A 57,671-nucleotide genomic window follows, 5' to 3' on the forward strand; every position below is an offset into this window, starting at 1 on the left:
TCCAGTTTGGGGAAGGTTCTTAAATGCGGATGAGCTTGGAGGAAAGACTGGTGAGTTAATATCACATAATTTATTTGCATATTGTATGAATAATCCTGTAAATCTAGATGATCCAAGTGGCTTTTGGCCTTATTGGAGAAAAGTATATGAAAAAGCAACAAATGTAGTAAATAAAGCGTTAGGAGTAGTCTCCCAAGCAATTAAATCTTTTAATAAAATATTGACGCCTCCTAATAATGCAACAAAACTAGTACTAATAGCAGGAATGGTTAAGGTTGCTGAAGCTAATCATACTGTTTATACTTTAAGAGATCCTATAACGTTTGATGTTAAATATGTTGGTAGGACTAAGAATCCTAAGGTAAGAAAGTTAAATCATAGGTTAACTCCTGGAAAAGAAAATCTTGTATTTACTCCAGAAAAATCAAAGTTAAACTATCCACAAGCTAGAGGATTAGAACAAATACTATTTAATAAGTATGGTGGGATTGATAAGCTTTTAAACAAGATAAGACCTATTAAGTTAAAAAACCCAAATTACTCACAATATATCAAAGAGGCTATAAAAATATTTAAACAAGGAGAGAATTAAATTTATGAAGAAAAAAGGAAAATACTCAGTTGGAGATATTTTTCAGTTAAGAGTAGATGAAAAAGGAAACAAAGGATATGGCAGAATATTAAAAATAGATAGACCATCTATTTTTATAGAACTATATAAGTTAGTGCCAACGATGAAAGAAGTAGCTCTTGAAGAAATAAGGCAATTAGAACCCATTTTAATGATTTGGAGTACTGATACAGGTATTAAGAAGGGAGAGTGGAATATTATTGGAAATATTCCTGTCTTAGAAGAAGTTAAAATGCCTGACTTCTGGAAGTTTGATTTATTTGATGCTGAAAAAGTAATTATTATAAGAAACAATGAAGAGTTTATAGTTAAGAAAGATCAGATAGGAGAAGCCCAGCCATTTGGAATATTTGGATATGAAGCTGTTTCAATAAGATATTTACACGAATTAAGAATAAGAGAACTAACTTAATTTATAGTTGCTGGATATTAATTGTTAAATATATTTCATAAGAAATTTATAAGAGCTATCAATGTGTTATGTTATACATATTGATAGCTCTACTTATATAAGGTATTTAACTAATAGGAAGAATATCTATGATAGTACATTTTAATTAATATCGGTAAACTGCATTTCTTTTATTGTAGAAAGCTAATTCATTAATAAATTATATTATAAAGGAAAAATAACATATAATAATTACAGTTATACCTTGGAAGAGGGCAAAAGATTAAAATTGATAATAGTTAATGGATATAATATCAGTTTTAGATATAACGATTCAGGAATCAGAACGCAGAAAAATGCAAATGGAGTTACTAAAAAATATTATTTAAGAGGAGATAAAGTAACATTTGGAGGTGCGACATGTTGCAAGTGGAAATTACTTGATATGACAGGAGGTGAGTTTATAGAAAGTAAAATAACTGAGAGATTGATAAGAAACAGTTTATCAAGCACAGGAATAGATATATTAAGAATTACAGATGTTGGTAAGAATGCGAGTAGTTTGGGGTGATTGGAGTGAATACTATAAGAAAAGTATACATTATTAAAGAACTGGCTCAGGAATTTATAAATCCACCTATCTTTGAAAAGGAGGGAGAAGATACAGTTCTCAAATTTGATTATGAAAGTGATAATGGAAAATATGAAGTAACTGGAATTGTTTTTAATAATTGTATTAATTATAGGTATGGTAAAGAAGAGAATCTTACTAAAGAAGATGTTTTTGCTTATAATGCTATAGTAACTGTAGAAAATTCAGAATGGATAAAAGATGTCGTTGAGAATAAAATAAAAAACAAATACAATCATTATAAAATCTACTTTGATGGGTTTGGAGTATATGAGTTTATTTCACAAGGCTATTCTAAGTTAAAATAATCTATTCTTAAATAAGTATAAAGGAGACTAAACTTTGAACTATTTAGAACTAAGCAAAGAAGTTTCATATATTCTTAGGCATGAACCATGGAAGTATAAATTAGAACTAAATGCTGATGGATGGGTAAGCACATTAAAGCTAATAAATGCTTTAAAAGAAAATGATAAATGGTATAATATAACGGAAAGTGACTTGTATAAAATGATAGATTTATCAGATAAAAAGCGACATGAAATTGTTGATGGAAAAATTAGGGCACTGTATGGGCATTCAACACCAAATAAAGTTGAAAAAGTTCCTGTAGAACCGCCGGATATATTATATCATGGTACAGCACAAAGATTTATGTTATCAATAAAAAGATATGGTTTATTACCACAAGCTAGGCAGTATGTTCATTTGTCTACAAATAGAGATATTGCAATGCAGGTTGGTAGAAGGTATGATAATAATCCAGTGCTGCTACTCATTAATTCTAGAAAAGCATGGAAGAATGGGACTTCATTTTACTATGGAAGCGATACAATTTGGTTAGCTGATTCGATTCCTGATAAGTATATTATTGAAATATAGATATTAAAAACATTGTTACAACCTAGCATTATCACCTATTGGTGATAGCTGGGTTCTTTTTAAAGAAAGTAGTTTTTGATTAGTTTTTAGAAAGCAGAAAACTGTTTCCTGTTTTTTATCATTGAGTCTGACCTTATAGCCATCAACCTAGCAACAGCAAGGGTTGGTGTTTTTTTAAATTCCCAGTGTTGATATTTCCTAATAAATGTGTGAGATATAATTTATGTACCTAGTATTTAAAAATATATAGCTAATCCTATCTTTATATGGTATAATGTTTCGGTGTTTCGACATTGAAAATTAAGATTTTTACGATTATTACACAGTAAGCAAAAGAATATTTTAATATACTTTGTTTATCAGTGAAAAATATATAGATAACAATGGAGGATTTGTAAAATATGATAAGTACTAGTAATATAAGTTTAAGATACGGTGGACGTAAGTTATTTGAAGATGTTAACATAAAATTTACGCCAGGCAACTGCTATGGAGTAATAGGTGCTAATGGAGCAGGGAAGTCTACTTTTTTAAAAATACTTTCAGGAGAAGTAGAAGCTAACACTGGAGAGGTTATAATTACACCAGGTGAAAGATTAACGGTTTTAAAGCAAAACCACTTTGAATTTGATGAATATCCAGTACTAGAGACAGTAATAATGGGACATGAAAGACTATATTCCATTATGAAAGAAAAAGATGCATTATATGCTAAGCCAGACTTTACAGATGAGGATGGAATAAAGGCATCAGAGTTAGAAGGAGAATTTGCAGAGCTTAACGGTTGGGAAGCAGAGTCAGAAGCTGCTGCACTTTTAATGGGACTAGGAATATCTGTAGATCTTCATGATAAACTAATGAAGGATTTAGATGGAGCAGATAAGGTAAGAGTACTTCTTGCTCAAGCACTATTTGGAAAACCAGATATACTATTACTAGACGAGCCTACCAACCACTTAGATGTTAAATCTATTAATTGGCTTGAAAACTTCCTAATGGATTTTGAAAATACAGTAATAGTAGTATCTCACGACAGACACTTTTTAAATAAGATCTGTACTCATATGGTAGACGTTGACTTCGGTAAAGTACAGCTTTATGTAGGTAACTATGACTTCTGGTATGAATCAAGTCAATTAGCATTACAAATGGCTAAAGATCAAAATAAGAAGAAGGAAGAGAAGATAAAGGAATTAGAAGCCTTTGTTGCTAGATTTAGTGCTAACGCTTCTAAGTCAAAGCAGGCTACTTCCCGTAAAAAGCAGTTAGATAAGATAACCCTAGATGATATAAAACCATCTTCTCGTAAATATCCTTTCGTTGGATTTAGCCCAGAAAGAGAAGCTGGAAACGACTTACTTACAGTTGACGGCTTAACTAAGACTATTGATGGTGTAAAAGTTTTAGATAACGTAAGCTTTATAGTAAATAAAGGTGATAAAATTGCTTTTGCAGGGGCAAATGAATTAGCCAAAACTACTCTATTCCAAATACTTATGGGAGAATTAGAACCAGATAGTGGAAGCTATAAATGGGGAGTAACTACATCACAGGCATATTTCCCTAAGGATAACTCAGAGTTCTTCGAAGGCGTTGATTTAAGTTTAGTAGACTGGCTTCGTCAGTTCTCCGATGAAAAATCTGAAAGCTTTATAAGAGGCTTCCTTGGAAGAATGCTTTTCTCAGGAGAAGAAGCTCTTAAGAATGCTAATGTACTTTCAGGAGGAGAAAAGGTTCGTTGTATGCTTTCAAGAATGATGCTAAGCGGTGCCAATGTCTTAATATTTGATGAACCAACTAACCACCTTGACCTTGAATCAATAACATCAGTAAATAACGGATTAATTAATTTTAGTGGAACAATATTATTTACATCCCATGACCATCAGTTCGTGCAAACTGTTGCAAACAGAATAATAGAGATTACTCCAGGTGGTGTAATGGATAGACAGATGAGTTACGATGAATATCTTGAAAATGGAGAAATTCAAAAGAAGCTTGAAGAGATGTATAAATAGAACAAGCAGAGAAATGTAGTAACATGTATATTTCATTAATATAAAGAAATTTGGAAGAGTGCAAAAATGTATTGATTTTTGCACTCTTTTAAATTTCTCTCTTAAATATAATAGTATATAATTTAAGCATAGCTAGTTTATTAACTGTGAGATGATTATGATCAATACCTAGATTTAAGGAGAGTGAATTTATGAAATCATCGGTATTTACCCTAGAGTCTTTTGATGGGTATCCATTAACCATTAAGTTAAGCACTCCAAATAAAAGTCAAGTGGGAAAACTTATTATTTTTGTACAGGGTACTGGACCCAACACCTATGATAATCATAGAAAAATAGAGGAAGTAGAATTTAACTATTTTGATTTATTTGCAAAAGAATTTTGTAAAAGGGATATTGCTTTTTGTCGTTGGAGCACAAGAGGATGTTCTATATCGGAAAATAGTCCTATGTATGTTAATATTGACGATGAAAAATATAAGAGTTATCTTCCTTCTACATCTGTTAGTGATATTGAATTTGTTGTAAATTATTTAAAAAATCAAGAACAGTTTAAAAATACAAAAATAATTTTATTTGGATTTAGTGAAGGCTCGCAGATTGCACCATTGGTAGCGTTAAATGGTAAAGCAAATATTCATGCTTTGTTACTAGCAGGATATGCAAATGAAAATTTAAGGACAACTCTAGAATGGCAGTTATCAGGTGGAAGCTCAATGGTAAATATGTGTAAATGGTTTGACTATGAAAATAAGGGATATATAACAAAAGCTAATTTTGAAGAAGATAGATATCAGCTTCGTCAAACATACTTAGAAGATATCACTTTTGAAGATTATGATTTAGACTATAATGGAATTATAGAACAAAAAGATTTTGAAATTATGCTAAGAGAATATAAAAATCAGGTCTTTAATGCAATAAATTCTGATGATGACGAATGGTTAAAAAATAACTATGAAGTTAGAATTACTTCTGCGTGGTGCAAAGAGCATTTTAAATTACCACCAGCAAAAGAGATTTTGGTAAAACTAAATATCCCTATTCATATTTTTCACGGAAAAGATGATGCAAGTATACCGGTGCAGGATGTTCTAGACATTGATAAAACATTTAAAAAGCTAAAAAAGAATAATTTACATGTCAATATTTTTGAAAACCATGACCATGATTTAAATTACTTATTATATCCAATGAAGGCTATTATTTCAGAAGGTTTGCAATCTATATTCCAAACTGCTGCTATTATTTGATTAATATATAAGTACTTCTAAATTAACGCATTATAGTCTTTTAATTAATAAAGTTTTTAATCTATAAAGTAATACTAATGAAGTTAAGACTTGAACCAGGTGGGGGTTCAACCCCATCTGATTCTTAGTCGTACGAATCCAGGGACATAGCCGCTCGCAACGTACTCTTGGAGAAAAGCAGCGAACCAAAATCTTTGATTTTGTGTAAGTCACTTTCACACCCTGCGAGGGAGTATTAGAGCGGGTAGTCATCGGATAAAGAAAAATAGCATATCATAGTAGTGAAATAAATTATGGAGGTATGCTATGATTGCTGTAGCTCAAATTCGTGGAGGTAGCTTAGCACCAAGTCTTGTTGGAGTGGTGTGTTTTAGAGATGTACCTGGTGGAGTAGATGTTTCTGTAGAAGTTAGGGGACTGCCTAAATACAAGCCTGCATCTGAAGGTAAGCCGCCTATTGGCCCTCATGGTTTTCATATACACGAGTCCGGTAACTGTACTATGGGAGAATCAAAAAATCCATTTGCTGCTGCAGGAGGACATTGGAATCCAACTAATCAGCCTCATGGAAATCATGCTGGGGACTTTCCAGTGCTTTTTTCAAACAATGGTTACGCTAGGATGGTGTTTTTCACCAATAAGTTTAAAGTTTCAGATGTGATAGGTAAGACAGTAATAATTCATGAAAGTCCAGATGATTATCGTTCACAGCCTGCAGGAGATTCCGGTAAGAGACTAGGCTGTGGGGTAATAAAAGCATATAACGCTTGTCCAGATCCGATGCCTAGAATGTATTGTTATTAGAAAATGGTTATGAAAGCCCTATTATCGTTAAATAGTTAAATGCATTATAATAAATTAAGCTAGAGTTTAGTTAATAAATGCTAAAACTCTAGCTTAATTTATTTATTCCTTTACACTGGAAGAATGTAGTTTCTTAGAAACATGTTTAAGGTTAAAAAACTTATTCTTGGTTTTTGAAATAATTACCGCAGTAAAAATTAATACACAGCCTAGAATCATCCTTAAGGTAACAAGCTCCTTCATTAGAATTACAGATAACAAGAAGCCAAACACAGATTCTAAAGATATTATTATTGAAGCATGGGTGTCAGAGGTATATTTTTGTGCTATGTTTTGTACTAAAAAAGCTATAGTTGTATTAAATATAACAAGATAACCTATAGATAGTACAGCATCAGTGGTAACAGATTTAATACTAGGTTCAAAGATTAATGCACTAATTAATGTAAGCGTACCGGCAATTAATAATTGAACCGTTGTTAGATGTATTGGATTAATATTTTTAACATAAATACCTATCAAAACGATTTGAAAGGCAAAAACAACAGCGAACATTAATGACAAGCTGTCGCCATAGCTGATAGACAAACCGCCTTGTAAGCTTAATAAGCCAATACCGATTAGAGTTAACAATCCAGCGAAAAAGGAATAAATATCAGGTTTCTTTTTAACTATAATCCAGGAGATAAAGGGAACAATTATTGTATAGGAAGCTAATAAAAATGCCTGTTTTCCGGCGGTAGTATATTTAAGTCCTATAGTTTGTAAAGTTTGTCCAATATACAAAGATAATCCCAAAATAATTCCAGATATAACACTTTTTCTATCTATTGTTTTCATCTTCTTAAAAAATATTATTCCTAAAAGTAATCCAGAGCATAAAAATCTAAAAGATAATAAGTAAAAGGGAGTCATTGTAAATAAGGCTATTTTACCAGCTATAAAGCCACCGCCCCAAATGATAGCAACTATTAAAAGGGCAATGTCTGCCATTAAAGCCTTATCCTTAGTTAAAGCTTGCATAATTATAAAGCCACCTTTCTTGTATAATATGTTGAATTAAATTCATTATAATAAACAACCTTGAACCTATTATAGCAATTTTCAAAATGATGTTCAATATAAAATACAAAAATCACTATAATAAACAAATTGATATGATATAATAAATGATAAGTTAAAGATTATATCATTAGGAGATATTGTATGGGAAAAATAAGTATTGGTAGAAAAATTATAGAATATAGAAGAAGCAAAGGATTAACTATAAGAGATTTCTCTGAGTTAACTGGATTAAGTGCTTCTCTTTTAAGTCAGTTAGAAAGAGATATGGCAAACCCTACCTTAAGTGTACTCCAGTCTATAGCTGATACACTTCAAATTCCTTTGTCTTCATTGTTTATGGAGGAAATTGACAACAAGTCCTTGATATTGAAAAAGGAAGATAGAAAACAAATATTTAATCCAGATGAAAAGCATGTTTTATACGATATTTTAACTCCTAGCCCATTAAAATCTAATGTAGAGTTATTGCTTATGAATTTAAAGGCTAATAGTGAAACCTATGGAGGATTTTCAGAACATGAAGGAGAGGAAATAGCCTTTGTTTTAGAAGGAGAAACCTATATAGTATTTGAAAACGAAGAATTTCTTCTATACGAAGGAGATACAGCAAGAATACTTCCAAATAGAAAGCATAAGTTTAAGAACTCTACAGATAAGGATGTAAAGGTATTGTTTATAAAGAGTAAGCCTATCTACTAGTTAACTGCAAATTTTAATAATAGCCGCTGTGAAACAGCTTTTACCGGATATTTCAAAAGCCAATACTTAACATACTAAGCATTGGCTTTAAAATGTAAAAAAACAATCTATATTAAACTGACTTTTGTGCCTCTATCTTTTCTGATAGTTCATTTAAATACTCCCATCTCTCATATAAGTTTTCTAACTTACTAGACAGCTCCTCTTTTTCAGCTAGGAGTTTTTGAAGCAGTTCAAAATCACTGCCTGCTGAGTTTATCTTATCATCTAACTTAGAAATTGAATCCTCTGTTTCGCTGATAACATTGTCAATTTCATCAAATTCTTTTTGCTCCTTATAGGAAAATTTTAAAGGCTTATCTTTCTTTTTTTCTTCCTTAGGAATAACTTTTTCCTTATTCTTTTTTTCTTCATCCTGTTGCTTTTTAACTACAGCTCCATACTTTTCGATATACTCAGAATAATTTCCTGTATGGTAAGTTATTTCACCGGAACCGTCTAACACAAGAAGTTTTTCTACAACTTTATCTAGGAAATACCTGTCATGGGATACGGTTAATACTGTCCCTTCAAAGCTTTCTAAATAGTCTTCTAATATAGTTAAGGTTTGAATATCTAAATCGTTAGTTGGCTCGTCAAGTATTAGCACATTTGGAGCTTCCATAAGTACTCTAAGAAGGTATAGCCTTCTCTTTTCTCCGCCGGAAAGTTTGGATATAGGTGTCCACTGCATTTCTGGAGAAAATAAAAATCTCTCCAGCATTTTAGCTGCGCTTATAACTTCACCATCGGAGGCTTTTAAGAATTCTCCCGCTTCTTTTATATATTGAATAACTCTAAGGCTTTCATCCATCTCCTTATTTTCCTGAGAAAAATATCCTATTTTAACTGTTTCCCCGATATCTACAGTTCCCTCATTAGGCTGAATTCTTCCTGTACATATATTAAGAAGAGTGGACTTTCCTACACCGTTAGGGCCTATTATTCCAACCCTATCATTTTTAGAAAATATATAGCTGAAATGATTAACTATCTTTTTATCAGGATAGCTCATGGTTACGTCCATTAGCTCTATTACTTTTTTTCCTAGTCTGGTACTGGCGGAGGACATCTGTACCTTATCTTCAACTACCTCTAGTTTGCTATTTGCAATTTCTTCGAATCTATCAATTCTTGCCTTTTGTTTAGTAGTTCTAGCCTTTGCACCTCTTTTAATCCATGCCAATTCTCTTCGATAAAGATTTTCACGTTTGCTTTCCATTGCTCTTTCTAATTCTTCACGCTCTGATTTCTTCTCTAAAAATACACTGTAATTTCCACTATAGCTGTAGAGGTTTCCGTTATGAAGCTCTATTATTCTATTTGTTACTCTATCTAAGAAGTACCTATCGTGGGTAATCATAAGTAGAGCACCTTTTCTGCTGTTTAAATATTGCTCAAGCCACAGCACTGTGTCGTTATCAATATGGTTAGTTGGCTCATCTAATATAAGCAAATTTGCAGGAGTTATTAAGGCCTGAGCTAGGGCTATTCTCTTTTTTTGACCACCAGAAAGAGTTCCTACTTTAGCTTCAAAGTCAAAAATGTTCAATTTGGTAAGGATAGTCTTAGCATCACTTTCAATTTGCCACCCATTTAAACCGTCCATCTTAGGCGTTAAATCTAGGAGCATCTTCTGCAGCCTAGAATCTTCTGGACTTCTTTCTAAGGCTTTTGTTATAGTTTCGTATTCTCTTAAAAGCTTCATTACCGGTGAGTCTCCCTTAAAAACCTGTTCCAGTACTGTAGCATCTTCATCAAAGACTGTTGATTGGGATAAAAAGTTTACCGTTAACTTATTGGCAGTAATTATATTGCCGTTGTCATAAGTTTCTACTCCTGCGATGATTTTAAGCAGTGTAGATTTACCGGTACCATTGATACCTATGACACCTATCTTATCTCCTTCACTTATGGAAAGTGAAATATTATCAAGGAGTATTTTTTCTCCATAACTTTTGCTTATATTTTCTAAAGATATTAAATTCATATAGTTCACTAATCCTTTCTTGTTTCTCCCTTTATAAATAATAAAACATATTATTAAGTATATTGGTTAATAGTTAAATTTTCAACTATTTAAGAATCCAATGCAATAAAGTAAAAATGGCAATCTTTTAATTTTAGATTTAGTAGGTAAGTAACATATAAAGAAGTTAAAAATTATAACCACAACTTAGCAATTTCGGTTATAATATAATAATAACAATGTTTATTCCGCTTTGGAGGTGAAGAATTATGAAGTTAGATACAGCACAAAAAAGGATAATTAGAAGTAAGGTTCTAGGCTATAATCTAGTAAGAGGGACAGCAGGTTCAGGGAAGACTACAGTTGCAGTAAATAGAAGTATTTTTTTAAAGGACAACTACTGTTTGTATGAAACAGATAAAATCTTAATGGTAGCGCAAAATGATAGTCATCTTCAGCAGATTAAAGAAACTCTCCATAAGACGGAAGAAAGTCAAACAGAGTTTATAACCTTATTTTCGAATCAGGTGGACAAGGTACATCTTGAAACAATAGATAATATTGTGTATAGTTATTTCTTGGAACATAGAAGGAAAAATAAATACAACTGTAAACTTATTATTAAGGAAGAACAGTATGAAATTACTAAACAATGCCTAAATGAAATTAAAAATTCATATAAGGGACTTAAAGTATTAAATGAAAGATACATAGAATTTATTATAGATGAAATAAATTGGATTAAAGATTGTAACTATATAAAGCTTGAAGAGTATCAAAAGGCAGATAGAGTAGGAAGAAAAGTGACAAAAGAACAAGGTCCCAAGAGACTTTTAAAGAACTCCAAGGCAAGAGAAGCTATCTTTAATATGATGCAACTATATAATAATCTATTGAAAGAAAAGAATTTAGTGGATCAGAGAGACATTACCCTGTTAGCTACTAAATATGCCGAAGATAGCAAGAAAAAGTATAGTCATATAATAGCAGATGATTCACAAGACCTAACAAAAATTCAATTAGAATTTTTAGATCTTTTATGCAGCAAAAAGGCATATTCTAATATAATGTTAATTGTAAACAGAGAAAAGCATTTAAATCAAAACGGTTGGATAACAAAAGGCCGGAAATTTGCAAGTTTAAACTTAGATGAAAATATAAAAAAATATTCTCTAAACAAGAAATATGGACCTAGTGGCCAATTAGAGAATGATTTTAAGTCCATAGAAACTTCACAAGAACAATTGGATATACTAAATAGTTGTGGTGATAGTAAAAATAATATTAATAATCCGGCAAAGCTTAATGAAAAATACGGAGAAAAAGGAATAATAGAAATGAGTAATAATACCTCACCTTTTATAGAAAAATTTCAATATTGCGATCTAAGACACAGTAGAAAATATAGTTTTACAAGGGATTTAAATAATATTTCAGAGCTTTTAGTTAAAAGTGGGGATAGTGAAGACGTATATAGCATTGAGGAATTAAAGCAATTAGCTGTATACAGTGATATAGCAGCAGGGGAGCCAATATTAATGAATTCAGACATAGAAGGTGATTTCTATATACCACAGCATTGGTTAAAGGGCGTTAAAGATTGCTTCTTACTAAAGGTTAAAGGGGATAGTATGATAGGGGCTGACATAGATGATGGTGATTATGTGGTAATCAGAAAACAATATGCAGCACAAAATAATGATATAGTGGCGGTAGATTTAGATGGAAATGCTACGCTAAAAAGGTTACAAATAGGTAAAGGAAGAATAGTTCTTATGCCTGAAAATGAGAAATATTATCCTATAGAAATTACTGACAATGAAATAAATGTTATTGGAGTGGCTGTAGGAGTTGTAAAACAGAAGATTTAATTTTTATGCTATGGAGTTGTTAAACATGTCTCAAAAAACTATTTTAAAAGAAAGTACAGATACTAAGGCAAAAAAACCTAAAATGTTTAAGGTGCTTATTCATAATGATGATTATACAACTATGGATTTTGTAGTTGAAGTATTGGTAAAGGTATTTAAAAAGGCTGTAGTTGATGCTACAAAAATAATGTATGATGTGCATAAAAAAGGAATAGGAGTAGCAGGGATATACTCCTATGATATAGCTGCTACAAAAATGATACAGGCATCTGCTATGGCGGAAAGCAGCGGGTTCCCACTAAAATTTAGCATGGAAGAGGAATAGATATGAGATTAGATAGGATAGTAAATGAGGTCATTACCGCAGCTTATAATGAAGCAAAGTATTCAAAACATGAATATTTTACTCCAGAACACATATTGTATGCTTCCTTATTTTTTAGTGAGGGAAGAGATATTATAGAAAATTGTGGTGGTGACATAGAGGAAATAAAAAAAGATTTAACAAGATATTTTCATGAAAATATAAATCTAATATCAGAAGGGGAGCCTTTAGAGACTATAGGCATACAGAATATTATAACCACTGCAGGCTCTCATGTGCTGGCAGCAGAAAAAAATATAATAAAGCTTGGAGACATCTTTATATCTATTTATGATGAAGAAGAAAGCTTTGCCAGCTATTTCTTAAAAAAACAGGGAATAAAAAGAATAGATATTCTTAACTATATTACCCATGGACTTTCAGAAATTAATTCAATATATTCTGAGGATGAACAGGAATTAGAAGATGATTATATGGATGAAGTTGAAAGTGAAAAGAAGGGTGAGTTACTACTAAAGGATTTTACCGTGGAGCTTACGGAAAAAGCTGAAAATGATGAAATTGACCCACTGATTGGAAGAGAAGATATAATAAATAGAACCATACAGGTGTTATCTAGAAGGTTAAAAAATAATCCAATACATGTTGGTGAACCAGGGGTAGGTAAGACTGCCATTACAGAAGGTTTAGCAACACTAATTGTACAAAACAAGGTGCCTAAATCTCTTCAAAAAAGTAAGATTTATTCACTAGATATGGGTTCACTGCTTGCAGGAACCAAATATAGAGGAGATTTTGAGGAGAGAATTAAGAAGGTATTAAAGAAAATTGAAAAAGAAGATAAAGCCATTGTTTATATAGATGAAATCCATACTATAATCGGAGCAGGTTCTGTATCTGGTGGTGCAATGGATGCCTCTAATATACTTAAGCCTTTTTTAACAAAGGGAAAAATTAGGTTTATTGGTTCAACAACCTATGATGAGTACAAAAAAATATTTGAAAAGGATAAAGCTTTATCTAGAAGATTTCAAAAAATTGAGGTTACAGAGCCAAACAATGAAGAGGCATACAACATTCTAATGGGCCTAAAGGAAAACTATGAAAAGTTTCATAAAGTAAGCTATACAGAGGAAGCTTTAAAGGCTGCAGTGGAGCTTTCAGCAAAGTATATAAATGATAGATACCTGCCAGATAAGGCCATAGACGTAATAGATGAAGCGGGGGCTAATGCTAGAATAAATGGAAAAGATGATGAGGTTATAGTTATTAGAAGCGGTGATATAGAAAAGGTAGTATCTTCTATGGCAAGAATACCAGAGCAGAGCGTATCTGTAAATGAGATAGAGATACTAAGAAGCTTAGAAAAGAACCTAAAGGAAAAAATATTCGGTCAAGATGAGGCCATAGATACATTAGTTAGAGCTATAAAAAAATCTAGGGCAGGTTTTAATGATGAGAACAAAACTGTAGCTAATCTTCTATTTGTAGGACCTACAGGAGTGGGAAAAACAGAGATATGTAAGCAGCTTGCAAATGCTCTTAATATTCCATTGATTAGATTCGATATGAGTGAATATCAGGAAAAACACAGTGTGGCAAGACTTATTGGAGCTCCCCCAGGATATGTAGGCTATGAAGAAGGCGGTCTTTTAACGGACAATGTTAGAAAAAACCCTTACTGCGTCTTATTGCTTGATGAAATTGAGAAGGTTCATCCAGATGTTTTAAACATACTACTACAGCTAATGGATTATGCCACTCTTACTGATAGTACAGGAAAGAAAACGGATTTTAGAAATGTAATACTGATAATGACTTCCAATGCAGGAGCAAGGTCTCTGGGAAAAACCTTAATGGGTTTTGGAGAGAGAATAACTAAAGAAGAATCTATAACTAAGGAAATAGAAAGAGTTTTTTCTCCTGAGTTTAGAAATAGACTGGATGATACTGTTATATTTAATAGAATGAATGAAGAAATGGCCCTTCTTGTAGCTAAGAAGGCTATATCAGAATTTGAAGAAAAACTATTATCTAAGGGCATAAAGGCAACAGTTACAGAGAGATGCTATAAGTGGCTATCTACGAAGGGAACGTCATTAGAATATGGTGCAAGAGAAATAATAAGAATAGTTCAGCACCAAATTAAACCTTATTTTGTTGATCAAATTCTATTTGGAGAGGAAAGGGGCACTAATTCCTACGTAATAGATGTAGAGGACAATAAGGTTATAATAAGGGCAGAATAATAAAGCTAACAATTTTTAGGGGCTTTAAAGGGGTTGAAGTAATGAATAAAGTCACTATAGAAGATTTAAATCAAATAGAAATTTTTAAAGATATAGATACTTCAACTTTGGAAATGATGGTATCTAAGGCTATAAAGCTAAAGATTAATAAGGGAGAAATGTTATTTTACGAAAGACAAGAGGTTGAGAATATATATCTAATTTTAAAGGGAAAAATGACTATGTTTAGAAGCTCAGAAGAAGGTCAAAAAAGAGTTATTTATATTTTAAGTGATGGGCAGTTTATCAATGAAGTTATCTTTGACGAACTGCCTGCCTCTATAAATTGTGAGGCCTTTGAAGAAACTTTTGTTTTAAGCTTTTTCAGAAAAGATTTGCTGGAGATAATGTCTAAGGACTTTAAGCTTACTAGGGTTATAATAAATTCTATGGCAAAAAAAATTAGAAGGCTTTACAGACAGCTTAAAAATAGTGTGCCAATAAAAATAGATAAAAAACTTGCAGCTAAGCTGTGGAAGCTCTCTAAGGATTATGGAATAGATACTGAAAATGGTGTATTAATCAATTTAAATATTAGTATTACCTACCTGGCGGATATGCTGGGGAGTACAAGAGAAACTATTTCAAGATGTATCCGTACCTTGGAAAAGAGTGGGATGATTAAAATGGAAGGTAAAAAAATACTAGTAAAAAATCCTGATGAGTTATCCATTTACTTTAGAGGAAGATAGTAATGTAAGAGTGCATTCACATATTTTTTATACTTTAATATAATGGAGTATAATGTGAATATTGAGGAGGAATTATACTATCATGAATCCTATAGTAAATTTTTATTTAATTTCTGAAGATGAGGAAGACTCCTTCGAGGAGCTAGCTGTAGGAATAAAGTCAGATAACTCTATGTATTTTACACTGCAAGTACAAGATACAGTTATACCTCCTAATGATGAAAGCACTCAGTATACTGTAGCTAAGATTGTTAAAAACTTTTACAGTGGTGAAATGGATGTATACCTTTCCAAAACTAAAAATCCAGATGAGTTACTTGAAGAAATAGGAAGCTTTGCCAATGAAACTCTAAAAACAATGTTTGGTTCTTTAAATATTAATATCCAAGATTTAGGAATTGGTGAAGAACCGAGGAACTCTCATAATAAAGATGACAAGTACGTAAAAGAGGCAATATACGAGGAGATACCTAGTGATAAGTTAAATTAATAATAAGAACTGCTGCGATAAAAAGTGGCAGTTTTTATTATTTTTCAAAAAAGTTTTTTAACCGTGATAAATATCACATTATTTTTTCTGGGAATATGTTATGTTAAATATGTAACAAAGATGATTTTGAAAGGGTGATCTATTTGTATAGTGAAGAGATTGGCAAGCTGAGTGGAGCTGCAGTAAACAAGGCAGCTTTACTTAAAAGAAGCAAAGGAAAGTACCTAGTGGCCTCAGCACTAGCAGGAATGTTCGTTGGTTTTGGTATTATACTTATATTTACTATTGGAGGGCTTCTAGGAGCTGTTAACTCACCGGCTACAAAAATTGTAATGGGACTTTCCTTTGGAGTTGCCCTAAGTTTAGTTTTGGCTGCAGGTTCAGAGTTATTTACAGGAAATAACATGATCATGATTGTAGGAGTTTTAGAAAAAAAGGTTAAGAGCAGTGATCTTTGGAATATATGGATTTTTAGTTGGATTGGAAATTTAGTAGGTTCTATAGTATTAGCAGCAATGTTTGTGGCATCGGGGCTTTCGCAAGGTACTACAGCAGAATTTATTCTTAAAACTTCTGCTGCAAAAATGGGAGCACCTTTCATGCAATTATTCTTTAGAGGTATCCTATGTAATATACTAGTTTGCCTAGCAGTGTGGTGCTTTTTTAAACTGAAGGACGAAGCAGCAAAGCTTATAATGGTTTTCTGGTGTTTATTCGCCTTTATAACTTCAGGCTTTGAACACAGTATAGCTAATATGACACTACTTTCTATAGCTTTAATGATTCCACATAAAGCAGTGGTATCATTAGGAGGATTTGCTCATAATATTATAGCAGTAACTCTTGGAAATATTATTGGTGGAATGTTATTTGTAGGAATTGCTTATTGGTATGTTTCTAAGAAAGAAACAGAAGAAATAAATAATAAGATTGCATAGGGAGGTTTAAAATGGGATTTGTAATGAAAAATGAAAAGTTCAATAGTTTTTTAAACTCAATAGCACAAGAGTATAAGATATATGCTCCTGTACTTTTAAAGGGAAAGGGTGTTTTCTCAGATACAGATTCAGTTAGATATGGTCAAATAAAGACTGTAGAAGAAATAGTTTTTGATAAAAAGTCAAATTTTTCCCCTAAGGAAGTTATACTTCCAATAACTCAGACGTTATTTTATTTTACTGAAGACAGCGTAGCAGAACCTAAAGTAGATGATAAAAAAATTCTAATATTTTTAAGAAGCTGTGATATTCATGCAGTTAAAAGATTAGATCAAATATATTTAAAGAATGGTTTTGAAGACCCTTATTACAAGAAATTAAGAGAAAAAGTTAAATTCGTTCTTATGGAATGTGAAAATAGCTTTGAAAATTGTTTCTGTGTAAGTATGGGAAGTAACAAGACAGAGGAATATGATTTGTTTGTAAGAGTAAAAGATGGACAGGTTTCTGTAGAATGTAAAAATGATGAATTTAAAGCATACTTTGAAGCAGAAGAAACAGCTGAAGTAATTCCAAGTTTTGTAGAAGAAAATGAAGTAGAAGTGAATATACCAGAAGGTTTAGATGGAAAGATATTTAAATGGGAAGGTTGGAGGGAATACTCAGAAAGATGTATCGCCTGTGGAAGATGTAATACTGTCTGTGGAACCTGCAGCTGCTTTACAATGCAGGATATTTTCTACAAAGATAACGGCAAAGTAGGTGAAAGAAGAAGAGTTTGGGCTTCTTGTCAAGTAGATGGCTATACAGATATGGCTGGTGGTCACAGCTTTAGAAAAGAAAAAGGCGATAGAATGAGATTTAAGGTTATGCACAAGGTTTATGATTTTAATAAAAGATTTGGTTATCATATGTGTGTAGGCTGCGGAAGATGTGATGATGCATGTCCTCAATATATATCATTCTCAAATTGTGTGAATAAATTAAATCAAGCAGTGAAAGAGGTGGAGTAAATGGAAAACATATATTTACCATTCCCAAGCAAAATACTTAGCATAACGACCCATACAGATACAGAGTACACTTTTAAAATGGAGTTTAAGGGTGATGTGAAACCGGGGCAGTTCTTTGAGGTTTCAGTACCAAAGTACGGAGAAGCTCCAATTTCTGTTAGTGGTATAGGAGAAGGTTGGGTAGATTTAACTATTAGAAGAGTTGGTGTGGTTACTGATGTAATTCATACTTTCTTTCCAGGAGATACACTTTTCATGAGAGGACCTTATGGAAACGGTTTTGATATAGATATATATAGAGGAAAGGAAATTATAGTAGCTGCCGGTGGAACAGGACTTTCACCAGTAAAGGGTATAGTAGATTACTTTGCAGCTCATAGAGATCAATGTAAAAACTTTAATGTTTTAATGGGATTTAAATCTCCAAATGATATCTTATTTAAAGAAGATATCAAAAAATGGGGTGAGACTATTAATGTAACTTTAACTGTAGATAAGGCAGAAGAAGGATACGCAGGAAATACTGGATTGATTACTAATTATGTTAAAGAATTAAATATTGAAGATGTCCAAAATGCACAGGTTGTGGTAGTTGGGCCACCAATAATGATGAAGTTTACTGTAGCTGAGTTTATAAATAAAGGAATAAAAGAAGAAAATATCTGGGTTTCTTATGAAAGAAAGATGTGCTGTGGTGTTGGTAAATGTGGACACTGTAAGATGGATGACACTTATATATGTCTAGAAGGACCAGTATTTAATTATACTAAAGCTAAGAATTTAGTAGATTAAAAAGGGGGATTGGATTATGACTATGGATATAAATACAAAAAAACTTAAAAAGAATGCCTTCAGGGTAACAAAGGAAAGAGGAAAAACTGCCATAAGAGTAAGAGTTCCTGGTGGGCACATGGAAGCTAAGCACTTTGCTCTTCTGCAAAAAGTTGCAGAAGAGTATGGCAACGGAACAGTGCATATAACTATAAGACAGGGTTTTGAAATACCTGGAATAGATATGAATGATATGCAGGCGGTAAATGAAATGATTCAGCCTGTAATAGAAGGTTTGGAAATAAATCAAGTAGATCCAAATAAAGGATATGCTGCAGCAGGTACAAGAAACGTATCAGCATGTATTGGAAACAGAGTATGTCCTTTTGCAAACTATGATACTTCTGCTTTTGCAATGAAAATAGAAAAGGCTATATTTCCACATGACCGCCACGTTAAAATAGCCTTAACTGGATGTCCTAACGACTGTATTAAAGCGAGGATGCAGGACTTTGGAATACTTGGAATGACTGAACCTCAATACGATAAGGATAGATGTATAAGCTGTCAAGCCTGTGTTAAGAACTGTAAGAAAAGATCAACAGGTGCTTTAAGCTTTGAAAACTTTAAAGTAGTGAGAGATCATGAGAAATGCATAGGCTGTGGAGAGTGCGTTAACAAATGTCCTACTGGTGCATGGACAAGAAGCACTGAAAAGTATTATAAGTTAGTTATAATGGGCAGAACAGGAAAGAAAAATCCTAGACTTGCTCAAGACTTTATTAAATGGGTAGATGAAGAAAGTATTATTAAAATCATCTTAAATACTTATGATTATATAGAAGCATATATTGATAAGGAAGCTCCTGAAGGAAAAGAGCATATAGGATATATGGTAGATAGAAGTGGATACCAGGAGTTCAAAAAGTGGGCATTAAAAGATGTTAACTTAGGGCCTATGGCTGAAGTTAAGGAAACAATTAATTGGTAATTTATATAAAATGAAGCCGTAATAGCTTAATCATTTATTTTAAAAATCATAGTGTTATAAAGAAATAGTATATGAAATAAAAACGGGCATAGATATAGCCCGTTTTTATTTGTGTTAAATATTTGTTAACAAATTGATTGAATATTCAAAAGCATGGTTAATTTGAGTTATAATAGAAATATAAGAATTAATAATTCATAAATTAAATAAAAAAAATCATTTTTTATAAAAAAATGAAATTACCTATAAATTTTTAGAAAGTTTAGACGATAAATAACTAGAAATGCTTTCAAATTACGATAGTTTGCTTTCTATAAATCAACATGGGATAGTAATAGCTTGTAGTATCAGCTAACATAAACATAAGATATGTCCTAATCCCTGGCAATTTCGATTTATAATAAATGAATTTTTATAGTAATAAGATTATGCAGTTTATTTTGATTTAATATTTGGTGATGGAGGTAGTAGAAAAAATGAAAAACATGAGTATTTGTAGACTAGCAGAGGACCCAAGATTCAAGATTAAGGTAAGTATTGATAAAGAGATAAGTAAATTAAGCTACTTAAATGTGTTAACTGGAACAGAGTGTGAAAATCCAGATTCGGTAATACAAAGTACCCTTAAGAATAAAGAAATAAACGATAAATGGAGTTGTTTAATTGAATCAGTAAAGCAAGATAAAAGGTTATATTATAAAGTATTAGAAGGAATGCAAGTAATTGAATATTAAAATAAACTTCAGAGAAAGGCACTTTAGATAAAAATCTAAGGTGTTTTTTTATATGTGTGTTAATATTTATTCCAGAAAATTCATAAGTATTCTCATTATAAAGAATTGTTATTGAAGCTAGAAACAAAAATATATTGTAATAAATTCCCTGATAAATAAGGTACAAGGTCATAAATGACTATTGAAATATATACCAATAATATGCAGTTTATGGTATTATCAATATTAATGGAAAAAATGATTGGGGGAAATGCTATGAGTATAACTAATGATAATGTCAGCGAAGCAAACCTAATAAAAAATCTTTTACTAAAGGCACTGATGTTAATGATTTTCGCCTTTGTAATAGCTTTTTTAATACACAACACATGGGTAAAGTATTTAAGTATATATCATACAGTTCTAGAATTGACCTGTGTATTTATTGCTTTATCAATATTCTTTTCAATATGGTATAACTTTCAGCGAAATAAGTTAAGTGATTGCATAATAGGCTTTGGATTCTTAGTGGTTGCAGTTTTTGATGGATTTCATACCTTTTATCATTTTAAATTGAACCTTCTGAGTGATGGTTACTATGATTTATCAACTATACACTGGATACTAGGAAGGTTTACGGAGGCGTCCGTAATTTTTTTATCAGCTAAAAATTTTAAAAACAAACTAAGTAAGTGGATATATCTGTCTATTTCAATGGTAATAGCTTTTGGAACATCATATTTTATTGTAGAGTATCATGAGTATCTTCCTATATTATTAACAGAAAGTGGAGTAACAAAAACTAAAGTGTTTTTAGAGTATATAATAATTTGTCTCTATTCTTTTGGAATCTACAGATTTAAGGACAAGATAAAAAGTAACGGTAGGTTAACCTATAGTTATGTTCTAATAGCTCTTTTTATGATGATATCTTCAGAAATATGTTTTACCCTATATAGCAGTATAACATCATTTATATGGACTGCAGGACATCTTTTAAAAATAATTTCTTACTATTGTTTATTTAAGGGGATATTTGTCAGTACAGTTGTTTATCCCTATGAAAGACTGGAAGTAAAGCATAAGGAGTTAGAGAAAGCATATTACCAGTTAGAAGAAGCAAATAAAGAAATAAATGGTATTAGAGACACTTTAAGTGACATACTAGATTCTTTACCAGAAGGGGTTTTTCTATATGATAGTAACAGAAAAATAAAGTATTTAAATAGAAAATTTGAAGAACTCTTTCATTGTGATAGAAGTACTCTAAATAAGTTAACAACAGAAGAAGTTTCGAAACTCTTTCCAGGATTAGAACAGAATAAAAAACTTTTACCTGACAATGTATGTCTAGATTGTGGAAAAACTTTACATATAATTAGAACTTTTAAAGTTGGAAATGGTCAATATAAAAAACTTTCTATACATAGTAATAAGATTAGAGGTGGAGTATTAGGTTTAGTAAGAGATGCTAAGGAAGAACAGGAACTTAAAAATCTTCATTTGCAAACGGAAACTATATTAAATGCAGTGAATAATGGAGTATTAATGATTGATACCAATAAAAAAATTATTCTTACCAATAAAGCTATAGAAGATATTTTGGAAATGGATAAAGAAGACATTATTGGAATGGACATTAATGAATTAAACGAACTTGTACAATTTGATGCAAAGCAGCGTTCCGGTTTGTCTTTAGAGGATAGCTATTTCAAGGAAGTCTACGAAACATGTATAGTAACTAAAAATGGAAATAAAAAAGAATTAGAAATCCAAGTATCCTCTATTAGAAATGTTGAAGGAGAAATAATTGGAGGGATCAGTGTCTGCAAAGATATTACAAGCATAAAGAAAGAACAATTAAAAATACAGCAGCAGGAAAAGCTTGCACTGCTGGGACAGTTAGGTGCAGGGATAGTTCACGAAACTAGAAATTATCTTACAACAATTAAAGGCAGATGTCAGCTCATAGAGCTAGTTGCAAAGGAAAAAGAAATTAAAGACTACGCAAAGAAAATTGACATTGATGTAAGTGAAGTTAACAGAATAATAAGTGAATTCTTGTTTTTATCTAAGCCAAGAGAAACAGAATTACAAGAAGTTTCTATGTATGATATATTTCAGTCTATTAAAAATATTGTACAGAGTTCCTCTCTGGTAAAAGGTGTAGATGTGCAAATGAATTTATCTAAAGAGGAAAGGTATTTGCTATGTGATGAAGTGCAGGTAAAACAAGTTATACTAAATATTTGTAAGAATGCAGTAGATGCAATGGGAGATAAACTGAATCCCCAGCTGATTATAGAAACAGGGTACGATGAATTAAATAATGAAATGTTTATTAAGATAACAGATAATGGGAAAGGTATATCAGAAGAAGACTTAAGTAAGATTGGTACATTATTCTTTACAACAAAGAAGACTGGCACAGGTTTAGGTCTCAATGTATGCTTCCAGATTATTAACCAGCATAAAGGTAGGATAGAGGTGGAAAGTAAGCTAGGTGAAGGTACCTCCTTTACAATAATTTTACCATGTATAGATGATGACGAAATAGAGGAACAGTGTATTGTATAAGTTTTTTCATATTATAAGCGCTAAAAAAAATAGAAAATATTTTAAAAAATAGTAGACTTTTATAGGAAAAAGTGATATACTAAATTTTGTTAAGAAATAAGGGATTCAATATCATAAAAACATTCTCCGATTTTTGTTTTGGAAAATGGTTGTTTGTGAATTGTTAAATGCCCAGTATAAAAACGGAGGTATGTTTAAATGGCAGATAAGACATTAGTTTGTAAAGATTGTGGAAAGGAATTCGTATTTACTGAAGGCGAGCAAGCTTTCTACAAAGAAAAAGGTTTCGAAAATGAACCACAAAGATGTGCTGATTGCAGAAGAGCAAGAAAGCAAGAAAGAAACAACAACAGAAGATACTAATTAGAATTTTCATAGCTGCTAGCTTCGCTGGCAGCTATTTTTGATTTCTATTTTTATGAATGGAATTCTGTTATTTAATAGTGTTGCTGATAACTATATTCTTTATGTATTTTTTACCCACTGTAATAATAAAGTAAATTATGGGAAAACTTTTTTACATAAGTAGAGTTTATATACTATGAAAAACTAAAATTTAATAATCCTTTCTTGGAGAGATGTATTTAGTAACTTAAATAATACAAATAAGAGTTAAAAGGAGAGATTTTTATGGCAGAAACAAAAAAACTTAAAACTAGAGAGCAAATAGATCAAAAGTATAAGTGGAAAGTAGAAAAAATATACGAAAATATAGATGCTTGGGAAGAAGATTTTAAAAGATTAAAGGATATGGCACCGGAACTTACAAGCTACTCAGGAAAACTTATGGAGGGAAAAGAGCTTCTTAATTATATGAAATTGGATGAAGAGGTATCAAGATTAGCAGGTAAGCTGGCAGTTTATGCTCACTTGAAAAATGATGAAGACACAGCTAATCCAACATATCAAGCTTTAAGAGATAAAATATATTCTTATTTTGCAGAGCTTAAAAGCATGCAATCATTTTTTATACCAGAATTATTAAGTATACCGGAGGAAGCTATAAGAAAAGAAATTGAAAAGTTGCCGGAACTTAAGATATACAGCTTTTTCATAGAGGATATATTAAAAATGAAACCTCATGTTCTAACGAGGGAAAAGGAAGAATTGATTGCGGCAGTGTCAGATTGTTTGCAAGCACCAGATAAAATCTACAGTATGCTCTCTGATGCAGATATGACCTTTCCTGTGATTAAGGATGAAAATAACAATGATGTTGAACTTACTGAAGCAAATTATGGAGGATTTATACAATCCAGAGACAGAAGGGTAAGAAAGGATGCTTTTCAAGGACTGTTCAACACTTATAATAAGTTTAATAACACTTTAGGGGCTTCACTAACTTCCTCTATAAAAAATTTCGTATTTATTTCAAAGACTAGAAATTACAGTAGTGCATTAGAGGCTTCTTTAAAACCAAATAATATTCCACTGGAAGTATACGATAACACAATAAACACTGTAAATAACAACTTAAGCTCTCTTCATAGATATGTGAAAGTTAAGAAAAAGCTCTTAGGACTTGAAGAAATTCATATGTATGATTTGTATGTCCCAATAATAGAAAGTCCAGTAGAGCATATAGAATTTGATGAAGCAGTTAAGGTTGTTAAAGAAGGGTTAAAACCTTTAGGAGATGAATATATTAATATTTTTGAAGAAGGTATAAGGGAAGGATGGATAGATATCTATCCTAATAAAGGAAAAAGGGGAGGAGCCTATTCTTCTGGTGATTATGATACCATGCCCTATGTACTTTTAAACTACGATTACAAGTTAAGAGATGCTTCTACGCTGGCACACGAAATGGGTCACTCTATACATTCTTACTACTCAAGAAAAACTCAGCCTTATATATATGCAGATTATTCTCTTTTTGTGGCAGAGGTTGCTTCTACTACTAATGAAAACTTATTAATAGATTATTTAATAGAGAAGGAGCAGGATAGAAATAAAAAGTTATATCTTATAAATCAGCAGTTAGAACAAATAAGAACTACTGTGTTCAGACAGGTTATGTTTGCTGAATTTGAAAAGATAACTCATGAAAACATAGAAAAGGGAGTGCCGCTAACTTCAAAGGATTTAAGTAATATATGGCACGACTTAAATGTAAAGTATTTTGGACCAGAGATGGTGGTAGATAATGAAATAGATATCGAATGGGCTAGAATACCTCATTTTTATAGAGATTTTTATGTTTATCAATATGCAACGGGATACGCAGCAGCTAATTCCTTTGCTAAAGAAATACTTAAAAACGGTGAAAAAGCTGTAGAGTTGTATAAAGGCTTTTTAAAAAGTGGTTCTAGCGATTATCCTATAAATGTACTTAAAAGAGCGGGAGTTGATATGACTACCCCTAAACCTCTAGAAGATACCATAAACAGATTTAATGAACTTCTTGATATGCTAGAAGGGTAGAATTAAGTGGTAATAGATTTAAATCTATTGCCACTTAAAAGTTTTAAGTGCTATGATATGGTACCGAAGACATTTTAATTATGACCTTCCAGTAAAAAAGATATATAATAATATTAAATAATATAAGCTTAAGTGATATAATAATTTTAGTTGCACTCTTTAACAAATAGATAAATTTTACTGAAGGGGAAAGGGGATAAAATTGAATAAGTATATAAAATATCTTACGTCAGCCTTAACTGTAGCAATTATCTATAATAGTTCAGTACTAGCCAATCCTAGTACTTTGAGTGAAAATTCAAATACACCAACTAATAATGCTCAAGGACAAAATGTAGATAGTACTTTGGAAAGTAAAATTCAGAAGCTAGAAGTAACTGTAGAGAAGCTTGATAGCGAAATAGAGGAAACATTAAGAGCCTTAGAAGAGAATAAAACTGAAATAGCTAAGGTTGAATCTGAAATTAGTAGACTAGAAAATAGAATAAAGGATTCGGAAAATAGTATAAACGACCACAGAGACCTATTGAAGAAGAGAGCCAGAGCCTTTTATGTTAATGGGCTAAATGGCTATTTAGATATAATTATGAACTCAGAAAACTTTAATGATTTTATCACAAGAATTGATTCTGTAAACAGAATTTTAAACTTTGATGAAAATATTATTGAAGATTTAAATAATAAGAAAGAAATCATAGTAAAAGAGAAGGAAAAGCTACAGGAAAAAAACAAATTGCTTACTAGTTTAAAAGTTGATAATGAGAAAAAGTTAGACAAGCTCAATAAAGACAAAGAAGAGCAAAAAAAACTAATAGAGCAATTACAACTTCAATTAAGTGTTTATAACTTAAATGGACAGGGCTTTACTGGTATTACATCTAAAGAATTTGCACCGGCTAGTAATAATGAAATCGTAAATTATGCTTATAATTTTTTAGGTATACCATATCTTTGGGGAGGAACTACACCATCAGGTTTTGATTGCTCAGGACTTGTACAGTATATTTACAGCCATTTTGGTGTTTCCATTACAAGAACTACCTATGAACAGATAAAGGATGGGGTAGAGGTGCAGAGAGATAAGCTCCAGCCTGGAGATTTAGTTTTCTTTGGAACTAAAGAGGATCCTCACCATGTAGGTATGTATATAGGCGATGGAAGGTATATACATGCTCCTAGAACTGGTGATGTGGTAAAAATTTCATCTCTAAGTAGTAGAGGCGATTATCTAACAGCTAGAAGGGTTAAATAAAGATAAAAAAGTGGACTGAGGTCTGCTTTTTTGTTTTTTGTTTAAAATTTGTTGTTTAATAAATTTTAAAATAAAAATTGTAGTATTAACACAGAATATTATATAGAATTGGAGTAGAAATTTTATCATTTTCAAAAACTATTTTCTACTTAATATGGAGGATTGATCTAGCTTTGAGAGGCAAGAGTTTAAGATTTTTTACTATAGTTATATTCAGTGTATGCATAATAGTAGGTATCCATAGTTATGCTACTGCAGCTTTTATGACTCCTATACAGGAAGATAATGAAAAGGTTATACTAATTGACCCTGGGCATGGAGGAATAGATGGAGGTGCCGAATCTAAAAAAGGTATTATTGAAAAAGACATTAATCTAAGTATCAGTTTAAAGTTAAGGGAAAAGTTAAAAGATAAGGGATACACTGTTGTTATGACCAGAGAAAGGGATATTGGGCTTTATTCGAAAGGTGGAAGTATAAGTAAAAAGAAACGTGAAGATTTAGAGAACAGATGCCGAATTAAGAAAGAATCTAATTGTGATATATTTGTAAGTATTCATCAGAATTTCTTTACAGAGAGCAATTATTACGGAGCACAGGTGTGGTATTCCAGAAGTGAAAGTAGTGAAAAGTTAGCACATATAATCCAAGAAAATTTTAGAAGAGATTTGGATAAAAATAATAACCGTATTGAAAAACCAGCTGGAAGTTCCTATAAGATACTAAGATGCTATTCTAGCGTACCTTCAGTGATTGTAGAGTGTGGATTTTTGACTAATCCACAGGAGGCAAAGAAATTGATAAATGAAGAGTATCAGGACAAGATAGCGGATTCTTTAGCAAAATCCATAGAAGAGTTTTTTAAGAACGATGATCAAATACTATGAATTTATGACCTTAGGAGATATATCTTGCAAAAACTTCCTAAGTGAGATAGGGTATTATTTTAAATATCTAGCACAAAATAATTTATGTAATACTATATATTAATAGGAAAGAGGGGTACAGTAAATGAATGCAACTTTAATGGCACCAAATGCTCAATACCAATCCTGTATGGACGCACTTAATAAGTGTGCGCAACTTTGTCAAGAATGCTTAAGGCTTTGTTTAGAAGAACCAGATATGAATATGAGAGAACATTGTATGCTTGACTTGATGGACTGTGCTGAAGTATGTTCAACAGCAGCTTGCGCTATGGCAAGAAGAAGTAAACATTTAAAAGAAATATTAAATTTATGTTCTACAATTTGTGAAGAATGTGCATCAGAATGCAATAGATTTAAAAGTGAACACAATAATTTATGTGCTGATGCTTGTCGTCACTGTGCAGAGGAATGTAGAAAAGTAATGACTATGTAACTGCAAATTTATTAGTATTAAAAGTAATGTGTAACAAAGTATTTGTTTTTGAATATTATGTTAGTAAACAAAGGATAAAAGTGAATAAGTACTAGTACGATTTTTACTGGAATAAAGGAGCAGAGGAAAACAGTCCTCTGCTCTAGTTTTAATTAACGGATTTACAAATATTTATCAAGTTATCTTTTGATATATTGCCAGTCAGTGAATACTGAACATTACCTTTATTCCAAAGAACTTGAGTAATTGTAGTATTAGAATTTGAGTTTTCCGTTGTTTCCGTAACCCATACCTTTAAGCCATCAATACTAGTTGCTTTGCCACTTATAGTATATTTAGTGTTCTGATTTTGGGTTATTTTAAAATAGGTATTATTTGAGCTGAACGTCAATCTTACATATTTTTCTTTGCTGTCTCTAGATATAGATATATCTGTAAGCTCAAAGCCTTCTGGTATGTATGAGGGGAGCAAAACTTTACTTCCCCAGTATTCTTCTGCTTCTGCTAAGGTCAATATGTCAGGCCTTTCCTTTGCTAATTTATTTTCAGAAGAGGAAATAGAGTTAACTTCTTTTTTTTGGTCATCAGAAGGACTTGCTTTTGTAACATCCTCAATTTTAGTGTCACTTCTATCTTTAGAAATTGAAACTTCTAAGGTATCTTGCTTAGAAAGAACTATATCATCAGATATCAAATTGGCATTTTCAGTTGTTGATGATGGAGATTTATCTGAGGTTTTAGTATCCTTACTAACTGTGTAATCTAGTTTTTTGTATTCCTCAGAAGAACTTTTAGGGATGTTTGTACTAAATTTGGTAGCATTAATATTGTTGTCCTCTTTTACGCTGTCGTTAAAGTTTTGATTGACTGTTAGGTTTGGTGAAGTATCATTTATTTTGTGTTCATCTTTTGATATTAGTTTGCTATTTACGTCACTAATGGTAGTTGTTTTATTTTTCAAGTTACTGTTACTAATCTGGGAAAAATGCTGATACCCAAGAAGAGATATTATTATTGTAACAGTAGATAATGAAGCCGCAAGTAAAGGCTTAACTATTTTATTTTTTTCTTCAGTCTTTAACTCTAAGGGTTTAATCTTTAACTCATCATAGAGAAAGGAATCATTAGAAATTGTTTCTAGGTTTTTTAGGGTATTCTTCATATTCATCTTCCTATTCAGAATATTTTGCTTTTATTGATTTAAATATCACACTTATTCTAAAGTTAATATGAACTTTAAAAAACAAGCTCAGTATAAATATATGCTATTTAACACAGCTTCATAACATGCCATAGTCTAATACATAGAGATTGTTATTTTCGTCATGTCCAAAAGTACTGATTTTGCTATATTCATGTTGTAATTCTGGTGATTTAGTAACCCAGGTACTTTTGAAATTCTCTAGAATATGAAAGAACTTTGATTCATTAGAGAATTTTCGGCCGCTATTAATACAACTGTATATGGTTTCATCAGAGTCATCTTTTGTTGACAAAGGAGTTAGAAGTTTATGAATTGTTAAATATAAAAACCTGCTTTCATAGATTGCGTACACTGGACAGAATATTTCCCTAAAATGTTCAAGTCTTTTATCTGTTGAATTATATATATTAAATTCATTTAGACATTGATCAGCGCCAACAGGCAACCTGGAACCAGTAGCATCTGAAGAAGTTTTAACTATGAAGTTATCAACACGATATACGCACCGCATAGATCTAGAAATTAAACTCTTTCGATTTAGCTTGCTAAGTAATTTATTGCTTGTGGTTTTATTTTTTCCTAATTTCATATCATGGTCAAGTAAAAACCTTTCTATTTCTTTTAAATGGTCATTCATAAGCTTCGCCTCCCATCCTAATAACTTATATTTATTTTACTGGTAGGATAGGCATTTTGACAATAGATTTATGAGGAAAAAGTGTAAAGAAATTGTAAAGATTTATTCATATAATAGATAATTGGGAAAAGTCTGAAAAATTAACAATTGCTTATAGATTATTATTTAAGATAAAAAATGCAAAAAAGTATAAAAGTCTGATAAAAATATCAGGCTTAATCTTTGCAAAATAAATTTTATTATATATGATAATTGGTTAAACCTTTATTAAGGTGAATTGCTCTAGATATTGAAAAATCATATTTTAGCATTTTTATAGATTTATGCTTGGCTAATAAATTACCTATTTGAAGCTGCTCAAAATCATAGTATTCAAGGTTATGAGTATCTGAGCCTACGGATATTTGTATATTATTTTGTTTTAGTTTTTTAAAAAATCTATTTGTTCTCCAGCTGTCTCTAGAACGGACTAATTTACTAAAGTATTCGTATCCGTCGTTGACGTTTAATTCCCAGAATAAATTGTTTTCCTTTAACATATTGATTAATGGCTTTAAACCATAAATCCTACTGTAATAAAGCAAGTCAGTGTGAGCAAGACCTATTTTGCAGCAAAATTTAGAACTATACTCTTTTAATTCTGAAAACTTTATGCTGTTTTTAAAACAATCTATATATTCAAATAATACATAATCAAGTTTATTCAGTTCATCATAAGGTAAATTCTTTATATCACAGAGTTCTGTATCCATAGATAACTCTATTCCTGCATAAACCTGAATATCATGCCTGTAGCTGTCTTTCAATTGATTTATATTTTCTATATATTCCTTCAATTGGTGATTTTGCAGTGAGTTGCATTTTGAAGTGTTAAAATGATCAGAAATGCCTACTGCTGTCATACCATTTTTGACAGCGTTTTTTATAATTATATCTGCAGTATGGCTTCCGTCAGACCAGATAGTATGATTATGCAAATCCATAAGATCTATTGAATTTAAATTCATAAACAATACCTCTTTTCAAAATTGAGTATATTCAGAAAATAAAGTGATCATATTTATATAATATACCTAAAAATAAGAAATGTAAATGTCCTATGGGATATTCATGACACAGAATATTGACTAGAAAAAATCATGTAAATACATATAAAGAATTAAAAATATTAATAACAGTATACGAATTCTTGCAAATAGGATGTTATAATTTGAGAGGATTAGGTTACTGGACATTAGACCAATCTTTCTCTCAAAGCTAAAGGATTTTAGATAATATATTCAAGATAAGGAAAGTTATTAGATAGTTTTGGTAAAAACAAAGAGGTTGTTGAAAATCCAACAACCTCCCTTTTTATATCATTTTATTCTTTAATAATAAGAGAAAACCATTCTATCAACTCTTAAAGCGACAGTCTTGGACCAAAGCCATTTGTTTGTTGTACTATCATCAAAGTAATATAAGGCACCCTTTGTTGGATCAGCTCCAGAAAGTGCTTCTAAAGCAGCCTTTCTATCTTCTGCAGTTGCAGGCTTGTTAATCATTCCGTTAACAACTGGTGTAAACTGATAGTAACCTGCATCCTTTTGATATACTACAGATGTCACGGTGCTAGGGAAACGTGAATCTTGAACTCTATTCACAACTACAGCTCCTACTGCAACTTTAGCAGTATAAGGTTGTCCTTCAGCTTCAGCCTTTATTAACCTTGCAAGTAGGTCTATTTCAGCCTCTGTATGGGAAATAACTGAGGCAGAAGCTTGTCCGCTATTTGGAGATACAGAAGTATAGTTATTACTAGGTATATTTAGAGTCTGACCTAAATATAGTAGATTGTCCCATTTGTTGTTAGCCTTTCTTAGAGAATCAACAGAAACACCAAAGTTCTGTGCTATTAGATAAAGACTATCTCCGCTTTTAACCGTATAAGTTTGACTTGAAACCTTTAATACCTGTCCTGGATATATTAAGGTGCTTGAAAGATTATTGTTCTGCATGATAGTATTTGCAGCAGTGCTAAAAAGTCTTCCTATTTTGTATAGTGAGTCTCCTGATTGAACTGTGTAACTAGCTGCATGTACAGATTGAATTGACAATAGTGATAATGACATAGTCATCAGTAAAGCTTTGATCTTTTTTGATTTAATCATAAGTTTATCCTCCTCTTTTGCCTCCGAGGTTAGTTGACGGGTTCGGGTTGAGGTCCCCTACTTTATATATATAAAGATTCACCCCTATTAATAAATCCCCCGTACTCCATAAGGAGATTCGGCTTGCTTTTGCAAGTGTTATTGTAACAAGATTCCCAGATTAATTCCATATGAGATTAATGGAATGCTAGGAATATTTATCATGTAGTTACATTTAGAGGAATACAATTAAAACTATACTTAAGCTTCATTATAAATTTTAAAACTAAATTTATAAGTTTTTAATAAAGGTTATAAATATGTAAAAATAAATTTTGAAGTTAACAAAAAATATACAATTGTTAATCATATGAATAATGTTTCGTAAATATATATCAAAAAGAGGGTCAAAAATGAAAGAATAATGTCGAATATGAATAAAAAGTAGTTGACACTTGCAAAGGTCTTTGATAGTATTAGCTATAGAGATTAATAATTATTCATTTTATAATTAAGGGGGAACTATAGATGAAGAAAATTTTAACAAAACTATTAATAGTATCAGCAGTGGCAGTTGGACTAGTGGGATGCGGAAATAGTAGTACTGCCACTAATGCTGATTCAAACAAAAAGTTCAGCAAAAAATATAGTATAGCAACAGATGTAACTTTTGCACCTTTTGAGTTTCAAAAGGATGGAAAGTATACAGGTATAGACATTGAACTATTAGAGGCTATTTCAAAAACTGAAGGTTTTGAATATGAGTTAAAACCAATGGACTTTAAAGGTATAATACCTGCACTTCAGTCAAATCAAATTGATGGTGCTATTGCTGGCATGAGCATTACAGATGAAAGAAAAAAGGTTTTAGATATGTCTGAAGGATATTTTGAGTCTGGTGTTTCTGCTGTAGTTAAAAAGGATAACGATAAGATAAAGACAGAATCAGATTTTAAAGGAAAAGTTGTTGCAGTTAAAAAAGGAACAAGTGGTTCCAAGTATGCAGAAGAAAATAAAGACAAGCTTGGTTTTACAGTTAAGTACTTTAATGATTCACCTTCTATGATGCAGGAGGTTAAAAATGGAAATGCAGATTTAGCTTTTGAAGATTACCCTGTAGTTGGATATGCGATAACTGTAGATGAAAATTCAGGACTAAAAATAGTTGGAGATAAGTTAACAAAGCAAGACTATGGATTTGCTGTTAAAAAGGGAAGTAATAAAGAGCTGATGGATGCTTTCAATGATGGATTAAAGAAACTTAAAGAAAGCGGAGAGTATGATAAGATTATACAGAAATACATAAAGAAATAGCATTACTATAATAAAACTTTATCTAATATGAATAAAATAGTGGTGGTATATGAATCTTTATTGAAGAATTTATATACCACCATTAAAAGTTTGTTTCTTTATATCATCAAATACATAGTAGCATATAAAAATCCAGTTTTAAGTTACAAAAAAACTTGAACCGGAGTTTTTTAGCAGATAATTTAATTCTTGTAGATTTAGGAGGGTGAATAGCTTGGATTTAATGGCTTTATTTAAAGAGAGTTTACCAGATCTTTTGTCTGGATTAGGAGTTACTTTAGAAGTAACGGTAATATCCCTTATACTTGCCAGCGTACTAGGATTGTTATTTGGAATGATGTCCATTAGTACAAATAAAGTTTTAAAGGGCATAGCTAGAGTATATGTGGATATAATAAGAGGTACACCTTTAATAGTACAAGCATTCTTTATATACTTTGGTATTCCAGGGGCTTTGAATGTGAAGATACCAGCTTTTACAGCAGGGGTAATAGCTATTAGTTTGAATGCCGGTGCTTATATGGTAGAAATTTTTAGAGCAGGAATAATGGCTGTGGACAAAGGTCAGATGGAAGCGGCAAGAAGTCTAGGTCTTCCCTATGGGAAAACTATGAAGTTTGTTATATTACCACAAGCAGTAAGGAAGATGGTTCCAGCTTTTATAAATCAGTTTATTATATCGTTAAAAGACACATCTCTTCTATCTGTAATAGGAATTAGAGAGCTTACTCAAAGCGGTGAGATTATAATTGCCTCTAATTACCGTGCCTTTGAAACATGGGCTTTCGTTGCAGTATTTTACTTTGTGATAATTATGCTGTTGACTTATGCATCAAGAGGGGTGGAAAGGAGATTAAAGATATGATAGAAGTGAAAGGACTTGAAAAGAAATTTGATGAACTTACTGTTTTGAAGGGAATAGATTTTGCTGTAAATGAAGGAGAAGTAGTGTGTCTCATAGGCCCTTCTGGGTCAGGTAAAAGTACAGTACTAAGATGCCTAAACAAGCTTGAGGAAATAAATGGAGGAACTGTTCTAATTGATGGACAAGACATAAATGAAAAGGGAGTTAATATAAACAGGTTAAGGGAAAAGCTAGGTATGGTTTTTCAATCCTTTAATCTATTTCCTCATTTAACAGCATTTCAAAATATAACTTTAGCGCCTGTAGAATTAAATAAAGTGTCAAAGAAGGAGGCAGAAGAGAAGGCCTATAAGTTATTAGAGAAAGTAGGGCTAAGTGATAAGGCTCATGTTTATCCTGATAATCTATCTGGAGGACAAAAGCAGAGGGTAGCTATAGCAAGAGCATTAGCTATGGAGCCTGAAATAATGTTATTTGATGAACCTACATCAGCTTTAGACCCTGAAATGGTAGGAGAGGTACTTCAGGTAATGAAAGATTTAGCAAAGGAAGGAATGACTATGATGGTAGTTACCCACGAAATGGGTTTTGCTAAAGAAGTTGCCAACAGGGTACTATTTATGGCTGATGGATACATTGTTGAAGAAGGTACTCCAGAAGAGATTTTTGGAAATCCAAAGAATGATAGAACAAAGGATTTTTTAGGCAAAGTGCTATAGAAAGTTAAACTGTTTCTTTATTATATGCTATTTTACATAGTAAAATCAGCAGATCTACAATAGGGATAAGGTAATTGTTTTTAATCCACCGGCTTAATACTAGCAGTGGATTTTTTATTTGCAAGAAATTATATAGAAACTTTTATTAATCTGTCAAATTATATAGAAAAAGAAAAGGGTATCTTAATAAAATGCAAAAAAATAAGGTTTACATATGTCATAATGTTAAAAAACTACGTCGAATATTGACGATTATTTAAGAAACTGGTACTATAAATATATAATTTATATTTACATATTTAAAAGGGGGAATTACAAATGAAAAAAATGATAGCAAAAATATCAATAGTTGCAGCAATCGCTGTAGGATTAATAGGATGTGGAAACAAAAGTGTAAGTACAAATACTGATTCGAATAAAAAATTTGATAAAAAATATATAATAGCTACCGATGCTACTTATGCTCCATTTTCTTTTGAAAAAGACGGCAAGTATACTGGTATAGATGTTGATATTTTAGATGCAGTAGCAAAGGTTGAGGGTTTTCAATATGAGTTGAAACCTATGGATTTTAAGGGAATAATTCCTGCTATACAATCAAATCAAATAGATGGTGCAATAGCAGGTATGGGAATTACAGATGAAAGAAAAAAGGTTCTAGATATGTCAGTAGGTTACTATGAAGCGGGAATTGCTGCAGTTGTTAAAGAAGATAATGACAAGATAAAGTCGGAAGAAGATTTTAAAGGTAAAGTTTTTGCAGTTAAGAAAGGAACTTCTGGAGCAAAATATGCTGAAACAAATAAAGACAGACTAGGAGTAACTGTTAAATATTTTAATGATACGCCATCAATGATGCAGGAAGTAAAAAATAGAAATGCTGATGTAACCTTTGAAGACTACCCTGTTGTTGCATATATGATTTCTGTAAATCCTGATTCTGGTTTAAAGATAGCAGGAGATAAGTTAACAAAACAAGATTTTGGCTTTGCAGTAAAAAAAGGTGATAACAAAGAATTGATGAGTGCATTTAATGATGGACTTAACAAAATAAAAGCAAATGGGGAATATGACAAGATTATATCAAAGTATATTAAGAAGTAGTATTTATTTTAAGAAACTAGTTGGATAGTGTGTGAAGTTTAATTATATATAAGAGTTAAAATTTTGTTTAAAGATAGGATTATATACAGAGAAATTAAGCAATAAACACATTATTAATAAGAGAAGGAGTTGAAGGGATTTGGATATAATTGCCCTATTTAAAGAGAGTTTACCAGACCTTTTATCAGGTCTTGGAGTAACTATAGAAATAACGATAGTTTCCTTGATACTTGCAAGTTTATTGGGGCTATTATTTGGAATGATGTCCATTAGTAGTAATAAAGCTTTAAAAGGTATGGCTAGAGCTTATGTGGATATAATAAGAGGAACACCACTAATAGTACAAGCATTTTTTATATACTTTGGCATACCTGGTGCTTTAGGCATTAAAATACCAGCTTTTACTGCAGGAGTAGTAGCCATTAGTTTAAATGCCGGTGCTTACATGGTAGAAATCTTTAGAGCAGGTATAATGGCAGTGGACAAAGGTCAGATGGAAGCTGCTAGAAGTTTAGGTCTCCCTCATAGAAAGACTATGAGATTAATTATACTACCACAGGCAGTAAGAAAAATGGTGCCAGCCTTTATAAATCAATTTATTATATCTCTAAAGGATACATCCCTTCTTTCTGTAATAGGAATTAGAGAGCTTACTCAAAGCGGAGAGATAATAATTGCTTCAAATTATCGTGCTTTTGAAACATGGGCCTTTGTTGCAATATTTTATTTTGTTATAATTATGTTGTTAACTTACGCCTCTAGAGGTTTAGAAAGGAGACTAAAGATATGATAGAAGTAAAGGGACTTAAGAAGAAATTTAATGAGCTTACAGTTTTGAAGGGAATAGATTTTACTGTAAGTCAAGGTGAAGTAGTTTGCTTAATAGGTCCATCTGGCTCAGGGAAGAGCACAGTACTTAGATGTCTAAACAAACTGGAGGATATAAATGAAGGCACTGTACTTATAGATGGGCAGGATATAAATGAAAAAGGTATAGATATAAACAAACTAAGAGAAAAGTTAGGTATGGTATTTCAGTCTTTTAATCTCTTTCCTCATTTAACTGTACTTCAAAACATAACCTTGGCACCAGTAGAACTTGGGAAAATGTCTAAAAAAGAAGCTGGGGAAAAGGCATATATGTTACTTGAAAAGGTAGGATTAAGAGAAAAAGCAGAGGTTTATCCAGACAATCTATCTGGAGGACAAAAGCAGAGAGTAGCTATAGCAAGGGCTTTAGCTATGGAACCTGAAATAATGTTATTTGATGAACCTACTTCAGCTCTAGATCCTGAAATGGTAGGAGAAGTGCTTCAAGTAATGAAGGATTTAGCAAAGGAAGGAATGACCATGATAGTAGTTACTCATGAAATGGGCTTTGCTAAGGAAGTTGCTAATAGAGTATTGTTCATGGCTGATGGATATATTGTTGAAGAGGGTACTCCAACAGAAATTTTCGGGAATCCGAAGAATGATAGGACAAAGGATTTCCTAAGTAAGATATTATAAAGTAAGAAAGCTCCCAAAATTCCGTGGGAGTTTTTTTATTGTCTTATTTTATGAAGAACTTCAACTTTGTAACAAATAAACAGCTTAGCTCATACTATGATATTATGGTTAAAATATTTTAATTTATTTGTTATCACGTAAAAATTTTTAGCAATAAAGAATCTATCAAAGGGAAGGGTGAAAATAAGTGTATTGTTATGGATGGCCACAGGTAATTCAGGAAAATGATGTACTTTATGGTAATCTAGGGGACAATGTTAAGCAAAGGTCTAAATACCACAAAATGAACATAAATGGAAAGGGAATGGTTGCAGTACAACCAGATATTGCTGTAATAACTTTAGGGGTAGAAACACAAAATAAAGAATTAAGAGTTGCTCAGAATGAAAATGCCATAGTTTCAAGTAGAATAATTAGTACTCTTGTAGGAATGGGAATTGAGGAAGAGGATATAAAAACGGATACGTATAACATTAGTCCTCAATATGATTATGTTGAAGGAAAGCAAATTTTTAGAGGCTATAGAGTAATACACACTTTTAGGATAACAGTAAAAAATATAAAACAAACTGGCGAAATAGTAGATGCTGCAGTGGCTGCTGGAGCTAATACGGTAAGCAACATCAATTTCACTATATCAAATCCTAGGGTATATTATAATGAAGCACTAAAGTTAGCGCTGAAGGATGCTGTAGTCAAGGCTCAAAGCATTGAGAGTTCATTAGGGGTAATAGTTAATAAGACTCCCGTCAGCATAACTGAGGAAAGCCAAGGGTATGCACCGGTGTCGGAAAGAGTTTTATATGCCACATCAGCAGATACTACCACACCGATAAGAGAGGGACAAATCCAGGTAAATGCTAGTATAAAAGCAATTTTTGTTTACTATGATAGAGTATAAACTTCTCATATCTTTGAGCTAAATATGTATTATAGACAATAATATCTTGAATTTAAACTTTTATGTGAGCATATACTAACTCTAGTACTTTAATTACTAAAGAATAGGGGAGATAGCCATGGATAATAATAAATCAAAAATCTTGAAAGTAAAAAAGAATCCTCAGGGAGATATTACAGATGTTATGCTGGAAAATGGAAATGTTTATTCTATAGATGAAGCCATTATGATGGCAAAGGATCATCTTATAGAGGGAGTAAATGTAGGAACAGCAAGGAATGGAAGACAGTACTTAAGAAGTAATCCAAATGATAACGAAAGTGATAATTTAGATAATATTGAAACTTTCTAAATATCTCAATTAAATTAGACCTTTAATATAGTAATGCTAAAATTACTATATTAAAGGTCTTTAGCTTATATAGTATTATGTAAGCAGAATAATTAAGTTCACTTTAGAAATTATTTAGTATAAAATATAAGTATTAGGAATAGAATATTTACTATTTTATCAATTTAAAAGAAGGTTGAAGCTATGCTAGATAAGAGTAATAATAAGTTAAAAAAGTTAATAGGTGAAGTTGAGAAAGAATTACTAAAGAAAATAGAGGTTAAAAGTATTAATCCTTTTGATTCTGTTAAGGTACAGTTTGTTCCTAAGGGTTGGCTGTTATTAGGTACAGGGAATTATGCCGCTGTATTATGTCATAAAGATTTTCAAGACTTTGCTGTAAAAATATATGCAGAAGGACGACCAGGCATTGAGGATGAAATAAAAGTATATGAGAAGCTAGGCAGTCATCCAGCATACTCTGAGTGTTATCACTATGGAAGTAATTACCTAATACTAAAACGTTTAAAGGGAATAAATCTTTATGAATGTTTAAGAAAAGGAATAAGAATTGACGAACAAGTTATTATTGATATTGATAACGCATTAAATTATGCCCAAAAACAGGGGTTATACCCTCATGACGTACATGCGAAAAATGTAATGATGCTAGATGGTAGAGGAGTTGTAGCTGATGTGTCTGACTTCAACAAAAGGGAATATTGCTCAATGTGGAAGCATCTAAAAAAAGCATATTATAAGATATATTATAAATCAGTATATAAAGTAACTATGCCTATTCCAACTATCTTTTTAGAATTGGTGAGAAAGTTCTATAGACTTTACACTACTTTATGCAAGTTTAAATCAAGTAAAATTTCCACTCCAGGTGGGTTTTAGTTAGATAGCAAAATTAATAATTTAAAATTTTAAGGAGAGATAGAGATGATAACTTACAAAAGGTGTTCAGAGGTTAGTATGGATTTAATTTATGAAGGTTTTAACATAGGGTTTTCTGACTATATGATAAAGATTAGTATGCCCAAAGATGCTTTTATCAGTAGATTCTTTGGAACAGAAGGGAATAGTCTGGATCACTCCTTTATAGCATTGGATGATGATAAATCTATAGGAATTGTTTTTGGGGGAATTAAAAATTACGAAGGGGTAAAGACTATGAGGTGCGGAACCTTAGCAGTAGATCCTTCTTATAGGGGTAAGGGGATAAGTCAAAGACTGATGCAGTTACACAAAGAAAAGGCAGTGGAGGAAGGATGTAAGCAATTATTTTTAGAAGTAATTGCAGGAAATGAAAGAGCTATAAGTTTCTATAAGAAGTTAGGGTATGATAAAATCTATGACCTTAGCTATTTTTCATTAGAGGAGGCAAATTCTTTAAAAGAAAAGGAAAAACTTAAATTAGATATAAGACCAAGCAGTATAGAGGAGTTAAAGTTATTAAGAGAGAGATTAAGGGATATCCATATAAACTGGCAAAATGATGTTGAATACATAGAAAAATCTGAAGGGCAGCTAACCTTAGGAGCGTATATAAATGATAAAATAGCTGGAATAATTAGTATGAACAAAAATACTAAAATAAGTTTTATATGGGTAGAAAGTCTCTTAAGGCAGAATGGAATAGGAACAAGCTTATTAATGAATGCTTCAAAAGAATTACAGCTTTCTAAAATATCGATAGGGTTCCCTAATAACGCATCTGTACAGCAGTTTATTACTAAAACAGGATTTAAGAGAGATAATATCGCACAATACGAGATGTATTTGCCTTTATAATTATTAATAAATTGAGGGTGTCAGCTAAGTAGGTGATCTATATTTATTTTTTTATGAAAGCCTAAAAGTGCAAAAGCAACTGATTTTACACTCAGTATATAAAAAAGCTTAAAATTTAGTAATAATAGTATAGGTCTCAGGCAAAGCCTTGGAGTCTTATACTATTTTCTTTTTATCTATTACTATTGAAGAATTTTAGATAAAATGTTATCTTTATTCTGTTACAGTTTTTAAAGGAGGTAATTATGGACACAATAAAAAAATTTATAAGTTATTACAAACCCTATAAAGGAATGTTTTTTATGGACATGTTTTGTGCCTTAACTCTTTCAGGAATAGATTTGGTTTTTCCTTTAATAGTTAGGTATCTTTTAGACAATGTGTATACAATGGGAGATGGCAATAAAATATTGCATTATGTAATATATATAGGTATAGCAATGCTCCTAATGTATATAGTAAGATATTTTTGTCAGTTTTATATCACTTCCTGGGGTCATGTTATGGGGGCTAAAATGGAAGCGGATATGAGAAGTGATATATTTAACCATCTTCAGAAGCAATCTTTCTCATATTACGACAATACTAACACAGGTAAGCTTATGTCTAGAATAGTAACAGACCTTTTTGATATATCAGAGCTTGCCCACCATGGTCCAGAGGATTTATTTATATCTACAATAAAGATACTTGGATCCTTTATCATATTGATGAACATAAATGTTAAAATTACTAGTATATTATTCTTTTTAACCTTGGTAATGATTTATTTTTCCTATTTCTATAATAAAAAGATGAAGTTTATATATAAGAAAAATAGAGAAAAAATAGCTAACGTAAATGCACAAATCCAAGATAGTCTTTCAGGAATAAGAGTGGTTAAGTCTTTTTCAAATGAAGAAATAGAGAATAGGAAGTTTGAAAGAGGAAATATGGAATTTTTAGAGACTAAAGAAACAAGCTATTTTATTATGGGTAAGTTCTTTAGTGGAAATGGTTTCTTCCAAGGAATATTATATTTATCGGTAATACTTACTGGAGGCATTTTTATAAGTGTAGGAGAAACTACTGTCTCTGATTTAGTAGTTTATATACTCTATATAAATACCTTTTTAAACCCTATAGACAAGCTAGTGAACTTTACTGAGCAGTTTCAAAAGGGGATTACAGGTTTTGAGAGATTCCTTGAAGTAGTAAACACTAAGCCAGATATTCAGGATAATCCTAATGCTATAGAAATTAAAAATCCTAGGGGAGAAATCCAGTTTGAAGATGTTTCTTTTAGTTATGATAATAAGGATACTATCCTAGATAGTATAAATATGAAGATAAAGGCTGGAAAGAATATAGCCTTAGTAGGGCCATCAGGTAGTGGAAAGACGACTTTCTGCAGTCTTATTCCGAGATTTTATGAGATAGATAAAGGTTCTATAAAAATTGATGGAATTGATATTAGGGATATAAAATTGAAATCTTTAAGAAATATTATAGGAATTGTGCAGCAGGATGTATACATGTTTTCTGGCAGTATAAAGGAAAATATCTCCTACGGCAGACCAGGAGCTACCGATGAGGAAATAATAGATGCAGCTAAAAAAGCTAATGCTCACGAATTTATAATGAATCTAGAAGATGGATATGAAACCTATGTAGGTGAAAGAGGAGTTAAGCTCTCTGGTGGTCAAAAACAAAGAATATCTATTGCTAGAGCATTTCTTAAAAATCCACCTATTTTAATACTTGATGAGGCTACATCTGCATTAGATAATGAAAGTGAAAAGTATATTCAAAAGTCCTTAGAGGATCTTGCTAAAAATAGGACAACTATTGTTATTGCCCATAGATTAAGTACTATAAAGAACGCAGATGAGATTCTTGTATTGACAGCAGATGGAATAAAAGAGGCAGGAAGCCATGAGGAATTGATCAATAAAAAGGGTCTGTATGCAGCCTTATATAACATGCAGTTTGGACAGGTTTCTTAAGGAATGGGCGAAGGCCCATTTCTTTCTTTTATATTGAGATTAGCATGTAGGATAGACTTACAAAAAGATAGTATTTTTTAAATTTTATGACAAAAACTGCTATTATTTTAAAAATCAAGTATCTATGATAAAATAATTTTATAGTTAATTAATAGACATTGCAGTTTGTTTTTACTAAGGATGGAGGGGAAAAATGGACATTAAGAAAAACTCAATTAAAGTAAAGCTTTCTATAATTTTTTCGGTTTTGCTTTGCATTACAATAGTCCTATCAGAAACATTTATTATAGTTAACTTTAAAAACACCATGAAGAAGCAATTAGAAACTAATAGTCTAGATGTGGCTAAAAGTATAGCCCTATCTGTAGAAAGCGGAAATAAGTTTTCTAAGGCTATCGAAAAACAGTTGGAGGAACAAATATTTACCGCCTGTCAAGCAGTGCTTAATATGAAGGAGGTAAACAATGAAAGCTTAACTGAACTTGCTAAAAGGTTAGGAATAACGGAAGTAGCCCTTTCAAATAGTGAGGGAGTAGTTCAGTATTCAAACTTAAAAGAGGACTTAGGCTTCAGATACAAGGATACCTCTGAGTCTAGAAAATTGTTAACTACAGACACCTTGAGAATTAATGAACCTATAAAGCAGAGTCAGACTGATGGTAAATACTATAAATATGGTTCTGCAACCTTAGACCACAATGGCTTTGTACAAATAGGTATTGAAGCTAGCAAGGTAATGGAGCTTATAAATCAAAATTCAGCACAATCTATTTTAAATAAAATTGATAAATCAAGACTTAAACACGCTATCTTTTTTGACAAGGATTTAAACGTAGTTGCACATACAGATAAAAGTAAGGTTGGTAAAAAGTTAGAAGATGTACTTGCAAAGGCGGCTTTAAATGATGGACAGGTAAAAGTCAGTGAAAATGATGATTCGCATTTAGTTGCCATGCCTTACAGAGAAGGTAATGCTGTTTTAGGTGTAATTGAAGTTGCTATATCTACTAAAGATATAGTTCAAAGACAGCAAAATGCAGTGCTTTACTCAATATTAATTGCATTTATTTTAATTATAATAACGGCAATCATCACTTATAGGGTGGTAAATAAGACTGTGGCTCCGTTAGAAATGCTTGCGGAAACTTCAGAAGGCATTTCTGATGGAGATTTAACAAAAGAATTTGAAGTGATAAAAGGAAATGACGAAATAAGTAAGCTTTCCAAAAGCTTTGAGCAGATGTTTAATAGTTTAAAGTCTGTAATTACAGAGATACAGCAGTTCTCAGGTAACATTATAAATTCATCCCATGAATTAGCAGCTTTTTCTGAAGAAGTTAGTTCTACTTCAGATGAAATAAGTAATACAATACATAATGTTAGAGAGGCTTCTGTAGTTCAGATGGGAGAAGTAGAAGCCGTAAGCAAAAATATAGATTTATTATCTGATAAACTTCAGACTATGAATGATATGATAACTAGCTTACAAAAAACTTCTAATGTGACAAATAATTTAAGTTCTTCTGGAAAAGAGTATTTACTTTCTTTAAATAACAGTATTAATAATATTGGAAATTCATCTAAAAATATAAGCAGCAAAATACAAATGTTAAATACAAAGTCTTCTGAAATATCTACAATACTTCAGGTTATTAACTCTATAGCAGAGCAAACCAATCTTTTGGCGTTAAATGCAGCAATTGAAGCTGCTAGAGTTGGCGATGCTGGTAAAGGCTTTGCAGTAGTAGCAGATGAAATAAGAAAGCTTGCAGAACAGTCACAGGCTGCAGCAATGCAAATAGGTGAATTAATTAATGATATTTTAAATGAATCAGATGAAACCGTTAAAGTGGCTGAACAGTCAGAGAAAATAATATCAGAGGGTATCTCTACTGCAAAAAATACTGAGGACTGTTTTAATGATATAATACAAAATGTTCAGGCGATGATTCCTCAAATAGAGAAGACCTCAGAATTTATACAATTTATAAATGGAAATAAGAATAAAATTTTAAACTCAGTAGATAAGACTCTAGATATTACTAAGGAGATAAATTCTTCCTTTAGTGAAATTGCAACAGCGGCAGAAGGGCAAAGTAGATCTACAGAGGATTTAGCTGGTATTGCAACCAGTTTGAATAACTTAGCACTAAAATTAAAAGAAAACACAGATAAGTTTAAAATTTAAAGGAGTGGGGCCTATCCCCACTCCTTTTCCTATCTGTATAAAAGTCGTTTTGCAGCATATTCAGATAAGTTATAGTCTTTAATAGTCATCTTTATTTCATCTATATTGCCGTATCCAGCCATGTAGCTATTAGCACGGGCAGCAAGGGTGGAGGTTACAAATTCCTTTGCAGAATCATACTTATCTCTAATTTCCATCATCACTTTAGGATCATGTTGGAGATAGTATTTTTGATGATACATTTCCGCATAATAGAAGGTAGATACTGGAACAATTTCAGTGTAGACTTTACTCTTTAAGTTATTTTCTATGGCAATCTTGCTTTCCATAGCCATTTGTTTTTGTTCTTCTCCATTGTAAAAAATTATGGACATGTATTGTCTTGAATGAGGGGGGTAAGTAGGTTCATGACTCCCCCAGAATATATCCAACAGTTGTTTATATGAAATTTTATCACTATTATAGTGAACTTGAATTGTTTCCGAATGATCTCCTATATCATTATAAGTAGGATTAAGTTTTTTACCACCGCAGTATCCAACGATAGTAGAAGTTACAGCATCTAGATTACCAAACTTGGCATCAGGCCCCCAGAATCATCCTAATGCTAGTGTAGCTATTTCTATATTACTCATAGGCTTCAACTCCTCTTTATATTTCAAATTAATTATTTCATAAATAGGATAGTAACAAGATAAGTATTTTCTATATGTTGCTTATGCTAAAAAATTATCTTTAATGATTAAATCTATTATATTCTTTTTGAGGTTAAGTATACAATCATAATTTTCCTAGGTGGATAAATGAATAAAATATAACATATATTATAAGGTATATAATTCATCAAGTATATGGGGGATAAAAATGAAAAAAGAATTTGTAATTTCCATTATGGTATTTATATGTTTTATGGTTGCTTTTATATTTAGTGTAAAAATTACCGAAACTCAGAACAATATATACATAAGACAAAACTATATTCAAGCAGCGGAGATGAGAGAAAACAATAAATTAGCTATTGATGCTCCGTCAGAAAAGGCCTTAGAATATCAGCAAAAGAAAGTGAATATATGGCTTTCAGGAATAGTTTTGAGTATGTTGGTGCCAGCATTGTTTTTATTTACCAGGCTGTCAGTAGTATTAAGAAACTGGGCACAGAGTAAAAGCAGATTTGCTATCATAGTTTTAATACTATACTTTTCTGTTTATTACTTAATTAATGCCATAATAAGCCTGCCTCTTGATTACTACAGTGGTTTTGTCCTTAAACATGCCTATGGCCTATCTAATCAAAGTATTGTAAAGTGGGTTCAGGACCTGTTGAAAGGACTTATTTTAACTATTGCAGCAGGATCAGTTTTTATATGTATACCTTATATATTAATAAAAAGGTCTCCAAAGTACTGGTGGCTTCATATGGGAATCCTATTAATTCCAGTAATATTCTTTGTAACTCTTATAACTCCAGTATATATTGACCCTATTTTTAATAAATATCAAAATTTACAGGATAAGAAACTTGAAGAAAAAATTTATCAATTAGTAGATAAAACCTATATGAAAGATGTTAAGCTCTTTCAGGTTAATAAAAGTGAAGACACTAAGGAAATGAATGCCTATATGACCGGTGTTTTAAACACAAAAAGAATTGTGTTATGGGATACTACTGTAAAAAATCTTACAGAAGGAGAGACCCTTTCTGTTGTAGCCCATGAGATGGGACATTATTTAATGGGACATGTGTGGAAAGCTATTATTTTTGGTGGAATAGTAAGTATATTTATTTTTTATTTAGTAAACAAAAGTGCTCTTTGGATATTAGATAAATCAGGAGGAATTTTCGGCTTTAATAAGATTCAGGATATCGCAGCAGTTCCCCTTATTATCCTTCTCTTAACGGTATATACATTTGCAGCATCACCTTTTATAAATTATTATGCAAGATATACTGAAAGGGAGGCAGACAGATTTGAGCTTGAGCTTACTAGAGACAATGAAGCATCTATGTCATCTATGATAAAACTCCATGAAAAGAGTTTAATTCTTCCAAGGCCTGGATTAGTATACGAGTTGTGGAATTATGATCACCCAACCTTTGAAGAAAGGGTAAACTTTGCCGATAAGTATAGACCTTGGGAAAAGAATGAATCTATCAAGTACGGTAAATATATAAAGTAATTTATAACCTATAGCAAAAGGATAATAAAAGACTCAGTCTTCTATTATCCTTTATTGTTAAATTACTTACTGTAGAATTTCTTTATAGTTTCACATACAAAATCTACTTCTTCCTCTGTTATTTCAGGGTATATAGGAAGGGCAAGGATTTCGCCTGAAACTCTTTCTGATACAGGGAAGTCTCCCTTCTTATGGCCTAAATAGCTGAAGCAATTTTGCAAGTGAAGAGGAATTGGATAGTAAATACTATAACCAATTTCATTTTCTTTTAAGAAGGCAGCAAGCTCATCTCTTTTTTGAGCTAATATATTAAATACATAGTATACAGGATTTTGATCTCCTTTTATTCCTGGAATTTTTATATATTCGCAGTGGGATAGTCTTTCCTTATACCAATTGGCTACTATTTCTCTCTTTTTTATTGACTCATTCATATACTTTAATTTAACTAATAAAACAGCAGCTTGCATTGTATCTAATCTAGAGTTGTATCCTATATATTCATAGTGGTATTTTTTTGCAGCTCCGTGAACTCTTAGCATCTTTGTTTTTTTAGCCAACTCATCGTCGTTGGTTATTATCATTCCTGCATCACCGTAAGCACCTAAAGTTTTAGTTGGAAAGAATGAGAATATACCCATATCGCCAATAGAACCGGAGTGTTTGTAGGAAGAACCATTTCCCTTCCACTTCATTCCGAAGGCTTCTGCTGCATCCTCTAAAACTCTTAAATCATGTTTAGCAGCTAGATCCATAATTTTATCCATGTCTGCCATTTGTGAGAATAGGTGGATAGGTATGATACCAGCAGTATTAGAAGTTATTTTTTCTTCTATTTTATTTACATCTATATTAAATGTTTCTTCATCAATGTCTACAAACACTGGCTTTGCATTATGCTTTGCTATACAGGAAGTTGATGCTAAAAAGGTAAAAGGAGAAGTTATTACTTCTTTACCATTTTTAAATCCTAAGATATCTGAAGTCATAACTAAAGCGTCGGTACCTGAAGCTACAGCGATTGCGTGCTTAGCTCCGGTGTATTCCTTTATGGCTTCTTCAAGCTCACCTACTTGAGGTCCTAAAATAAAACTGCCCTTTGCCATAACATCTAAAACAGCTTTATCAAATTCAGCCTTTTTCTCATTATATTCTCTAGTAGAAGTATAAAAATTAACTTTCATCTGTCTTTCCTCGCTTATATTTATAATTTTATTTTTTCATAACCTTATCCACAGCTGCAATAAGTTCTTTAGCTACATATTCTGCGTCTTCTAATGAAAGAAGAGAGTATAATGGTACTGAAATCTCATTTGCATATTGTGCATAAGCATTTGGATAATTTTCTATTTTGTATCCTAAGCTTTTATATAAAGTAAACATAGGAAGAGGAGTAAAGTGAACGTTTGTCGCTATATCTTTATCCGCTAATATTTGTATAACCTCAGCTCTTTGATCTTCAGTAAAGCCTTTAACACGTAATGGATATAAATGATATGAAGTTACAGTGTCACCTTCTTTTTCAAAAGGAAGTATAGCCCAATCCTGTTCTCCAAAGAATTTAGAATAAATATCAAATATAGCTTTACGTTTTTTTAGCATATCTTCATATCTTGTAAGTTGTACCAAGCCGATAGCTGAGGCCATATCAGTAAGATTACATTTATAACCATCTGTTATTATATCGTATTGCCAAGCTCCAGCCTTCATTTTTGAAAGGGCATCCTTTGATTGACCATGTAAAGATGCTAATTTAAAATCTTTATATAAATCTTCTCTACCCTTAAAGTTATTGTTTCCGAAGCTTATACAGCCGCCTTCAGCAGTTGTGAAGTTTTTTACTGCATGGAAAGAGAATATGTGGAAATCTGCCTGACCTCCAACCCTTTTGCCTTTGTATTTAGCTCCAAAGGAATGAGAGGAATCGGATACAAAAATTATATCCTCACGATTTTTAGATTTTAACATCTGACGAACTCCGTCATAGTCTACAGGTATTCCTGCAAAATCTACAGTATAAATAGCCTTTGTTTTAGGAGTTATAGCCTCTGCTATTTTATTTATATCTATAATAAAACTATCCTTTTCCACATCTACAAAAGTTGGCTTGATACCTCTATGCAAGCATACGCTGGAGGTAGCGGTGTAAGTGTAGGGAGTAGTTATAACTTCATCCCCTTCCTTTATATCAAAAACCTTCAAGATAAGTTCTAATCCAGCAGTGGCACTATTTAACGCTACCGCTTTATTAGTCTCCAAGTATTCTGCAAGCTTAATCTCGAACTCAGCAGTTTTAGGGCCAGAAGTAATCCAGCCGGATTTTAAAACTTCAACTACGGCATCAATTTCCTTTTGAGTAATATCTGGTGGTGAAAATGGAATCTTTTTATTCACTAAAATCAATCCTTTCTAGTTTATAAATTACTTCAAATTGTAAATATATATTTATAGATAAATAATCAATTTTTATTAAAACAACATCTTAGAAAGCATATTTTTAATTATCTATCTACAGTATGTTAAATTACCTGTGAGTTTTAATCTTTTCTTGGAAGATACCAAGATTATTTTTTTCCTTGGAAAAAACCTGTGTCTTTAGTTATATAAATTTCTCCAGATCTATTTATTTCCTTTTCTAAAAAAATAACAAGTTGTTGTAGTTTTTTTTCGTCATAAACCTCTCCCGTATTACCAGGCATAGAAAATATATAATCTATAAGAGGCATTGGGGTTTTAACCTTTAAACTATCATTATATCTCTTTAGTTTGACCTCTTTAAACCATTTTGAAACCTGTGTAAAACCATTTTCTAGTTGGAAACTTTCTGTTTCACTCCAACTCTCTGAGGTTATATTTTCACAATTAAGTTTTGTAATTATATCTCGCATTTCTTTCATATGGTTCTTACCAATAGTAGAGGCATAAAAACATCCATTAGGCTTTAAGACCCTTCTAATTTCTGAAAAGGCCTTTTCCTTATCTAAAACATGATACAACATATGATTAGCAATTACTATATCAAAGCTGCAACTTTCAAAGGGAATGCTTTGAACGTCTACCTGTTCAAAGTTGAATCTTTTTGATTTAGTGCCTAAGTTTTTTTGAGCATCTCTAATCATCCCTTGGGAAAAATCAGTTAGAGTAATCTGAGAATCCGTAGGAATTCTTCTAAAATTCTTCTTCCATAAGGTTCCGTCGCCACAGCCTAGTTCAAGTATAGAGGCATTATCAGGAATATCTATTTGTTCAAAAAACCAATTCATCCATCCCTGTGTATTTGTACTAAAAAGTTCATGAATTCTTATTCTAGCTTTTAAGTTTGAAGCATTTTCATATTGTTCAGACCATTTTTTATCTATATTTATTACATTTATTATATTTATAAACTTATCCCAGTTTAACAGATGGTCATTATCTAACATATGTACAGCTTCATCAATGGCCTTTATTACCATTTGAATATGATGGATTTTTTCCTCCATTATTGATTTTTGAATTTCAAGAGACTTTTTAAAGTCATTATCACTTAAGTCATATTTCATAATATTAGCTATATCATCTAATGAAAGACCTATAAACTTTAGCGTCAAAATCTTTTGAAGTCTACCAAAATCTTTTTTGCTATATAACCTGTGTCCTAACTCATTATAGGAACTGGGGTTTAGTAAACCTATTTTGTTATAGTACCTTAGTGTTCGAAGGGTAACTCCAGCCTTATCAGCAAAATCTCCTATAGTATACAGTACTTCTTTATTTTCAGACATTAGATCACCTCTACATAAAACATTTTAACACATGACGCTAGGTAAGGTGCAAGGTTTTTTTTCCAAGGGTTCTAAATTTAATCACATTTCCTACCTAAGCAAAGTATTATAATATTAAAGAAACTTTTCAGCTTAAGATGATAAGGAGGGATTCTATGGGACACAGAAAGGGATGTAAGTATTGCAGATATAAGTATTTTGGCTGCTGTGAGTATTGTCATATGTTCAATTTAGCTCCAGGATCACACCTGATTTTACTAATAATAGTTGCCAAGCTTTGGTTTAAGTATAGGGGACTAGGTAGTATTTTGAAAAGGTAATAGAGAACAATTCTACAAGTATTATATTCTAAAAAATAAAAAATTGTTATTAGAGCTTAAGAAGATTTTTTCTAAAGAAATTTTCTTGGGCTTTTTATTTTTTATATTTAAGATATTATAAACGGTGATACATGAAAATATTATGACTAGCCTATAGTGATTAGAGACTATTAATCATACTGTTAAAGGGCTGATAGAATTTATTAGAACTTAAAGTATTCTGTAACTATAATAGTAACAAAGCACTTAGCTACAGTTTATAGTAGCTAAGTGCTTTGTAAATACTTAATCAGTATGTCTAGGATTTTTTGAAACAATTTGTATTGATTTAACAAGTTCCTGTATAACGTCTGTATTAAATTGCATTTTTAATTCATTAACTTTTGTATAAAGAATTCCCTTGTCTGAGACAACATACAGAGGCTTTAAGTTATTCAAAGCAATTGCCCTTATATCATCTAAGCATCTCTCACACCTGCAAACATCTTCAAAACCCTCTAGAATTGATGGCAATAGATTGTCAACAACAATCTCCATATAATTTGTAATCATTTATATCTCCCTTTCTGAGAAGCATTTATATATTAATTTTCCTCATATATTTATATTATTAATTTAGAGAAAGTTTGTCTATAATTATTTAATTTTTCAAAAATTTAAAGAACATACAGATAAATAAATCAGGAGACATGTTAAATAGATGATTTATACATATCCTTAACTATTCTTTATCTAAAAGTGCAGTGCACCATTCATTACTTTGTTTCTTATCTTTAACTTTGTATCCATAGGAGATAACTTCATCAATGACCTTATAAAAGCTCCATTCTACAAGACCAGATATTAGTAACTTGCCTTTTTCCTTAAGGTGAGAGTTTATAAAATCCATAAAACCTTGAAGTTCTTCTCCTCCGATATTAATGAAGATACAATCAAAGTCTTTATCTAAAGTTATTTCGCCATTAAGTGCATCACCTACAACCACTTGGATATTATTTAAACCATTAAGAGAAGCATTATACTCCACTTCATCTTTAACATCTCGGATATCTAGGGCTGTAACATTTTTGGCACCTTTAATAGAAGCAGCTAAGGAAAGAATTCCAGAGCCAGCACCTATATCAAGGACAGTTTTATCATTAAAGTCTTCTTCAAGTATAAATCTCAGACAATCCTGAGTAGTTTCGTGAAGGCCGGTGCCAAAGGCTCCCTGAGGTATGAAATTAATTTTCCTTTTGTCTTTTGCATCAAAATCTGGAGCAGCAATGATCCAATCATTATTCAAATCTATAGGCTCAAAGGAAGTTTCAAAGTTAGGTATATCAATTTTTGTAACTGTTACTTCAGATACTTCTAAGCTTTCCTTTATGATATTCAACTGTCTATTCACTTCTTCATCATTATCCGTTTCTACTACTATTTTAAGATCTATAATTTCATTATTTTTTTCATAGTAACCATATCCATATTCCGTAGTAGTTACCTCAATAGGGGCTTCATAAAAAACATTATATATGTCAAAGAGATAAAGCTTTTCAATAGCAATGTCTACCTTGCTAACTGGGTATCTAACTGTAATTTGATACATAAAAATCCTCCTAACAATGTTGCTTCTTGTAATCCAATGTCATTAAAGTTGTATATTCATTTAACTTCCAATTTATTTTAAAGGAATAATGCTTATATTTCAATATTTAGAGCATATATTTATTCTGTTAGATTATATAAAATCTAAGTTGTTTTTAATAATCACTCTAAAAGGAGGACTAAGTTATGGTATCAAGAAATTTAGAGGAGGCAAGGGAAGCTTATAAAGAAAAAAATATTGAAGCCACAATAGAGGCACACAAGAAAACATCCTTAAAGGCACAGGAGAATCATAATCAGGAACAAGGTCAGTATATAAAAAGCTTAATATATGGAGGTTTAGATGGAATTATCACTACCTTTGCTGTAGTGGCAGGGGTAGCTGGAGCAGCTCTTTCACCTAGTGTAGTATTAATCTTAGGGTTTGCAAATCTTGTAGGAGATGGCTTATCTATGGCTATAGGAGACTATCTAAGTACTAAGGCGGAAACTGAATACAAAGAGGCAGAAAGAAAGAGAGAGGCCTGGGAAGTTGAGCACTATCCTGAGGGAGAAAAGCAAGAATTAATGGAGTTGTATATAGAGAAGGGAATAGCTGAGGAAGATGCCAAAATTGTAACAGAGATATTTTCGAAAAATAAAGAAGCTTGGATAGATATTATGATGGTTGAGGAACTTGGAATAATTGAAGAAAATGAGTCTCCAGTTAAAAATGCGTTAGTTACCTTTTTTTCTTTCGGAATATTTGGATTAATACCACTAATTGCTTATGTTTTTTCTAAATTTATTCCCTCTATTAACAGCGAAGGAAATATGTTTTTTCTTTCTTGCATTTTAACAGCTCTTACTTTATTTATTTTAGGAGCATTAAAAGTAAAGATTACAGGCAAGAATTGGATTAGGTCAGGCCTTGAAATGCTTATTGTAGGAGGTCTTGCTGCCGGTGCTGCGTATCTAATCGGTGCATTGTTCTCCGGTTTAGCATAGATAGGTTTCGTGATAGAAGTGGAAAAAGTTGTAGATAATGCTGTAGGAAAACTGCTTTCTACCTTAGTATTATAGGAAAAAACTGAAACTAAATTTAGTATGTCCTGGGTAATAATGGTATATTAAATTGCAATAAACCATACTATTAAAATTTAGTATGGTCTTTTTTTCTATTAACTGTTAGAATTATTAAAGGCTAATTTAAAAGTGAAAGGATATATTAAATATGGGAAAAACATTAGTTTTAGCAGAAAAACCTTCTGTAGGTAGAGACTTAGCAAAGGTTTTAAAATGTAATACAAAAGGAAATGGATATATAGAGGGAAGTAAATATATCGTAACGTGGGCTTTAGGCCATTTAATTACACTGGCAGACCCAGAAGCATACGATGAAAAGTATAAAAAATGGAGTATGGACACACTTCCTATGCTTCCAAATAGAATGAAACTTACTGTGATAGGTAAAACCGCAAAGCATTTTAATGATGTTAAGAAGGTTATGAACAGAAACGATATAGATGAATTAGTTATAGCAACAGATGCTGGAAGAGAAGGAGAGCTTGTAGCTTGTTGGATTATAGAGAAGGTAGGTTTCAAAAAACCTATAAAACGTTTATGGATTTCTTCTCAAACAGACAAGGCAATTCTAGATGGTTTTAGAAACTTAAAACCTGGAAGGGAATACGAGAATCTATATCAATCTGCTGTGTGTAGATCAGAGGCTGATTGGATTGTAGGATTAAATGTTACAAGAGCGTTAACCTGTAAATATAATGCTCAACTTTCTGCTGGAAGAGTACAGACTCCAACTGTTGCTATGATAGTTGAGAGAGAAGAGGAAATAAAGAAGTTTAAGCCAAAGGATTACTTTAATGTTATAGGAACTGCTAAAGGATTCTCTCTTCAATGGCAGGATAAAAGTGGGAATATAAGAACCTTTGATGAGAGTAAGGCAAAGGAAGTTTCTGTAAAGGTTACTGGTAAGAGTGGTGAGATTGTAGAGGTAACTGAAAGTGATAAGAAAAAACATGCTCCTAATTTATATGATTTAACAGAACTTCAAAGGGATGCAAATAGAATATTTGGCTATTCTGCAAAACAAACTCTTTCTATAATGCAGAGATTGTATGAGAATTATAAGATTTTAACCTACCCAAGAACAGATTCAAGATATATTTCCAGTGATATTGTAGCTACATTACCGGATAGATTAAAGGCTGTATCCGTAGGAAACTATACTAAATTTACTAATGAAATATTAAAAAGTAAGATTAAAGCTCATAAGGGATTTGTAGATGATAGTAAGATTTCAGATCACCATGCAATTATTCCAACAGAACAGAAGGTTATACTAGCTTATTTAAGCAGTGAGGAAAAAAGTATTTATGATTTGGTAGTTAAGAGATTTTTAAGCGTTATGCTTCCTCCTTTTGAATATTTACAAACTACTGTTAAAGCAGAAGTAAACGGAGAGACTTTTATAGCTAAAGGAAAGATAGTTAAATCAAAGGGATGGAAAGCTGTCTATGATAGGGAAAATGACCTTGATAGCAGTGATGATGTAAATGACAATGAGGTAAAAGAGCAACTTCTGCCTATGGTTAAAAAGGGAGATAGTATATCCTTTACAAAGGTAAGCATAAATAAATCTCAAACAAAGCCACCGGCAAGATTTAATGAAGCAACGCTGCTATCTGCAATGGAAAATCCTCAAAAATACGTTCAACTAGACAAAGAAGCTTCCAAAACCCTAGGAGAAACAGGGGGACTTGGTACTGTTGCAACAAGAGCAGATATAATAGAAAAACTATTTAATTCTTTTTATATAGAAAAAAGGGGCAAAGAAATAGTTCCTACTTCAAAGGGAAAACAGCTTATAGAGCTAGTTCCATCAGATTTAAAATCGCCGCTATTAACTGCTAAGTGGGAAAGAGAGTTAGACTTAATTAGTAAAGGGAAATTAAACGGAAATACCTTCGTAAACAATATGAGAGGTTATGCTACAAAGCTTGTAGAGGATGTAAAAGAAAGTACTGATAAATTTAAACACGATAATCTAAGTGGACAAAAATGTCCTAATTGTGGAAAATACATGCTTGAGGTTAATGGTAAAAATGGAAGAATGCTTGTATGCCAGGACAGAGAATGTGGACACAGAGAAAACCTTGCTAGACTTACTAATGTAAGATGTCCAGAGTGTCATAAGAAACTTGAATTAAGAGGGCAGGGAGAAGGACAGATTTATGTTTGTACTAACTGTAGCTTTAGAGAAAAACTCTCATCCTTTAAGAAGAGATTTGAAAAAAATAGTGGTAAAGTAGATAAAAAAGACGTAGCAAAGTATATGAAGAAGATGAAGCAGGAAAGTGAAGCTCCAATGAATTCTGCACTAGCAGAAGCTTTAGCTAAATTAAAGTTAAAGTAGCAAAAATAAGGCAAGGTTAAGCATAGTTCTGGACCTTGTCTTATTTTATTATTTTAATAAGATATCCTTATTGTTCCTATGATTTAATTATAGTTTTGAGATATAAAGAAATTATGAAGAACTAATTCTAAAATCGTTATTTATTAATGTAATTTTGAAAAAGTCATAAAATTACAGATAAGTGAAGAGTGTAAAATACAAAGAGTAAAATTGGCAAGTTTATTTCTAATATAAATGAGTATAGAAGTATTTTTTACAATTTAGATAAACAGGTAAAAGAGTTGAAGAAAGTAAAATATTAATGTTATTATGTTGAAAGTTATGTATGACTTTTATTTTAAATATATAGTGTTTTTACTATGATTACAAAGGTTTAATGTTAAGAAGTAGAAAATTAATAACTTGAAGAAATTTAATAGCGCAACATCTATTTTTGAAACTAGTAGATGGATTTATTAGTTAAAGAAATATATAATGTTGCACATCGGTAACCAGCAAGAATAAGCAAATAAAGAGGTTAATTATATGATAAATTTTATGGTAAATTACGGGGTTATAGGAATTATAATATCTGCCTTAATTGAGCCAATTTTTATGCCCATCCCTATGGAACTAATATTTATTCCAATTGCTGTGGCAAATACAAAGAATGCATTTCTTTATTCTTTAATTTTAGTATTTTTTTGTGCGATAGGATCTTGTATAGGGTATATATTAGGAAAAAGTATAGGAAGTCATATTCTGAAAAAACTAATATCAGATCAGGCTTTAAATAAAATTGAAAGAAAATATAATGAGAATGCTTTTCTTACTATTTTGACATCCACATTTACTCCAATCCCGTATGAAGCTTATGTACTCTCTTCTGGTATATTCAAGGTTAACTTTGTAAGGTTTATTGCAGCAGCAGTTCTAAGTAGAGTAATACGATATGTTCCTCAAGGAATCATTATTAGTTTATATGGAGCAACCTTAGTAAATGTAATAAAACATTATACTATAATTATTGGATTAATTGTAGCTATAGTAGTATTACTGGTAAGATATGTTTTTAAGAAGGGTTAAATGAAAAAATACTTAAAAATTTACTATTTTATTCTTAAAAAGTATTGACCTATTTTAAAAATGCTGATATAATAACTAATGTCGAAGGGACATGGAAAGATGGTCGAGTTGGTTTAAGGCACCGGTCTTGAAAACCGGCGTACGGGTGACCGTACCGTGGGTTCGAATCCCACTCTTTCCGCCAAAACATCTAGTGATTTGCTAGATGTTTTTTTATTTAGTTATATGTGAATAGGTAAGGTAGGTATTCTATTAAAAGTACCTACCTTTTTTTATTATATAAACATAATAAAAAATAAAAGGTAACCAAAAGTATACTAGAACACTTAAAAGTGTATATTGATAACTTATAATAAGCAGTCTATGATATAATTAAGAAAATATTAGAAGTATGGGGTGTGAAAAATGATTAGAGATCTAGTTTTAAAGAACAGAACCTACAGAACCTTTTACCAGAATGAAAAAATAACTATGAATACTTTAAAAGAGCTTATAGACTTAGCTAGAGTAACTTCTTCTGGGATGAATATGCAATCCTTAAAATATGTATTATCTAACAGTGAAGATAAAAAT

At 31.5% G+C, this 57,671-nt stretch carries 53 protein-coding genes, 1 tRNA gene, 2 pseudogenes and 1 riboswitch (1 of these 57 running past the window's edge); of the genes and pseudogenes, 44 read left to right on the plus strand and 12 right to left on the minus strand.

All coding sequences use genetic code 11. The annotated features are described in order from the left end of the window. The 8 genes and pseudogenes from N4T77_RS01805 to N4T77_RS01840 all read left to right on the plus strand — a co-directional run. Nucleotides 1–592: pseudogene (locus N4T77_RS01805) on the plus strand (hypothetical protein); the annotation flags it as partial. A 4-nt stretch (nucleotides 593–596) separates the two neighbouring features. Further along, nucleotides 597–1,043, plus strand: a complete 447-nt coding sequence (locus tag N4T77_RS01810) for an immunity 26/phosphotriesterase HocA family protein (RefSeq protein ID WP_261670016.1) — start codon at nucleotides 597–599, stop codon at nucleotides 1,041–1,043. A 244-nt stretch (nucleotides 1,044–1,287) separates the two neighbouring features. Beyond that, entirely contained in the window at nucleotides 1,288–1,593 is a 306-nt protein-coding gene (locus N4T77_RS01815; RefSeq protein WP_261670017.1) for a hypothetical protein, read from the plus strand. A 5-nt stretch (nucleotides 1,594–1,598) separates the two neighbouring features. Then, a complete protein-coding gene (locus N4T77_RS01820) occupies nucleotides 1,599–1,961 on the plus strand; it encodes a hypothetical protein (RefSeq protein ID WP_261670018.1) in 363 nt (120 codons plus the stop codon). A gap of 34 nt (nucleotides 1,962–1,995) precedes the next feature. Beyond that, on the plus strand, nucleotides 1,996–2,535 hold the full coding sequence (locus N4T77_RS01825) for an RNA 2'-phosphotransferase (RefSeq protein WP_261670019.1): 540 nt from the start codon (nucleotides 1,996–1,998) through the stop codon (nucleotides 2,533–2,535). A gap of 401 nt (nucleotides 2,536–2,936) precedes the next feature. Continuing rightward, complete coding sequence (locus N4T77_RS01830) at nucleotides 2,937–4,553, plus strand: ABC-F family ATP-binding cassette domain-containing protein (RefSeq protein WP_261670020.1); 1,617 nt, start codon at nucleotides 2,937–2,939, stop codon at nucleotides 4,551–4,553. 191 nt (nucleotides 4,554–4,744) lie between these two features. Then, nucleotides 4,745–5,806 carry an alpha/beta hydrolase gene (locus N4T77_RS01835; RefSeq protein WP_261670021.1) on the plus strand — a complete coding sequence of 354 codons (1,062 nt, stop codon included), beginning with the start codon at nucleotides 4,745–4,747 and terminating at the stop codon, nucleotides 5,804–5,806. Nucleotides 5,807–6,112: 306 nt separating this feature from the next. After that, nucleotides 6,113–6,610 (plus strand): superoxide dismutase family protein, encoded by a 498-nt coding sequence (locus N4T77_RS01840; protein WP_261670022.1) that lies wholly within the window; start codon nucleotides 6,113–6,115, stop codon nucleotides 6,608–6,610. A 102-nt stretch (nucleotides 6,611–6,712) separates the two neighbouring features. On the opposite strand, the gene N4T77_RS01845 is transcribed toward N4T77_RS01840, so the two are convergent. Continuing rightward, the gene (locus tag N4T77_RS01845) at nucleotides 6,713–7,633 is read right to left on the minus strand and encodes a DMT family transporter (protein WP_261670023.1); all 921 of its coding nucleotides are present in this window, start codon (nucleotides 7,631–7,633) and stop codon (nucleotides 6,713–6,715) included. A 183-nt stretch (nucleotides 7,634–7,816) separates the two neighbouring features. Here N4T77_RS01845 and N4T77_RS01850 point away from each other — a divergent pair, with 183 nt between their 5' ends. Beyond that, nucleotides 7,817–8,374 carry a helix-turn-helix domain-containing protein gene (locus N4T77_RS01850; protein WP_261670024.1) on the plus strand — a complete coding sequence of 186 codons (558 nt, stop codon included), beginning with the start codon at nucleotides 7,817–7,819 and terminating at the stop codon, nucleotides 8,372–8,374. A gap of 112 nt (nucleotides 8,375–8,486) precedes the next feature. On the opposite strand, the gene N4T77_RS01855 is transcribed toward N4T77_RS01850, so the two are convergent. Beyond that, on the minus strand, nucleotides 8,487–10,403 hold the full coding sequence (locus N4T77_RS01855) for an ABC-F family ATP-binding cassette domain-containing protein (RefSeq protein WP_261670025.1): 1,917 nt from the start codon (nucleotides 10,401–10,403) through the stop codon (nucleotides 8,487–8,489). Between the two features lie 248 nt (nucleotides 10,404–10,651). Here N4T77_RS01855 and N4T77_RS01860 point away from each other — a divergent pair, with 248 nt between their 5' ends. From N4T77_RS01860 to N4T77_RS01935, 16 genes are all read left to right on the plus strand, one after another. After that, nucleotides 10,652–12,253 (plus strand): S24 family peptidase, encoded by a 1,602-nt coding sequence (locus N4T77_RS01860; RefSeq protein ID WP_261670026.1) that lies wholly within the window; start codon nucleotides 10,652–10,654, stop codon nucleotides 12,251–12,253. Nucleotides 12,254–12,278: 25 nt separating this feature from the next. Further along, nucleotides 12,279–12,578, plus strand: coding sequence for an ATP-dependent Clp protease adaptor ClpS (locus tag N4T77_RS01865; RefSeq protein ID WP_261670027.1), 300 nt, complete (start codon nucleotides 12,279–12,281; stop codon nucleotides 12,576–12,578). Between the two features lie 2 nt (nucleotides 12,579–12,580). Next, a complete protein-coding gene (gene clpA / locus N4T77_RS01870) occupies nucleotides 12,581–14,827 on the plus strand; it encodes an ATP-dependent Clp protease ATP-binding subunit ClpA (protein ID WP_261670028.1) in 2,247 nt (748 codons plus the stop codon). Between the two features lie 41 nt (nucleotides 14,828–14,868). Further along, nucleotides 14,869–15,558: a Crp/Fnr family transcriptional regulator gene (locus tag N4T77_RS01875; RefSeq protein WP_261670029.1), complete on the plus strand. Its 690-nt coding sequence runs from the start codon at nucleotides 14,869–14,871 to the stop codon at nucleotides 15,556–15,558. Between the two features lie 82 nt (nucleotides 15,559–15,640). Next, nucleotides 15,641–16,048, plus strand: a complete 408-nt coding sequence (locus tag N4T77_RS01880) for a hypothetical protein (RefSeq protein WP_261670030.1) — start codon at nucleotides 15,641–15,643, stop codon at nucleotides 16,046–16,048. A gap of 143 nt (nucleotides 16,049–16,191) precedes the next feature. Beyond that, on the plus strand, nucleotides 16,192–16,986 hold the full coding sequence (locus N4T77_RS01885) for a formate/nitrite transporter family protein (RefSeq protein WP_261670031.1): 795 nt from the start codon (nucleotides 16,192–16,194) through the stop codon (nucleotides 16,984–16,986). An 11-nt stretch (nucleotides 16,987–16,997) separates the two neighbouring features. Beyond that, entirely contained in the window at nucleotides 16,998–17,999 is a 1,002-nt protein-coding gene (gene asrA / locus N4T77_RS01890; RefSeq protein WP_261670032.1) for an anaerobic sulfite reductase subunit AsrA, read from the plus strand. Then, nucleotides 18,000–18,791 carry an anaerobic sulfite reductase subunit AsrB gene (gene asrB, locus N4T77_RS01895; RefSeq protein ID WP_261670033.1) on the plus strand — a complete coding sequence of 264 codons (792 nt, stop codon included), beginning with the start codon at nucleotides 18,000–18,002 and terminating at the stop codon, nucleotides 18,789–18,791. Between the two features lie 22 nt (nucleotides 18,792–18,813). Beyond that, entirely contained in the window at nucleotides 18,814–19,761 is a 948-nt protein-coding gene (asrC, locus tag N4T77_RS01900; RefSeq protein WP_261670379.1) for a sulfite reductase subunit C, read from the plus strand. 476 nt (nucleotides 19,762–20,237) lie between these two features. Beyond that, nucleotides 20,238–20,495 carry a hypothetical protein gene (locus N4T77_RS01905; protein ID WP_261670034.1) on the plus strand — a complete coding sequence of 86 codons (258 nt, stop codon included), beginning with the start codon at nucleotides 20,238–20,240 and terminating at the stop codon, nucleotides 20,493–20,495. 255 nt (nucleotides 20,496–20,750) lie between these two features. Next, nucleotides 20,751–23,051: an MASE3 domain-containing protein gene (locus N4T77_RS01910; protein ID WP_261670035.1), complete on the plus strand. Its 2,301-nt coding sequence runs from the start codon at nucleotides 20,751–20,753 to the stop codon at nucleotides 23,049–23,051. Nucleotides 23,052–23,249: 198 nt separating this feature from the next. Further along, on the plus strand, nucleotides 23,250–23,414 hold the full coding sequence (locus tag N4T77_RS01915; protein ID WP_261670037.1) for a zinc-ribbon domain-containing protein: 165 nt from the start codon (nucleotides 23,250–23,252) through the stop codon (nucleotides 23,412–23,414). A gap of 267 nt (nucleotides 23,415–23,681) precedes the next feature. Continuing rightward, nucleotides 23,682–25,475, plus strand: coding sequence for an oligoendopeptidase F (pepF, locus tag N4T77_RS01920; RefSeq protein ID WP_261670039.1), 1,794 nt, complete (start codon nucleotides 23,682–23,684; stop codon nucleotides 25,473–25,475). 202 nt (nucleotides 25,476–25,677) lie between these two features. Continuing rightward, nucleotides 25,678–26,727: an NlpC/P60 family protein gene (locus tag N4T77_RS01925; protein ID WP_261670041.1), complete on the plus strand. Its 1,050-nt coding sequence runs from the start codon at nucleotides 25,678–25,680 to the stop codon at nucleotides 26,725–26,727. A 173-nt stretch (nucleotides 26,728–26,900) separates the two neighbouring features. Further along, the gene (cwlD, locus tag N4T77_RS01930; RefSeq protein WP_261670044.1) at nucleotides 26,901–27,614 is read left to right on the plus strand and encodes an N-acetylmuramoyl-L-alanine amidase CwlD; all 714 of its coding nucleotides are present in this window, start codon (nucleotides 26,901–26,903) and stop codon (nucleotides 27,612–27,614) included. Nucleotides 27,615–27,738: 124 nt separating this feature from the next. Then, the gene (locus N4T77_RS01935) at nucleotides 27,739–28,089 is read left to right on the plus strand and encodes a four-helix bundle copper-binding protein (protein ID WP_261670045.1); all 351 of its coding nucleotides are present in this window, start codon (nucleotides 27,739–27,741) and stop codon (nucleotides 28,087–28,089) included. Nucleotides 28,090–28,237: 148 nt separating this feature from the next. Here the strand turns inward: N4T77_RS01935 and N4T77_RS01940 are convergent, their stop codons facing one another. From N4T77_RS01940 to N4T77_RS01955, 4 genes are all read right to left on the minus strand, one after another. Beyond that, entirely contained in the window at nucleotides 28,238–29,251 is a 1,014-nt protein-coding gene (locus N4T77_RS01940) for a DUF4367 domain-containing protein (protein ID WP_261670046.1), read from the minus strand. 118 nt (nucleotides 29,252–29,369) lie between these two features. Then, a complete protein-coding gene (locus tag N4T77_RS01945; RefSeq protein WP_261670047.1) occupies nucleotides 29,370–29,930 on the minus strand; it encodes a hypothetical protein in 561 nt (186 codons plus the stop codon). A gap of 239 nt (nucleotides 29,931–30,169) precedes the next feature. Beyond that, complete coding sequence (locus N4T77_RS01950) at nucleotides 30,170–30,937, minus strand: CpsB/CapC family capsule biosynthesis tyrosine phosphatase (protein WP_261670048.1); 768 nt, start codon at nucleotides 30,935–30,937, stop codon at nucleotides 30,170–30,172. 363 nt (nucleotides 30,938–31,300) lie between these two features. After that, nucleotides 31,301–32,080, minus strand: coding sequence for a LysM peptidoglycan-binding domain-containing protein (locus N4T77_RS01955; protein WP_261670049.1), 780 nt, complete (start codon nucleotides 32,078–32,080; stop codon nucleotides 31,301–31,303). 3 nt (nucleotides 32,081–32,083) lie between these two features. Further along, a riboswitch (cyclic di-AMP (ydaO/yuaA leader) is annotated at nucleotides 32,084–32,214 on the minus strand. 373 nt (nucleotides 32,215–32,587) lie between these two features. On the opposite strand from N4T77_RS01955, the gene N4T77_RS01960 reads away from it, so the two are divergent. From N4T77_RS01960 to N4T77_RS02015, 12 genes are all read left to right on the plus strand, one after another. Further along, nucleotides 32,588–33,373 (plus strand): transporter substrate-binding domain-containing protein, encoded by a 786-nt coding sequence (locus N4T77_RS01960; RefSeq protein WP_261670050.1) that lies wholly within the window; start codon nucleotides 32,588–32,590, stop codon nucleotides 33,371–33,373. Between the two features lie 214 nt (nucleotides 33,374–33,587). After that, the gene (locus tag N4T77_RS01965; protein WP_261670051.1) at nucleotides 33,588–34,238 is read left to right on the plus strand and encodes an amino acid ABC transporter permease; all 651 of its coding nucleotides are present in this window, start codon (nucleotides 33,588–33,590) and stop codon (nucleotides 34,236–34,238) included. Beyond that, nucleotides 34,235–34,957 (plus strand): amino acid ABC transporter ATP-binding protein, encoded by a 723-nt coding sequence (locus N4T77_RS01970; RefSeq protein WP_261670052.1) that lies wholly within the window; start codon nucleotides 34,235–34,237, stop codon nucleotides 34,955–34,957. The genes N4T77_RS01965 and N4T77_RS01970 overlap by 4 nt, the downstream gene beginning before the upstream one ends. A gap of 318 nt (nucleotides 34,958–35,275) precedes the next feature. Next, complete coding sequence (locus tag N4T77_RS01975) at nucleotides 35,276–36,061, plus strand: transporter substrate-binding domain-containing protein (RefSeq protein ID WP_261670053.1); 786 nt, start codon at nucleotides 35,276–35,278, stop codon at nucleotides 36,059–36,061. A gap of 139 nt (nucleotides 36,062–36,200) precedes the next feature. Continuing rightward, nucleotides 36,201–36,851, plus strand: coding sequence for an amino acid ABC transporter permease (locus N4T77_RS01980; protein ID WP_261670054.1), 651 nt, complete (start codon nucleotides 36,201–36,203; stop codon nucleotides 36,849–36,851). Further along, nucleotides 36,848–37,570, plus strand: a complete 723-nt coding sequence (locus N4T77_RS01985; protein ID WP_261670055.1) for an amino acid ABC transporter ATP-binding protein — start codon at nucleotides 36,848–36,850, stop codon at nucleotides 37,568–37,570. The genes N4T77_RS01980 and N4T77_RS01985 overlap by 4 nt, the downstream gene beginning before the upstream one ends. 187 nt (nucleotides 37,571–37,757) lie before the next feature. Continuing rightward, complete coding sequence (locus N4T77_RS01990) at nucleotides 37,758–38,471, plus strand: SIMPL domain-containing protein (protein ID WP_261670056.1); 714 nt, start codon at nucleotides 37,758–37,760, stop codon at nucleotides 38,469–38,471. A gap of 118 nt (nucleotides 38,472–38,589) precedes the next feature. After that, a complete protein-coding gene (locus N4T77_RS01995; RefSeq protein WP_261670057.1) occupies nucleotides 38,590–38,823 on the plus strand; it encodes a DUF3892 domain-containing protein in 234 nt (77 codons plus the stop codon). A gap of 183 nt (nucleotides 38,824–39,006) precedes the next feature. Next, nucleotides 39,007–39,702 (plus strand): serine/threonine protein kinase, encoded by a 696-nt coding sequence (locus N4T77_RS02000; protein ID WP_261670058.1) that lies wholly within the window; start codon nucleotides 39,007–39,009, stop codon nucleotides 39,700–39,702. A gap of 45 nt (nucleotides 39,703–39,747) precedes the next feature. After that, nucleotides 39,748–40,599, plus strand: coding sequence for a GNAT family N-acetyltransferase (locus N4T77_RS02005; RefSeq protein ID WP_261670059.1), 852 nt, complete (start codon nucleotides 39,748–39,750; stop codon nucleotides 40,597–40,599). Nucleotides 40,600–40,844: 245 nt separating this feature from the next. Beyond that, complete coding sequence (locus tag N4T77_RS02010) at nucleotides 40,845–42,584, plus strand: ABC transporter ATP-binding protein (RefSeq protein ID WP_261670060.1); 1,740 nt, start codon at nucleotides 40,845–40,847, stop codon at nucleotides 42,582–42,584. A 193-nt stretch (nucleotides 42,585–42,777) separates the two neighbouring features. Then, nucleotides 42,778–44,772 (plus strand): methyl-accepting chemotaxis protein, encoded by a 1,995-nt coding sequence (locus N4T77_RS02015; protein ID WP_261670061.1) that lies wholly within the window; start codon nucleotides 42,778–42,780, stop codon nucleotides 44,770–44,772. Nucleotides 44,773–44,801: 29 nt separating this feature from the next. On the opposite strand, the pseudogene N4T77_RS02020 reads toward N4T77_RS02015, so the two are convergent. After that, nucleotides 44,802–45,356 (minus strand): annotated as a pseudogene (locus N4T77_RS02020) (peptide-methionine (S)-S-oxide reductase MsrA); the annotation flags it as partial. A gap of 280 nt (nucleotides 45,357–45,636) precedes the next feature. Here N4T77_RS02020 and N4T77_RS02025 point away from each other — a divergent pair. After that, entirely contained in the window at nucleotides 45,637–46,950 is a 1,314-nt protein-coding gene (locus N4T77_RS02025) for a M48 family metallopeptidase (protein ID WP_261670062.1), read from the plus strand. 62 nt (nucleotides 46,951–47,012) lie between these two features. On the opposite strand, the gene N4T77_RS02030 is transcribed toward N4T77_RS02025, so the two are convergent. The 3 genes from N4T77_RS02030 to N4T77_RS02040 form a co-directional block, all read right to left on the minus strand. Then, nucleotides 47,013–48,134, minus strand: coding sequence for a DegT/DnrJ/EryC1/StrS aminotransferase family protein (locus tag N4T77_RS02030; protein WP_261670063.1), 1,122 nt, complete (start codon nucleotides 48,132–48,134; stop codon nucleotides 47,013–47,015). Between the two features lie 28 nt (nucleotides 48,135–48,162). Beyond that, nucleotides 48,163–49,344, minus strand: coding sequence for a DegT/DnrJ/EryC1/StrS aminotransferase family protein (locus N4T77_RS02035; RefSeq protein WP_261670064.1), 1,182 nt, complete (start codon nucleotides 49,342–49,344; stop codon nucleotides 48,163–48,165). A gap of 170 nt (nucleotides 49,345–49,514) precedes the next feature. Next, the gene (locus N4T77_RS02040) at nucleotides 49,515–50,714 is read right to left on the minus strand and encodes a MerR family transcriptional regulator (RefSeq protein ID WP_261670065.1); all 1,200 of its coding nucleotides are present in this window, start codon (nucleotides 50,712–50,714) and stop codon (nucleotides 49,515–49,517) included. A gap of 155 nt (nucleotides 50,715–50,869) precedes the next feature. Here N4T77_RS02040 and N4T77_RS02045 point away from each other — a divergent pair, with 155 nt between their 5' ends. Then, nucleotides 50,870–51,034 (plus strand): hypothetical protein, encoded by a 165-nt coding sequence (locus N4T77_RS02045; RefSeq protein ID WP_261670066.1) that lies wholly within the window; start codon nucleotides 50,870–50,872, stop codon nucleotides 51,032–51,034. Between the two features lie 285 nt (nucleotides 51,035–51,319). Here the strand turns inward: N4T77_RS02045 and N4T77_RS02050 are convergent, their stop codons facing one another. Together N4T77_RS02050 and N4T77_RS02055 are read right to left on the minus strand one after the other, a co-directional pair. Next, a complete protein-coding gene (locus N4T77_RS02050; protein ID WP_261670067.1) occupies nucleotides 51,320–51,586 on the minus strand; it encodes a late competence development ComFB family protein in 267 nt (88 codons plus the stop codon). A gap of 169 nt (nucleotides 51,587–51,755) precedes the next feature. Next, the gene (locus tag N4T77_RS02055) at nucleotides 51,756–52,622 is read right to left on the minus strand and encodes a 50S ribosomal protein L11 methyltransferase (RefSeq protein ID WP_261670068.1); all 867 of its coding nucleotides are present in this window, start codon (nucleotides 52,620–52,622) and stop codon (nucleotides 51,756–51,758) included. 185 nt (nucleotides 52,623–52,807) lie between these two features. On the opposite strand from N4T77_RS02055, the gene N4T77_RS02060 reads away from it, so the two are divergent. The 5 genes from N4T77_RS02060 to N4T77_RS02080 all read left to right on the plus strand — a co-directional run. Next, nucleotides 52,808–53,608 carry a VIT1/CCC1 transporter family protein gene (locus N4T77_RS02060; RefSeq protein ID WP_261670069.1) on the plus strand — a complete coding sequence of 267 codons (801 nt, stop codon included), beginning with the start codon at nucleotides 52,808–52,810 and terminating at the stop codon, nucleotides 53,606–53,608. Between the two features lie 226 nt (nucleotides 53,609–53,834). Then, the gene (locus N4T77_RS02065) at nucleotides 53,835–56,033 is read left to right on the plus strand and encodes a DNA topoisomerase III (RefSeq protein WP_261670070.1); all 2,199 of its coding nucleotides are present in this window, start codon (nucleotides 53,835–53,837) and stop codon (nucleotides 56,031–56,033) included. A gap of 525 nt (nucleotides 56,034–56,558) precedes the next feature. After that, entirely contained in the window at nucleotides 56,559–57,098 is a 540-nt protein-coding gene (locus tag N4T77_RS02070; RefSeq protein ID WP_261670071.1) for a YqaA family protein, read from the plus strand. A gap of 93 nt (nucleotides 57,099–57,191) precedes the next feature. Then, nucleotides 57,192–57,282 (plus strand) — tRNA-Ser (locus tag N4T77_RS02075). A 221-nt stretch (nucleotides 57,283–57,503) separates the two neighbouring features. Continuing rightward, on the plus strand, nucleotides 57,504–57,671 hold the 5' portion of the coding sequence (locus tag N4T77_RS02080; protein WP_261670072.1) for a nitroreductase family protein. Its footprint extends 405 nt past the window's final position; 168 of the gene's 573 nt are visible here — the first part of the coding sequence; it begins with the start codon at nucleotides 57,504–57,506; the stop codon falls past the right edge of the window.

It is taken from the genome of Clostridium sp. CX1, assembly GCF_025398335.1.
In the GTDB taxonomy this organism is placed as follows: Bacteria; Bacillota; Clostridia; order Clostridiales; family Clostridiaceae; genus Clostridium_AM; species Clostridium_AM tanneri.

What these genes read in the sequence shown, in the direction of transcription:
- N4T77_RS01810 (WP_261670016.1), top strand. Translation starts at nt 597, where the DNA reads ATGAAGAAAAAAGGAAAATACTCAGTTGGAGATATTTTTCAGTTAAGA.
- N4T77_RS01830 (WP_261670020.1), top strand. Translation starts at nt 2,937, where the DNA reads ATGATAAGTACTAGTAATATAAGTTTAAGATACGGTGGACGTAAGTTA.
- N4T77_RS01835 (WP_261670021.1), top strand. Translation starts at nt 4,745, where the DNA reads ATGAAATCATCGGTATTTACCCTAGAGTCTTTTGATGGGTATCCATTA.
- N4T77_RS01840 (WP_261670022.1), top strand. Translation starts at nt 6,113, where the DNA reads ATGATTGCTGTAGCTCAAATTCGTGGAGGTAGCTTAGCACCAAGTCTT.
- N4T77_RS01845 (WP_261670023.1), bottom strand. Translation starts at nt 7,633, where the DNA reads ATGCAAGCTTTAACTAAGGATAAGGCTTTAATGGCAGACATTGCCCTT.
- N4T77_RS01850 (WP_261670024.1), top strand. Translation starts at nt 7,817, where the DNA reads ATGGGAAAAATAAGTATTGGTAGAAAAATTATAGAATATAGAAGAAGC.
- N4T77_RS01855 (WP_261670025.1), bottom strand. Translation starts at nt 10,403, where the DNA reads ATGAATTTAATATCTTTAGAAAATATAAGCAAAAGTTATGGAGAAAAA.
- N4T77_RS01860 (WP_261670026.1), top strand. Translation starts at nt 10,652, where the DNA reads ATGAAGTTAGATACAGCACAAAAAAGGATAATTAGAAGTAAGGTTCTA.
- N4T77_RS01865 (WP_261670027.1), top strand. Translation starts at nt 12,279, where the DNA reads ATGTCTCAAAAAACTATTTTAAAAGAAAGTACAGATACTAAGGCAAAA.
- clpA (WP_261670028.1), top strand. Translation starts at nt 12,581, where the DNA reads ATGAGATTAGATAGGATAGTAAATGAGGTCATTACCGCAGCTTATAAT.
- N4T77_RS01875 (WP_261670029.1), top strand. Translation starts at nt 14,869, where the DNA reads ATGAATAAAGTCACTATAGAAGATTTAAATCAAATAGAAATTTTTAAA.
- N4T77_RS01880 (WP_261670030.1), top strand. Translation starts at nt 15,641, where the DNA reads ATGAATCCTATAGTAAATTTTTATTTAATTTCTGAAGATGAGGAAGAC.
- asrA (WP_261670032.1), top strand. Translation starts at nt 16,998, where the DNA reads ATGGGATTTGTAATGAAAAATGAAAAGTTCAATAGTTTTTTAAACTCA.
- asrB (WP_261670033.1), top strand. Translation starts at nt 18,000, where the DNA reads ATGGAAAACATATATTTACCATTCCCAAGCAAAATACTTAGCATAACG.
- asrC (WP_261670379.1), top strand. Translation starts at nt 18,814, where the DNA reads ATGGATATAAATACAAAAAAACTTAAAAAGAATGCCTTCAGGGTAACA.
- N4T77_RS01905 (WP_261670034.1), top strand. Translation starts at nt 20,238, where the DNA reads ATGAAAAACATGAGTATTTGTAGACTAGCAGAGGACCCAAGATTCAAG.
- N4T77_RS01910 (WP_261670035.1), top strand. Translation starts at nt 20,751, where the DNA reads ATGAGTATAACTAATGATAATGTCAGCGAAGCAAACCTAATAAAAAAT.
- N4T77_RS01915 (WP_261670037.1), top strand. Translation starts at nt 23,250, where the DNA reads ATGGCAGATAAGACATTAGTTTGTAAAGATTGTGGAAAGGAATTCGTA.
- pepF (WP_261670039.1), top strand. Translation starts at nt 23,682, where the DNA reads ATGGCAGAAACAAAAAAACTTAAAACTAGAGAGCAAATAGATCAAAAG.
- N4T77_RS01935 (WP_261670045.1), top strand. Translation starts at nt 27,739, where the DNA reads ATGAATGCAACTTTAATGGCACCAAATGCTCAATACCAATCCTGTATG.
- N4T77_RS01940 (WP_261670046.1), bottom strand. Translation starts at nt 29,251, where the DNA reads ATGAAGAATACCCTAAAAAACCTAGAAACAATTTCTAATGATTCCTTT.
- N4T77_RS01945 (WP_261670047.1), bottom strand. Translation starts at nt 29,930, where the DNA reads ATGAATGACCATTTAAAAGAAATAGAAAGGTTTTTACTTGACCATGAT.
- N4T77_RS01950 (WP_261670048.1), bottom strand. Translation starts at nt 30,937, where the DNA reads ATGAATTTAAATTCAATAGATCTTATGGATTTGCATAATCATACTATC.
- N4T77_RS01955 (WP_261670049.1), bottom strand. Translation starts at nt 32,080, where the DNA reads ATGATTAAATCAAAAAAGATCAAAGCTTTACTGATGACTATGTCATTA.
- N4T77_RS01960 (WP_261670050.1), top strand. Translation starts at nt 32,588, where the DNA reads ATGAAGAAAATTTTAACAAAACTATTAATAGTATCAGCAGTGGCAGTT.
- N4T77_RS01970 (WP_261670052.1), top strand. Translation starts at nt 34,235, where the DNA reads ATGATAGAAGTGAAAGGACTTGAAAAGAAATTTGATGAACTTACTGTT.
- N4T77_RS01975 (WP_261670053.1), top strand. Translation starts at nt 35,276, where the DNA reads ATGAAAAAAATGATAGCAAAAATATCAATAGTTGCAGCAATCGCTGTA.
- N4T77_RS01985 (WP_261670055.1), top strand. Translation starts at nt 36,848, where the DNA reads ATGATAGAAGTAAAGGGACTTAAGAAGAAATTTAATGAGCTTACAGTT.
- N4T77_RS01995 (WP_261670057.1), top strand. Translation starts at nt 38,590, where the DNA reads ATGGATAATAATAAATCAAAAATCTTGAAAGTAAAAAAGAATCCTCAG.
- N4T77_RS02000 (WP_261670058.1), top strand. Translation starts at nt 39,007, where the DNA reads ATGCTAGATAAGAGTAATAATAAGTTAAAAAAGTTAATAGGTGAAGTT.
- N4T77_RS02005 (WP_261670059.1), top strand. Translation starts at nt 39,748, where the DNA reads ATGATAACTTACAAAAGGTGTTCAGAGGTTAGTATGGATTTAATTTAT.
- N4T77_RS02010 (WP_261670060.1), top strand. Translation starts at nt 40,845, where the DNA reads ATGGACACAATAAAAAAATTTATAAGTTATTACAAACCCTATAAAGGA.
- N4T77_RS02015 (WP_261670061.1), top strand. Translation starts at nt 42,778, where the DNA reads ATGGACATTAAGAAAAACTCAATTAAAGTAAAGCTTTCTATAATTTTT.
- N4T77_RS02025 (WP_261670062.1), top strand. Translation starts at nt 45,637, where the DNA reads ATGAAAAAAGAATTTGTAATTTCCATTATGGTATTTATATGTTTTATG.
- N4T77_RS02030 (WP_261670063.1), bottom strand. Translation starts at nt 48,134, where the DNA reads ATGAAAGTTAATTTTTATACTTCTACTAGAGAATATAATGAGAAAAAG.
- N4T77_RS02040 (WP_261670065.1), bottom strand. Translation starts at nt 50,714, where the DNA reads ATGTCTGAAAATAAAGAAGTACTGTATACTATAGGAGATTTTGCTGAT.
- N4T77_RS02045 (WP_261670066.1), top strand. Translation starts at nt 50,870, where the DNA reads ATGGGACACAGAAAGGGATGTAAGTATTGCAGATATAAGTATTTTGGC.
- N4T77_RS02050 (WP_261670067.1), bottom strand. Translation starts at nt 51,586, where the DNA reads ATGATTACAAATTATATGGAGATTGTTGTTGACAATCTATTGCCATCA.
- N4T77_RS02055 (WP_261670068.1), bottom strand. Translation starts at nt 52,622, where the DNA reads ATGTATCAAATTACAGTTAGATACCCAGTTAGCAAGGTAGACATTGCT.
- N4T77_RS02060 (WP_261670069.1), top strand. Translation starts at nt 52,808, where the DNA reads ATGGTATCAAGAAATTTAGAGGAGGCAAGGGAAGCTTATAAAGAAAAA.
- N4T77_RS02065 (WP_261670070.1), top strand. Translation starts at nt 53,835, where the DNA reads ATGGGAAAAACATTAGTTTTAGCAGAAAAACCTTCTGTAGGTAGAGAC.
- N4T77_RS02070 (WP_261670071.1), top strand. Translation starts at nt 56,559, where the DNA reads ATGATAAATTTTATGGTAAATTACGGGGTTATAGGAATTATAATATCT.